59 protein-coding genes (1 of these 59 running past the window's edge) are annotated in these 57,671 nt (G+C 39.3%); 29 read left to right on the plus strand and 30 right to left on the minus strand.

Annotated features, from left to right (window positions below; genetic code table 11):
- The first annotated feature begins 247 nt into the window (after nt 1-247).
- The 3 genes from KO529_RS01735 to KO529_RS01745 all read left to right on the plus strand — a co-directional run bounded on the left by KO529_RS01735 (nt 248) and on the right by KO529_RS01745 (nt 3,941).
- Nucleotides 248-2,320, plus strand: a complete 2,073-nt coding sequence (locus KO529_RS01735; protein WP_215946214.1) for a tetratricopeptide repeat-containing sensor histidine kinase — start codon at nt 248-250, stop codon at nt 2,318-2,320.
- Nucleotides 2,321-2,343: 23 nt separating this feature from the next.
- Entirely contained in the window at nt 2,344-3,012 is a 669-nt protein-coding gene (locus KO529_RS01740) for a histidine kinase (protein ID WP_215946215.1), read from the plus strand.
- A 257-nt stretch (nt 3,013-3,269) separates the two neighbouring features.
- Nucleotides 3,270-3,941, plus strand: coding sequence for a hypothetical protein (locus KO529_RS01745; RefSeq protein ID WP_215946216.1), 672 nt, complete (start codon nt 3,270-3,272; stop codon nt 3,939-3,941).
- Nucleotides 3,942-4,035: 94 nt separating this feature from the next.
- Here KO529_RS01745 and glyA read toward each other — a convergent pair whose 3' ends face one another.
- On the minus strand, nt 4,036-5,310 hold the full coding sequence (gene glyA / locus KO529_RS01750) for a serine hydroxymethyltransferase (RefSeq protein WP_215946217.1): 1,275 nt from the start codon (nt 5,308-5,310) through the stop codon (nt 4,036-4,038).
- Between the two features lie 111 nt (nt 5,311-5,421).
- Here glyA and fahA point away from each other — a divergent pair, with 111 nt between their 5' ends.
- Nucleotides 5,422-6,711, plus strand: coding sequence for a fumarylacetoacetase (gene fahA / locus KO529_RS01755; RefSeq protein ID WP_215946218.1), 1,290 nt, complete (start codon nt 5,422-5,424; stop codon nt 6,709-6,711).
- A 115-nt stretch (nt 6,712-6,826) separates the two neighbouring features.
- Nucleotides 6,827-8,014: a hypothetical protein gene (locus tag KO529_RS01760; protein ID WP_215946219.1), complete on the plus strand. Its 1,188-nt coding sequence runs from the start codon at nt 6,827-6,829 to the stop codon at nt 8,012-8,014.
- A gap of 74 nt (nt 8,015-8,088) precedes the next feature.
- Here the strand turns inward: KO529_RS01760 and ytxJ are convergent, their stop codons facing one another.
- Nucleotides 8,089-8,490, minus strand: a complete 402-nt coding sequence (gene ytxJ / locus KO529_RS01765) for a bacillithiol system redox-active protein YtxJ (protein ID WP_215946220.1) — start codon at nt 8,488-8,490, stop codon at nt 8,089-8,091.
- A gap of 165 nt (nt 8,491-8,655) precedes the next feature.
- On the opposite strand from ytxJ, the gene clpB reads away from it, so the two are divergent.
- Nucleotides 8,656-11,256: an ATP-dependent chaperone ClpB gene (gene clpB, locus KO529_RS01770; RefSeq protein WP_215946221.1), complete on the plus strand. Its 2,601-nt coding sequence runs from the start codon at nt 8,656-8,658 to the stop codon at nt 11,254-11,256.
- A gap of 112 nt (nt 11,257-11,368) precedes the next feature.
- Complete coding sequence (locus tag KO529_RS01775) at nt 11,369-11,965, plus strand: TetR/AcrR family transcriptional regulator (RefSeq protein WP_215946222.1); 597 nt, start codon at nt 11,369-11,371, stop codon at nt 11,963-11,965.
- A 7-nt stretch (nt 11,966-11,972) separates the two neighbouring features.
- On the opposite strand, the gene KO529_RS01780 is transcribed toward KO529_RS01775, so the two are convergent.
- A complete protein-coding gene (locus tag KO529_RS01780) occupies nt 11,973-13,583 on the minus strand; it encodes a PorP/SprF family type IX secretion system membrane protein (RefSeq protein WP_215946223.1) in 1,611 nt (536 codons plus the stop codon).
- Nucleotides 13,584-13,679: 96 nt separating this feature from the next.
- Here KO529_RS01780 and KO529_RS01785 point away from each other — a divergent pair, with 96 nt between their 5' ends.
- Nucleotides 13,680-14,210 carry a SixA phosphatase family protein gene (locus KO529_RS01785; protein WP_215946224.1) on the plus strand — a complete coding sequence of 177 codons (531 nt, stop codon included), beginning with the start codon at nt 13,680-13,682 and terminating at the stop codon, nt 14,208-14,210.
- Here KO529_RS01785 and KO529_RS01790 read toward each other — a convergent pair.
- A complete protein-coding gene (locus KO529_RS01790) occupies nt 14,207-14,953 on the minus strand; it encodes a DUF6503 family protein (RefSeq protein WP_215946225.1) in 747 nt (248 codons plus the stop codon). The genes KO529_RS01785 and KO529_RS01790 overlap by 4 nt on opposite strands.
- Before the next feature lie 137 nt (nt 14,954-15,090).
- Here KO529_RS01790 and smpB point away from each other — a divergent pair, with 137 nt between their 5' ends.
- Nucleotides 15,091-15,552: an SsrA-binding protein SmpB gene (gene smpB, locus KO529_RS01795; protein ID WP_215946226.1), complete on the plus strand. Its 462-nt coding sequence runs from the start codon at nt 15,091-15,093 to the stop codon at nt 15,550-15,552.
- Nucleotides 15,553-15,560: 8 nt separating this feature from the next.
- Here smpB and KO529_RS01800 read toward each other — a convergent pair whose 3' ends face one another.
- Nucleotides 15,561-16,202, minus strand: a complete 642-nt coding sequence (locus KO529_RS01800; RefSeq protein ID WP_215946227.1) for a protein-L-isoaspartate(D-aspartate) O-methyltransferase — start codon at nt 16,200-16,202, stop codon at nt 15,561-15,563.
- A gap of 281 nt (nt 16,203-16,483) precedes the next feature.
- On the opposite strand from KO529_RS01800, the gene KO529_RS01805 reads away from it, so the two are divergent.
- The 7 genes from KO529_RS01805 to KO529_RS01835 all read left to right on the plus strand — a co-directional run bounded on the left by KO529_RS01805 (nt 16,484) and on the right by KO529_RS01835 (nt 22,834).
- Nucleotides 16,484-17,452, plus strand: a complete 969-nt coding sequence (locus KO529_RS01805) for a Gfo/Idh/MocA family protein (RefSeq protein WP_215946228.1) — start codon at nt 16,484-16,486, stop codon at nt 17,450-17,452.
- Between the two features lie 75 nt (nt 17,453-17,527).
- The gene (locus KO529_RS01810) at nt 17,528-18,415 is read left to right on the plus strand and encodes a 3-hydroxyacyl-CoA dehydrogenase family protein (protein WP_215946229.1); all 888 of its coding nucleotides are present in this window, start codon (nt 17,528-17,530) and stop codon (nt 18,413-18,415) included.
- 84 nt (nt 18,416-18,499) lie between these two features.
- Nucleotides 18,500-19,153, plus strand: a complete 654-nt coding sequence (locus tag KO529_RS01815) for a YggS family pyridoxal phosphate-dependent enzyme (RefSeq protein ID WP_215946230.1) — start codon at nt 18,500-18,502, stop codon at nt 19,151-19,153.
- 71 nt (nt 19,154-19,224) lie between these two features.
- Complete coding sequence (locus tag KO529_RS01820) at nt 19,225-20,592, plus strand: exonuclease domain-containing protein (RefSeq protein WP_215946231.1); 1,368 nt, start codon at nt 19,225-19,227, stop codon at nt 20,590-20,592.
- Between the two features lie 3 nt (nt 20,593-20,595).
- The gene (locus tag KO529_RS01825) at nt 20,596-21,423 is read left to right on the plus strand and encodes an ion transporter (protein ID WP_215946232.1); all 828 of its coding nucleotides are present in this window, start codon (nt 20,596-20,598) and stop codon (nt 21,421-21,423) included.
- Nucleotides 21,423-22,334 carry a tRNA (adenosine(37)-N6)-dimethylallyltransferase MiaA gene (gene miaA / locus KO529_RS01830; protein ID WP_215946233.1) on the plus strand — a complete coding sequence of 304 codons (912 nt, stop codon included), beginning with the start codon at nt 21,423-21,425 and terminating at the stop codon, nt 22,332-22,334. Before KO529_RS01825 ends, miaA begins: the two co-directional genes overlap by 1 nt.
- On the plus strand, nt 22,334-22,834 hold the full coding sequence (locus tag KO529_RS01835; protein ID WP_215946234.1) for a gluconokinase: 501 nt from the start codon (nt 22,334-22,336) through the stop codon (nt 22,832-22,834). The genes miaA and KO529_RS01835 overlap by 1 nt, the downstream gene beginning before the upstream one ends.
- Before the next feature lie 185 nt (nt 22,835-23,019).
- Here the strand turns inward: KO529_RS01835 and KO529_RS01840 are convergent, their stop codons facing one another.
- From KO529_RS01840 to KO529_RS01900, 13 genes are all read right to left on the minus strand, one after another.
- Nucleotides 23,020-23,727 (minus strand): response regulator transcription factor, encoded by a 708-nt coding sequence (locus tag KO529_RS01840; RefSeq protein ID WP_215946235.1) that lies wholly within the window; start codon nt 23,725-23,727, stop codon nt 23,020-23,022.
- A gap of 6 nt (nt 23,728-23,733) precedes the next feature.
- A complete protein-coding gene (locus KO529_RS01845) occupies nt 23,734-25,308 on the minus strand; it encodes a sensor histidine kinase (protein WP_215946236.1) in 1,575 nt (524 codons plus the stop codon).
- An 80-nt stretch (nt 25,309-25,388) separates the two neighbouring features.
- The gene (coaE, locus tag KO529_RS01850; protein ID WP_215946237.1) at nt 25,389-25,976 is read right to left on the minus strand and encodes a dephospho-CoA kinase; all 588 of its coding nucleotides are present in this window, start codon (nt 25,974-25,976) and stop codon (nt 25,389-25,391) included.
- Complete coding sequence (locus tag KO529_RS01855; RefSeq protein ID WP_215946238.1) at nt 25,973-26,929, minus strand: YbbR-like domain-containing protein; 957 nt, start codon at nt 26,927-26,929, stop codon at nt 25,973-25,975. The genes coaE and KO529_RS01855 overlap by 4 nt, the downstream gene beginning before the upstream one ends.
- 4 nt (nt 26,930-26,933) lie before the next feature.
- The gene (locus KO529_RS01860; protein WP_215946239.1) at nt 26,934-27,941 is read right to left on the minus strand and encodes a glycosyltransferase; all 1,008 of its coding nucleotides are present in this window, start codon (nt 27,939-27,941) and stop codon (nt 26,934-26,936) included.
- Between the two features lie 157 nt (nt 27,942-28,098).
- Entirely contained in the window at nt 28,099-28,911 is an 813-nt protein-coding gene (locus KO529_RS01865) for an enoyl-ACP reductase FabI (RefSeq protein ID WP_215946240.1), read from the minus strand.
- A 214-nt stretch (nt 28,912-29,125) separates the two neighbouring features.
- Entirely contained in the window at nt 29,126-30,778 is a 1,653-nt protein-coding gene (recN, locus tag KO529_RS01870) for a DNA repair protein RecN (protein ID WP_215946241.1), read from the minus strand.
- 123 nt (nt 30,779-30,901) lie between these two features.
- Complete coding sequence (locus KO529_RS01875) at nt 30,902-31,792, minus strand: DUF4835 family protein (protein ID WP_215946242.1); 891 nt, start codon at nt 31,790-31,792, stop codon at nt 30,902-30,904.
- Nucleotides 31,785-32,990, minus strand: a complete 1,206-nt coding sequence (gene coaBC, locus KO529_RS01880; protein ID WP_215946243.1) for a bifunctional phosphopantothenoylcysteine decarboxylase/phosphopantothenate--cysteine ligase CoaBC — start codon at nt 32,988-32,990, stop codon at nt 31,785-31,787. The genes KO529_RS01875 and coaBC overlap by 8 nt, the downstream gene beginning before the upstream one ends.
- 3 nt (nt 32,991-32,993) lie before the next feature.
- Complete coding sequence (locus KO529_RS01885; protein ID WP_072864859.1) at nt 32,994-33,326, minus strand: DNA-directed RNA polymerase subunit omega; 333 nt, start codon at nt 33,324-33,326, stop codon at nt 32,994-32,996.
- 13 nt (nt 33,327-33,339) lie between these two features.
- On the minus strand, nt 33,340-34,149 hold the full coding sequence (locus KO529_RS01890; protein ID WP_436835192.1) for an outer membrane protein assembly factor BamD: 810 nt from the start codon (nt 34,147-34,149) through the stop codon (nt 33,340-33,342).
- Nucleotides 34,150-34,302: 153 nt separating this feature from the next.
- Complete coding sequence (gene dapA / locus KO529_RS01895) at nt 34,303-35,193, minus strand: 4-hydroxy-tetrahydrodipicolinate synthase (RefSeq protein WP_215946245.1); 891 nt, start codon at nt 35,191-35,193, stop codon at nt 34,303-34,305.
- On the minus strand, nt 35,193-35,729 hold the full coding sequence (locus KO529_RS01900) for a DUF6913 domain-containing protein (protein WP_215946246.1): 537 nt from the start codon (nt 35,727-35,729) through the stop codon (nt 35,193-35,195). The genes dapA and KO529_RS01900 overlap by 1 nt, the downstream gene beginning before the upstream one ends.
- Nucleotides 35,730-35,800: 71 nt before the next feature.
- On the opposite strand from KO529_RS01900, the gene KO529_RS01905 reads away from it, so the two are divergent.
- The 6 genes from KO529_RS01905 (at nt 35,801) to KO529_RS01930 (ending at nt 41,977) form a co-directional block, all read left to right on the plus strand.
- On the plus strand, nt 35,801-36,565 hold the full coding sequence (locus KO529_RS01905) for a 5'-nucleotidase C-terminal domain-containing protein (protein ID WP_215946247.1): 765 nt from the start codon (nt 35,801-35,803) through the stop codon (nt 36,563-36,565).
- A 2-nt stretch (nt 36,566-36,567) separates the two neighbouring features.
- Nucleotides 36,568-37,479 carry a bifunctional metallophosphatase/5'-nucleotidase gene (locus KO529_RS01910; protein ID WP_215946248.1) on the plus strand — a complete coding sequence of 304 codons (912 nt, stop codon included), beginning with the start codon at nt 36,568-36,570 and terminating at the stop codon, nt 37,477-37,479.
- A 9-nt stretch (nt 37,480-37,488) separates the two neighbouring features.
- The gene (gene fdhD / locus KO529_RS01915) at nt 37,489-38,322 is read left to right on the plus strand and encodes a formate dehydrogenase accessory sulfurtransferase FdhD (RefSeq protein ID WP_215946249.1); all 834 of its coding nucleotides are present in this window, start codon (nt 37,489-37,491) and stop codon (nt 38,320-38,322) included.
- 68 nt (nt 38,323-38,390) lie between these two features.
- The gene (locus tag KO529_RS01920) at nt 38,391-38,762 is read left to right on the plus strand and encodes a DUF7009 family protein (protein ID WP_215946250.1); all 372 of its coding nucleotides are present in this window, start codon (nt 38,391-38,393) and stop codon (nt 38,760-38,762) included.
- Nucleotides 38,763-38,764: 2 nt separating this feature from the next.
- A complete protein-coding gene (locus KO529_RS01925) occupies nt 38,765-41,074 on the plus strand; it encodes an FdhF/YdeP family oxidoreductase (protein WP_215946251.1) in 2,310 nt (769 codons plus the stop codon).
- A gap of 126 nt (nt 41,075-41,200) precedes the next feature.
- Nucleotides 41,201-41,977, plus strand: coding sequence for an NIPSNAP family protein (locus tag KO529_RS01930; RefSeq protein WP_215946252.1), 777 nt, complete (start codon nt 41,201-41,203; stop codon nt 41,975-41,977).
- Between the two features lie 161 nt (nt 41,978-42,138).
- Here KO529_RS01930 and KO529_RS01935 read toward each other — a convergent pair whose 3' ends face one another.
- The 7 genes from KO529_RS01935 to KO529_RS01965 form a co-directional block, all read right to left on the minus strand.
- Nucleotides 42,139-42,447, minus strand: a complete 309-nt coding sequence (locus tag KO529_RS01935) for a hypothetical protein (protein WP_215946253.1) — start codon at nt 42,445-42,447, stop codon at nt 42,139-42,141.
- A 22-nt stretch (nt 42,448-42,469) separates the two neighbouring features.
- On the minus strand, nt 42,470-43,303 hold the full coding sequence (locus KO529_RS01940) for a fumarylacetoacetate hydrolase family protein (protein ID WP_215946254.1): 834 nt from the start codon (nt 43,301-43,303) through the stop codon (nt 42,470-42,472).
- A gap of 10 nt (nt 43,304-43,313) precedes the next feature.
- Complete coding sequence (locus KO529_RS01945; RefSeq protein WP_215946255.1) at nt 43,314-44,648, minus strand: GntP family permease; 1,335 nt, start codon at nt 44,646-44,648, stop codon at nt 43,314-43,316.
- A gap of 96 nt (nt 44,649-44,744) precedes the next feature.
- Nucleotides 44,745-46,739 carry an NAD-dependent DNA ligase LigA gene (gene ligA / locus KO529_RS01950; RefSeq protein ID WP_215946256.1) on the minus strand — a complete coding sequence of 665 codons (1,995 nt, stop codon included), beginning with the start codon at nt 46,737-46,739 and terminating at the stop codon, nt 44,745-44,747.
- Nucleotides 46,740-47,321 carry a TIGR00730 family Rossman fold protein gene (locus KO529_RS01955; protein ID WP_215946257.1) on the minus strand — a complete coding sequence of 194 codons (582 nt, stop codon included), beginning with the start codon at nt 47,319-47,321 and terminating at the stop codon, nt 46,740-46,742.
- A gap of 101 nt (nt 47,322-47,422) precedes the next feature.
- A complete protein-coding gene (gene prmC / locus KO529_RS01960) occupies nt 47,423-48,286 on the minus strand; it encodes a peptide chain release factor N(5)-glutamine methyltransferase (RefSeq protein ID WP_215946258.1) in 864 nt (287 codons plus the stop codon).
- 69 nt (nt 48,287-48,355) lie between these two features.
- Entirely contained in the window at nt 48,356-48,841 is a 486-nt protein-coding gene (locus KO529_RS01965) for a GNAT family N-acetyltransferase (protein WP_215946259.1), read from the minus strand.
- Nucleotides 48,842-48,883: 42 nt separating this feature from the next.
- On the opposite strand from KO529_RS01965, the gene ribD reads away from it, so the two are divergent.
- Genes ribD through KO529_RS01985 form a run of 4 tightly spaced genes read left to right on the plus strand, consistent with a single transcriptional unit; the run spans nt 48,884 to nt 52,014 of the window.
- On the plus strand, nt 48,884-49,933 hold the full coding sequence (ribD, locus tag KO529_RS01970; RefSeq protein WP_215946271.1) for a bifunctional diaminohydroxyphosphoribosylaminopyrimidine deaminase/5-amino-6-(5-phosphoribosylamino)uracil reductase RibD: 1,050 nt from the start codon (nt 48,884-48,886) through the stop codon (nt 49,931-49,933).
- Nucleotides 49,926-50,528, plus strand: a complete 603-nt coding sequence (locus KO529_RS01975) for an HAD family hydrolase (protein ID WP_215946260.1) — start codon at nt 49,926-49,928, stop codon at nt 50,526-50,528. The genes ribD and KO529_RS01975 overlap by 8 nt, the downstream gene beginning before the upstream one ends.
- 1 nt (nt 50,529) lies before the next feature.
- Nucleotides 50,530-51,393: a DMT family transporter gene (locus tag KO529_RS01980; protein ID WP_215946261.1), complete on the plus strand. Its 864-nt coding sequence runs from the start codon at nt 50,530-50,532 to the stop codon at nt 51,391-51,393.
- Nucleotides 51,394-51,402: 9 nt separating this feature from the next.
- Entirely contained in the window at nt 51,403-52,014 is a 612-nt protein-coding gene (locus KO529_RS01985; protein ID WP_215946262.1) for an IMPACT family protein, read from the plus strand.
- Here the strand turns inward: KO529_RS01985 and KO529_RS01990 are convergent.
- Nucleotides 52,003-52,401, minus strand: coding sequence for an acyl-CoA thioesterase (locus tag KO529_RS01990; RefSeq protein WP_215946263.1), 399 nt, complete (start codon nt 52,399-52,401; stop codon nt 52,003-52,005). The two genes, KO529_RS01985 and KO529_RS01990, sit on opposite strands and share 12 nt — an antisense overlap.
- 199 nt (nt 52,402-52,600) lie before the next feature.
- Here KO529_RS01990 and dnaA point away from each other — a divergent pair, with 199 nt between their 5' ends.
- The 3 genes from dnaA to KO529_RS02005 are packed head-to-tail and all read left to right on the plus strand — an operon-like array spanning nt 52,601 to nt 55,230.
- Nucleotides 52,601-54,025 (plus strand): chromosomal replication initiator protein DnaA, encoded by a 1,425-nt coding sequence (dnaA, locus tag KO529_RS01995; protein ID WP_111625544.1) that lies wholly within the window; start codon nt 52,601-52,603, stop codon nt 54,023-54,025.
- A 13-nt stretch (nt 54,026-54,038) separates the two neighbouring features.
- Entirely contained in the window at nt 54,039-54,497 is a 459-nt protein-coding gene (locus KO529_RS02000; RefSeq protein ID WP_215946264.1) for a low molecular weight protein-tyrosine-phosphatase, read from the plus strand.
- A 10-nt stretch (nt 54,498-54,507) separates the two neighbouring features.
- Nucleotides 54,508-55,230, plus strand: a complete 723-nt coding sequence (locus tag KO529_RS02005) for an SAM-dependent methyltransferase (protein WP_215946265.1) — start codon at nt 54,508-54,510, stop codon at nt 55,228-55,230.
- A 53-nt stretch (nt 55,231-55,283) separates the two neighbouring features.
- Here KO529_RS02005 and KO529_RS02010 read toward each other — a convergent pair whose 3' ends face one another.
- From KO529_RS02010 to dapF, 4 genes are all read right to left on the minus strand, one after another.
- Nucleotides 55,284-55,913, minus strand: a complete 630-nt coding sequence (locus KO529_RS02010; RefSeq protein ID WP_215946266.1) for a hypothetical protein — start codon at nt 55,911-55,913, stop codon at nt 55,284-55,286.
- A gap of 158 nt (nt 55,914-56,071) precedes the next feature.
- A complete protein-coding gene (gene mltG, locus KO529_RS02015) occupies nt 56,072-57,115 on the minus strand; it encodes an endolytic transglycosylase MltG (RefSeq protein WP_215946267.1) in 1,044 nt (347 codons plus the stop codon).
- A complete protein-coding gene (locus KO529_RS02020) occupies nt 57,115-57,639 on the minus strand; it encodes a GNAT family N-acetyltransferase (RefSeq protein ID WP_215946268.1) in 525 nt (174 codons plus the stop codon). Before KO529_RS02020 ends, mltG begins: the two co-directional genes overlap by 1 nt.
- Nucleotides 57,626-57,671, minus strand: the final stretch of a protein-coding gene (gene dapF, locus KO529_RS02025; protein WP_215946269.1) for a diaminopimelate epimerase. 737 nt of this gene lie beyond the right edge of the window; 46 of the gene's 783 nt are visible here — the last part of the coding sequence; its start codon lies off the right edge, out of view; the stop codon is at nt 57,626-57,628. The genes KO529_RS02020 and dapF overlap by 14 nt, the downstream gene beginning before the upstream one ends.

Consider the following 57,671-nt stretch of genomic DNA (forward strand, 5'->3'; position numbering starts at 1 on the left):
AGAAGGGACCCTCCCAAGGCCACAATCGATTTCCAGAAAAATGACAATGCAGTCGCTACCGATGGGGACGTAATCCCAAAAGAAAGAAGGGACCCTCCCAAGGTAACATCTGATTTTCAAAAGGTTAACAACGCTATTGCATAAGCCACACGAAAAACTTCAAGAACCAACAGGTTCAAGTTACTTCTTAAAAATTTAAAGCCCTAAGCAAATTTGTTTAGGGCTTTTTTTTTATCTTTCCACCTTTATGGAGAAAAAATTCAATTATAAATCTTTATACTATTTCGTAATTTTCCTACAACTGATGAATAGTGGTTGTACGGACACTTCCTTTGGCACAAAAGATTCAGGAACAACTCCAGCAAACGACAGTATTACGTACTGGTTATCCGACGAAAACAGCAGTTCAGATGAAGATTATAGTAATAACCTTTCCAAGGCCTATGATTTAGCTTTACAAGAGAAAAACGATTCTTTAAAATCGAAACACTTCTCCAAATTATCTTACTACTATTCACTGATAGGGGATTCATTACAGTTTAGACGCTCCAATCACATTGCTTTAAGGCTATCAGAAAAAATCAAAGATTCCAACGCCCTGGCCAATAATCATTGGGATTTAGCTTCTTTTATGGAGGACAATGCCGTGGAGGATAGCGCATACTATCATTATGCCCAAGCCGAAAAGATTTTTAGATCTTTAAAGAATGACTATTCTACCGCTCGAGTTCTATATAGTTTGGCCAGGGTACAATCCGATATAAAGGATTACACAGCAAGCGAAATCACAACTATTGAAGCTATCGAATTACTTAAACCCCTGGACAAAAATTACCAATTGTTTTTATGCTATAATAATCTGGGATCGGTAACCAACGCCCTAAACGAATATGACAAGGCTTTGGAATACTATGATAAGGCACTTTTTTATTTGGACAAATCTAAAATCGATAATTCCAATCGTTTGAAAAATACAGCTTTGAATAATATAGGCATGGTTTTTCAAGCAAAAGGAGAAAACAAAAAAGCTGTAGAAAACTTTGAGAAAGTTATTAATTCCGATAGCATCTACTATAAGGACATAAAATTATTTGCACAGGCCCTTTCCAATTATGCGTACAGCAAAAATAAGCTTGGAGATACCATTGGTGTGTTGGCCTCATTTGAAAAATCCTTAAAAATAAAGGATAGTGTAGGTGACATTAGAGGATTGGCCCTTACGAATTATGAGATAGCAGAATATTATTTGAAGTTAAAAGATACAACCAACGCCCTAACCTACGCCAATACGGCTAAACAGATTTCCGAACAGACCAGCAACAATAGAAGACTTTTGGAGTCCTTGGAACTTATGGCAAAAGTGGATCCCAAAAACTCACCCAAATACACCCAGGAATACATAAAATTGAACGATAGTTTAATTAGGGAAGAACGCGCGGTTAGAAACAAATTTACAAGGATAAGGTTCGAGACCGATGAGTTTATTGAACAAAACGAACTGCTGACCAGGCAGCGCCAATTGTGGATAGGGATAGCCATTGCCCTGTTTGTTCTAGCTGCATTTATATTGATTACTATAGATCAACGTCGTAAAAATCAAAAATTGAGATTTGAACAGGCACAACAGAAGGCTAATCAAGAAATCTTTAATTTGTTGCTGGCCCAAAACAAGAAGGTAGAGGAAGGTAAACAACTGGAAAAGAAACGGATTTCAGAGGAATTACATGACGGTATTTTAGGACAAATGTTGGGAATACGTTTAATTCTTTCCGGACTTAACAATAAAACCGATTCCGATTCCGTTCTAAAACGCAGTGACCTACTTAAAAAATTACAAGGGTTGGAGGAAGAAATCCGTACAATTTCCCATGAATTGAGCAGGGCATCGCAAGAAAAAATTCATAACTTTATTGTATCCATTGAAGAATTGGTCAAAACAATTCAAGATTCCTCTAAAATGAAATGTCATTTTGAGTATGACCACAAAATAGATTGGGACCAATTAAAGGGAGATATTAAAATTAACATTTATAGAATTGTGCAAGAAAGTTTGCAGAATTGTATAAAGCACGCCAAGGCCACGAAAGTGGACCTATTGTTCGAATCCGAAGACGAGCATGTAAGAATTATAGTTTTGGACAACGGTGTTGGTTTTGACCAGAAGAAAGGAAAAAGAGGTATTGGACTTAAAAACATAAATTCCAGATTGGAGAAGTTGAAAGGAACTTATGACATTCAAAGTAAAATTGGACAAGGAACAAAGGTAATCGTTACTATTCCCTGTGTTATGGAAGAACAGGCGGAACCCCTACCGGCCTAATATATTATTTAATTGATAATAGAATGAGAACTTTAAGAGTCTTAACGATAGATGATCATGAAATGATCACTACTGGATATAAATATCTTTTGGAGGCTGCCGAATTTGAAGAATTTCAGGTAAAGGTAGAAACCGCCAATACTTTTGAAACCGGGAAGCAAAAAATAGAGGATTCAGCCAGATCTTTTAAATATGACCTATTGTTGTTGGATGTACAATTAACGGAGACCCATTTGGAGGAACCGCATTCCGGAGAAGACTTGGGAATTTTTGCCAGAAAGATCATCCCGGATACCAAGATTGTATTCATGTCCTCATTTAGTGATAATTACAGAATAAACAGCATTCTAAAAAATGTGAATCCCGATGGCTATATGGTAAAATCGGAAGTGGACGAAAAATCCCTAATTGCCATGGTCAAAGGCGTAATCAACTCTCCCCCTTACTATAGTCAAAAAGCCTTGGTGGCCATTAGAAAGAAAGTCTCCAATGATCTGTTATTGGACGATAATGACAAAAAAATACTCTATCACGTTTCAATTGGTACAAGAACAAAGGATATGGTCGATTTTATAAACCTGTCCCTTGCAGGGATAGAGAATAGAAAAAGACAGCTAAAAGTAATTTTCGGAGTGGAAAAACAAAACGATCTGGCTCTGGTCCATGAAGCCAGAAACAGAGGATTTCTTTAATCAAATCCTTGCCATTTCTCCCACTTTAACGACACCTTCCGACTCGAATATCCAGAATTTTCACAAAATATTGTCAGTCACCTTTATACCCCCCCCATTTAAGACGTTGCGAACACCTCTTTACCGTTCAACGTCTACTTTTTCGATGAATAGACCCTAATTGAACGTAAACCTTATTTTTTCTAAGGTTTTTATCGAATTAAGGACAAAGCATTAGTCTAATTTTGACATAAGTTTTTTAATTAATTACTATTAGGATGTCTAAATCGGGAAACGAATTTTTCAATAATCCAAAAATTGGAACACAAAGCACCGACCATATTATTGGTTTAGAGGCTTTTAGAAAGGGTTTGGAAAAGCATTTTTTTGCAGAGGTCAATATTGGTAATTACGGCTTAAAAGAAGAATCCGCCAATTTGATCATAGATCTTAAGTGCAACCTAAGTCTAGATGAAGCCTTGTTTTACATAAACAAATCATCAACTTGCAACGGTCACCCTAAAAATTATGGCAAGGAAAAGACCATATTATTCATGTTGGCATATTCGGAACTAACAAAACTGAACGGAATAACTATAGATATTAGCGAACTAACCATATCCTTAACGGACACCACCATACTTATCAGTAAAATTTACGAGCAGAGTATTGCGGACCAACTGGAAAATATCTTTACGGAACTTATTAACCACAATGTATATTATACAAAAGGATTAAATGAGACGCCCTTTGAAGTATTTATCCCTGTTTTTGAAGAGGATACCTTGGAAAGTGATACGAAATTAAAAAATATTGTTTCCGACAATAACAATACGAACGACTATTTTGGATTTTGGGGTATGTATTATGACCAAACCGAAGAAGCCGCCATTTATGACCTAAATACCAAAACCATAATTTATGGTGACATTCAAATCCTTAGTGAATAGAAGGATTTATTATAAAAAAACTGTCCACGAAGTATAAAAGTCTAAACAGACAAGACTTGATCTTACACCCTATGGACAGCATTTTTAATCTAAATTAAGCGTTGAATAACGCTCTGGAATGCATTAGGGCGTTTACTTTTTCCCTTACTGCATCAATGATCTTTTCATCTTCTGGATTCATTATCACCTGATCTATTAAATCTACAATAACCTTCATTTGGTCTTCTTTTAGACCTCTTGTGGTAATTGCAGCCGTACCAAAACGTATACCACTGGTCACGAAAGGAGATTTATCATCAAAAGGAACCATATTCTTATTGGCGGTAATATCTGCTTTTACCAAGGCATTTTCAGCATCTTTTCCAGTGATATTCTTATTCCTAAGATCAATCAGCATCATATGGTTGTCTGTGCCGCCAGATATAATTTTATATCCTTTATCTACAAATGCGCTTGCCATTGCCGCAGCATTTTTCTTAACCTGAAGCATATAATGTAAGAATTCATCGGTCAGGGCCTCACCAAAAGCAATTGCCTTTGCCGCAATGATGTGTTCCAAAGGACCACCTTGATTACCTGGAAAAACTGCCAAATCCAATAAAGCTGACATTTTTCTCAAAGAACCGTTCTTTAACTTTACTCCAAAAGGATTGTCAAAATCTTCTCCCATTAAAATAAGTCCTCCTCTTGGACCACGTAAAGTCTTATGGGTCGTTGTAGTCACTATATGGCAATGTGGTATAGGATCGTTAAGAATTCCTTTTGCAATAAGTCCCGCCGGATGGGATATATCGGCCAGAAGTATAGCCCCTACACTATCTGCAATTTCCCTGAATCTTTTGAAATCCATATCCCTGGAATAGGCAGAAGCCCCAGCTATAATAAGCTTAGGCTGCTCTTTGGTGGCAATTGCCTGAATTTTGTCATAGTTTAATACACCGGTCTCCTCATCAACACCATAAAATACAGGATTGTATAGTCTACCTGAGAAATTAACGGGAGAACCATGGGTTAAATGTCCACCATGCGACAGGTCAAATCCAAGAATGGTATCGCCCGGCTTTAGACATGCATGGTATACAGAGGCATTGGCCTGAGACCCTGAGTGTGGCTGAACATTGGCATATGCAGCTCCAAATAATTGCTTGGCCCTATCTATGGCCAATTGTTCTATTTCATCAACAACTTCACAACCTCCATAATAGCGCTTACCAGGATATCCTTCTGCATATTTGTTGGTCAATACCGATCCAGCAGCCTCCATTACTTGGGGACTAGTGAAATTCTCGGAAGCAATTAGTTCAATACCATCTATTTGGCGTTCCTTTTCCGCCTCAATTAGTTCAAAAATTTGATTGTCGCGTTGCATAAAGTAATATTCTATTAAATAATGTGCAAAAATACAAATTGCCGACCGTTAATTGCTAGAAAATAATATATTTGATAAGATATTTATTAAACACAAGTTAACAATTTCAAAATGCCGTTAAAAACTAATCATCCAGAAAAAAAAACATGGTTACCTGTACCCGTTAATTCTGATTTTCCCATTCAGAATATTCCTTTTGGAGTTTTCTTGACTAGGGATGACATAATCACCATTGGTTCTAGAATTGGTGATTACGCAATAGATTTAGGGGCATTGCATCAATTGGGGTATTTTAAGGATATTCCCTTGACCGATGATATTTTTTTACAGGACACCCTTAACGATTTTATCTCCGACGGCAAAAAGACCTGGCGTTTGGTAAGAAACAGGATCAGCGAAATTTTCGATATCAATAACGACCAATTAAAGAATAATGAGGACCACAAGAACATTGTTCTTTTTACCATGGACGAAATTGAAATGCAGCTTCCAGTACAAATTGGGGACTATACGGATTTTTATTCCAGTAAGGAACACGCTACCAATGTTGGCAAAATGTTCAGAGATCCAGAAAATGCCCTGCTACCCAATTGGTTGCACATACCGGTAGGATATCATGGGAGAAGTTCTTCTATTGTGCCCAGTGGTACATCTGTAAGAAGGCCAATGGGACAAACCCTTCCTGCAGGGGCAGACCAACCTATTTTTGGCCCTTCCAAATTAGTGGATTTTGAATTGGAAATGGCATTCATCACCACAGATGCCAATGTTTTGGGAGAACCAATTCCCGTCGAGGAAGCGGAGAATTACATATTTGGAATGGTACTTTTTAACGATTGGAGTGCTAGGGATATACAAAAATGGGAATACGTGCCTTTAGGTCCATTTCTGGCCAAAAATTTTGCATCGTCCATTTCACCCTGGATAGTTACCTTGGATGCTCTGGAACCTTTTAGGATAGCAAGTCCGGCACAGACCCCTACACCCCTGCCCTATCTTCAACAAACAGGAAAAAAAGGTTTCGATATAAATTTAGAGGTATCCATAAAACCCGAAGGCGGCAAAGCAACTACCGTAACGCGGTCCAACTTTAAGTATATGTATTGGACAATGGCACAACAACTAGCCCACCATACTATAAATGGTTGCAAAGTAAATAGTGGTGACATGATGGGAAGCGGGACTATTTCCGGCCCTACCCCTGATACTTACGGTTCCATGTTGGAGCTTACTTGGCGTGGGGAAAAACCCCTTACCTTGGAGGACGGATCCACTAGGAAATTCATTGAAGATTACGATACAGTGTCCATAACCGGTTATTGTAAGAAGGATAATGTGCGTATTGGTTTTGGAGAAGTCTCCACTAAATTATTGCCTGTTTTTCAGCAGAAGAAAAAATAAGGCCTAAAAAAATACCCCCCCCGTTTGTACGATACCGAATAGTTTAACGTTGGTGTATAAGACTATTTTGGCATAGCTATTGAACTATGTCCAAAATAATTTTAAACCAAACGTTATGAAACAATCATTACTCGCATCACTTATGATGTTTATTTTTATCTCTTGCGGAGGGGTTAAAAAAACACAGGAAGCCCTAAATACGGGTAACTATGGCAATGCCATAAATAATGCATTAAAAAACATTGCCGAAAATAAGACAAAGAAGTCCAACCAGCCCTATATTCAATTGCTGGAGGAAGCCTACAAGAAAAATACCGAACGCGAGCTTCAAGAGATTGCATTCCTAAAGAAGGATAACAATCCCGCGAACCATGAAATAATTTTTAATAGCTATCAAAACCTAAAATCAATTCAGGAACGTATAAAACCTTTATTGCCATTACAATTGTATGATGAAAATAGGAATGCCCGATTTGCATTTAAGGATTATGATGAGGAAATAATCAAGTCTAAACGCGAATTGTCCGACTATTTATACAACAATGCCACGGCCCTATTAAACTCTGGTAATTACAAAGAAGATTATAGAAAAGCATTTGATCAATTTTCATATTTAAACGAGATAAACCCCAATTACAAGGATACCCAACTTAAACTGGAGGAGGCCCATAACAAAGGTCTGGATTATGTTCAGGTGGTAATGATCAATGATTCCGAACAAATTGTACCCAATCGACTAGAGCAGGAACTTTTAAACTTTAATACTTACGGGTTAAACGATCTCTGGACCGTTTACCACACCAATGCATTGGAAAATATTAAGTATGATTATGAGATGCAAGTGGCGTTCCGCAACATAAATATTAGTCCGGAACAGGTTACCGAAAAGCAGATCTCCAAGGAAAAGCAGATCAAGGACGGTTACAAATATGCCACAAACTCTGAAGGTGAAGTTTTAAAGGACAGCTTGGGCAACAGAATAAAGATCGATAAGTTTAAAACCGTCAAATGTAATTTCTACCAATTCACCCAGCTGAAGTCGGTCGAAGTAGTTGGCAATGTAAGCTTTTTGGATCTAAACAATCAACAACAAATTAATTCCTACCCCTTGGCCAGCCAGTTTGTATTTAACCACGTTTATGCCAAACACAACGGCGACACAAGTGCCCTGGAAGAAGATATGGTTCCATTATTGCAACTTTCTGCCGTTCCCTTCCCTAGCAATGAACAAATGGTTTATGACGCAGGGGAAGATTTAAAAGCCAAATTGAAAGGCATAGTCACCAGACATCGTTTCAATTAAACCTAAAGCAGGTCTTACTTATTTTTTAGCCCCAATAAGAATACATTTAGTTTTAAGGAAGGTTTCCTTTAAAGCTAAATGTATTTTTTTAAATCCAGTTGCGTAATTGCACCATGCGATTCATGCGCCACTACTGTTCCGTTTTTGATTACCAACAACTGAGGCGACTCATGAACAACCCCAAACACATTACTGGTTTCATTGGAAACAGAGCGATATTGATGCAGATCCAAGTAATGAAGATCCAAACTGTCTTTAGGGATATCATACCCCTCATTAAACCTGTTCATGACCATCCTACTTATTCCGCAGGTAGTGGAATGCTTAAATATTACCTGAGGTCTTACCTTAGACCTTTCTTTTATTACCTCTAACTGCTCCACGGACGCCAATGGGGCCCACGGCACAACCTTCGCTTCTTTTTTTTCCTTTTCGCTATTATTTCCCTTTCCAAAAAGCCCTTTTAAAATCCCCATTTCGTAATTTTAGTATTAAGTCCAAAAAACGTTGCTTACCTTACAAGCTGTCGAATTGTCGCTTAAAATTGAGAAATAAACGACATTTTGTCCTGTTCAAAACAGTGGTAAGGTTGTTGCTTTTAAGACTTCAAAAGTAAGCAATAACATAAAAAAAACAACTATATGAATTTTAATAACTTCACTATAAAGTCGCAGGAAGCCATACAGCATGCGCAACAGATGGCGCAAGGTCTGGGCCATCAACAAATAGAGAACGAGCATATTTTTAAGGCTATTTCCGAGGTTGAAGAAAATGTACTTCCGTTTATCCTTAAGAAATTGAACGTAAATACCACCTTACTTAACCAAATTTTGGAAAAAGAACTGGAGAGTTTCCCCAAAGTATCTGGCGGAGAAATTATGCTTTCCAGGGAAGCCAATAAAACATTGACCGAAGCTAGTATTATTGCAAAAAAAATGGAAGATGAATATGTTTCCATTGAACATTTGCTTTTGGCAATTTTCAAATCAAAGAGCAAAATAGCCCAAATACTAAAGGATCAAGGGGTTACGGAAAAAGATCTAAAGGCCGCTATAAATGAATTGAGAAAGGGTGGTAAAGTTACCTCCCAGAGTGCAGAGGACACCTATAATTCATTGAACAAATACGCCAGAAACCTTAATGAACTGGCGGATAGCGGAAAATTGGACCCTGTGATAGGAAGGGATGAGGAAATCAGAAGGGTTCTACAGATCTTATCACGTAGAACAAAAAACAACCCAATGCTGGTAGGGGAACCTGGGGTAGGTAAAACCGCCATTGCAGAAGGTTTGGCACATAGAATAGTACAGGGCGACATCCCTGAGAACCTTAAGGATAAAATAATCTTTTCATTGGATATGGGTGCGCTTATTGCAGGCGCCAAATACAAAGGGGAATTTGAGGAGCGCTTAAAAGCCGTTATCAAGGAAGTAACCACATCGGACGGGAACATTGTTCTTTTTATTGATGAAATCCACACCCTTGTTGGTGCCGGAGGCGGACAGGGTGCAATGGATGCCGCGAATATACTTAAACCTGCTCTAGCCCGTGGGGAACTGCGAGCCATAGGCGCTACCACCTTGGACGAATATCAAAAATATTTTGAAAAGGACAAGGCCCTGGAAAGAAGGTTTCAGAAAGTAGTAGTAGATGAACCCGATACCGAAAGCGCAATATCCATTCTTAGAGGTATAAAAGAAAAGTACGAGGCTCACCACAAGGTCAGGATCAAGGACGAAGCCGTAATTGCAGCCGTGGAATTATCGCAACGCTACATTACCAATAGGTTTTTGCCGGACAAGGCTATAGATTTAATGGACGAAGCCGCTTCCAAGCTAAGGATGGAAATAAATTCCAAACCTGAAGAACTCGATGTTTTGGATCGTAAAATAATGCAGCTGGAGATAGAAATAGAAGCCATTAAAAGAGAGAACGATACCTCAAAACTCAAGGCCTTGAATGTGGACCTTGCCAATTTGAAGGAAGACAGAAATGAAATCTTTGCCAAATGGGAGAGCGAAAAAACTGTTGTGGACGATATCCAAAAAACAAAGAACGATATAGAAAACTTTAAGTTGGAAGCCGAAAGGGCCGAGCGCAATGGGGATTATGGTAAAGTTGCCGAAATCAGGTATGGCAAGATCAAGGAAGCCCAAGAGCGATTGGATAAACTGGAAAGCGAACTAGAAGAACAACAACTGGGAGAAACCCTGATCAAGGAAGAAGTTACCTATGAGGATATAGCCGAAGTGGTAGCCAAATGGACAGGTATCCCCGTTACCAAAATGCTTCAAAGTGAAAGGGAAAAGCTGTTAAAATTGGAAGATGTACTCCACAAAAGAGTGGTAGGACAGGAAGAAGCCATACAGGCTGTTTCCGATGCCATAAGAAGAAGCAGGGCCGGATTACAGGACAGCAAAAGACCAATTGGCTCCTTCTTGTTCCTTGGAACTACAGGTGTAGGTAAAACGGAATTGGCAAAAACCCTGGCCGCCTATCTATTTGATGACGAAAATGCCATGACCAGAATTGATATGAGCGAATACCAGGAGCGTCATTCAGTAAGTAGATTGGTAGGTGCACCTCCAGGATATGTTGGTTATGACGAAGGCGGCCAATTGACGGAGGCAGTGCGAAGAAGGCCTTACTCCGTAGTATTACTGGATGAGATTGAAAAAGCGCATCCGGACACCTTTAATATCCTTTTACAGGTATTGGATGAGGGTAGGCTAACGGACAATAAAGGTCGTGTAGCAGATTTTAAAAATACCATTATCATAATGACCAGTAATATGGGAAGCCATATTATTCAGGAAAAGTTTGAGGAAAACAAAGACATCTATAGCGCCACAGAGGCTGCGAGGGTGGAAGTACTGGGCCTATTGCGAAAAACCATAAGACCAGAGTTCCTAAACCGTATAGACGACATTATCATGTTTACCCCTCTAAGCAAAGTAGACATTAAGAAGATAGTGGTCCTACAACTGGATCAGTTGAAAAAATTGGTTGCCAAACAACAAATTACAATAGATGCAACCGATGAGGCTATAGATTACCTGGCCAACAAAGGGTACGACCCGCAATATGGTGCAAGACCCATAAAAAGGGTAATTCAGAAAGAAGTATTGAACAATATTTCCAAAGAATTATTAAGTGGTAACATTCAACCAGGTGGAATTATCCTTATAGACTCGTTTGACGATCAGCTAGTATTCAGAAATGAGAGTGAATTGGCGAAATAAAATGACCGTTTTTAACAGAAGGGCATCCGATTATAAATCGGATGCCCTTTTTTATTAACAATATATACCATGCAGTATAAGATTTTTTATATTAGCATAAAACTGTAAGGACATGTCTACAAAAGCCGAGAGAACAACCGCCTATATCATTGAAACCGTTGCGCCAATTTTCAATAAGCTTGGATATGTTGGAACCAGCATGAGCGACCTTACAGAGGCTACGGGCTTGACCAAAGGGGCCATATACGGGAATTTCGAAAACAAGGATTCCCTGGCACTGGCAGCGTTTGAATATAATAGCAAAAAACTATTATCTGAAATAGACGATAAGTTAAATTCTAGCGGTACTTCCCTACAAAAGCTTTTTGTGCTTACCAATTTCTATCGTCACTACGATACTTTTATAGAGGAATTGGGCGGATGTCCAATTTTAAATATTGGGATAGATGCCAATCACAATAATTCCCAACTCCTAGCTGCAACCAGGGAGACCATAAAAACCATAGAGGGGAAAATTGCCTTGGTCCTAGAAAATGGACTCAACAACAATGAACTCAGGCTGCCCGTAACACCACTTCAGTTTTCAAAACAGCTATTTACAATGATCCAAGGAGCTGTAGCCATGGCCACTATAACGGGTGATAGAAAATACTTACTTAACACGGTGACCTACTTGGACCAATTAATTGTCCGTGAAATAAAAAAGTAATTTATCACTACTCCCCTATTATCCTAAATATCCAGGTTCTTTCGGAATATTTACCATTAAATTTATTATCCCTTGCCGCTTCCGCTTCACTCAGGGTATCAAACCTTTCCAAATATACATAGTCCCACTTGGTCCTTTCCAAATAAAAGAACTTAGCGTCAATACCTTTCTTCTTCAGATTTTCTACAAAAATATCACGGTATCTAGAAGTACCATAAACATTGCCTATAAGATAAAATCCGGTTTTCTGGCCTTCCAGTTTATCCACTTCCTCGTAATGACCCTGAGTTACCTTCTTGCCGGCCTTCTTTCTAGCAGCAATCATATCAAGATCTTCCTGGATTTTCTTGGCCAATGCCAATTCCACATCTTTTATGGAATCCAATCTTTTTTGCTCCTTCATCTGGACTGCCTTCGCCAAAGCCGCGGCCTCCTGTTCTTCCTTCAACCTTTTTGCCTCTGCCAATTCCTGTGCCACTCTTAATTCTTCCGCAAGCGCTTTCTTTTTCTTGCCTCTAACACGCTTCTGTTTTTTTTGCTTTTTAAGCGCCTTTTTTTTGGCCAAAGCCTCTGCTTTGCTCAGCTCTTTCTGCATTTTCTTTTCCTCTGCAATACGATCCTCTTCTTCCAACGGAATAACTTCCTCCGGTTTTTCAAGTTCCAATGGCGCCTCATCCACGTCAAAACCAACTACTTTTTTGCGTGCATCAGGACTACTTAGTGTATATGCCGCAATTATTTCAAAAGATGGGTCCTGATCCTTAACCTCAGCATCCAAGCCATATTCTATAAGAGCTCCCAATGATAAATGCTTAAAAAATCTACCACCCAAACCACCCGATAAGCCGTAGAAACTATTATAACCACCTTGTAACCAAAATTTATTGGACGATAATAATGCATTTAACCCTACTTGGGTATCCCCATAGGGCACAGATTTTACATACAGCATGGGAAGCAGATAGGCATCATCCACCCCACTGAAAAGGGTTAAGGGCAATCGATAATCCACCATCCCCAAGTATATCTTTTCATCGGATTCCGAAGCACTACTATTAGTAGAGAAATTATAATCAAACAGGTTTTCTGCAGTAAAACCAACACTGAATCCATCCACAGAAAATCGAACTCCCGGTGCAAATTGCATTATAAATGCATTTTTGGCCAATTCCAATTGGGGCAATGAAATTTCAGGATTTGGACTATACCTATTGTCTGCAATTTCACTATTAAAACCAAATACGTTCAAACCAACGGACAATTGCATATTATTGCCAAAATCGAAGGCGTATGCATAGTTGAGCACTCCACCGGTATTTAAAAACACCCCTGTATTATTTTGCATAAAACCAATGCCTATAGAAGACTGAGTGTTTATTTTTCTGGAATAATTTAAGAAAATGGAAGTAGGGTCACCATCTATGGTCTGCCATTGATACCTGGACCACCAGGCAATGGACTCTGGATTGTTCCTATCCAGTGAAAAAACCGGATTGAACAAACTAGCATTGAATTCTGTTAAATTATGCTGCCTTAAGTCGGTTGGAAGTGCAACTTCTTGCGCATGCGAAAACAATACCGCAAACAAAATAGCATAAATGGCGTACTTTTTATCCATATACAAAAGAACAAAAAACTAGGGGCACTACATACTTTTTTACTGTAATTTTAGTTACTTTACCAGAAGAACCAAATACCAAAAATAGAATTGACCATGAAACATATAAATCTGCTATTGATTCTTTCCTTAACCATCGGCACTATATCCTGCAAGGAAGATCCGAAGTTACCATTGGAAAATGCAGAAGATTCTATTTCAACTTATTATTTTATAAGACATGCCGAAAAAGATCGCAGCGACCCTGAAAACATAGATCCGGAATTAAATCAGGACGGATTGGGGAGAGCCATACGTTGGGCCGAGGTTTTTGACCCTGTTGCCCTTGATGCCATTTACATCACCGATTTTGAAAGAACTGCGATGACCGCCGCACCTACATCCGTAAAAAAAGAAATTACCCCACAATATTACGATCCCAAGGCACTCATTATCGAAGAATTTAAAAGACTGAATCTAGGCAAAAATGTTCTAATTGTTGGCCATAGCAATACCACCCCAGAGTTTGTTAATCTCATGTTGGGAGAAGATAAATATGAGCATATGGACGATTATGACAATAGCAGTTTATTTATTGTGCGGATCATAAATGGAAAAGCCACCGATATTAGATTAAAAATGGACTAATTGGAAGCTGTAACGGAAATTTCTTCCAACTCTATTTTTGAAAGTAATTTTAAATTGTCTTTTTCGTAAAGAACGTCCACATCATAGAATGCGCTATCCCCTGTAGCGGTCTCATAATTTTCATAATCAACAAAACGGATACCTCCAAGATAGCGCTCATTGTATGCTGCCCTAAAGCGGATTCCTCCCCCATCCACATAAAACTTATAGGCTAGGTAATCGGGCTTAAAGGTCTCCTTATTAAACCAGTACAGATAAATATCCTCGTAATCCTTTCCTCCGTCTTTCTGATCAAAAGTCACTTTTACCTTATAATACTCCTTGTCCCTTATGGCTACTTCCCCCAATAATTCCTTATTGACTGCGGGATCGTTCAACCCATATGGCAAGTGGGCAAAGTAATGTACAGAGTTCACAGAGTTAGCGTATAAATTGGCAATGGAATCCTTTAGAGGCACCAAACTATCGTTAATATATCGGTTAAAACCCCGGCTACCTTTTACATCCAATACCTTTGTAGAATCGGTCAATCTAATGCGTTTTAAAATTCTATCTCCGTCCTTCCATTCAGAGGCATATTGATAATCCCTGAATTTATAGAATATATCATTGGTTTTATACTGCTCCCCTCCACTTACCAAAATGGACTTATCAACTATTTCTTGCGCGGAAAGGGTGGTTCGCGCTTGTTCCTTGCACGAAAAAATCAGTAAAAAAAGGGTTAAAAGGGATACTACTTTCATTCATTAACTTTTCACATTAATCGCAATGTTGCCACATACATTACAAAAAAAACATATTTATATTCAAAATAATTAAGACGATCTAAACTTATGCCCTAATTGCCAATCGGATAATTGTTTCTATTTTTGTCAAACATATGCAGAAAAAAATAAACATAAAGAACAAAAGGGCCCGATTCGATTACGAGTTATTGGATACCTATACGGCCGGCATTGTTTTGTCCGGTACCGAAATTAAATCTATTCGGGAAAGCAAGGCTTCCATCTCGGAGAGCTTTTGTGAATTTAATGATCTGGGAGAGTTGTTTGTTATTAATATGCAGGTAGACGAATATTCCCATGGGACGCATTACAACCACAAACCGAAAGCAGAACGAAAACTTTTGCTCAATCGTGGCGAACTGAAAAAACTGGAAAAAGAGGTAAAAAATTCAGGCCTAACCATAATTCCCTTAAATCTTTTCTTGAACGACAGGGGCCTGGCCAAGATGAACATTGCATTGGCAAGGGGTAAAAAACTATATGACAAGCGCGAGACTATCAAGGATCGCGACAACAAGAAAAACCTGGATAGGATCAAAAAAAGCTTTAACAATTAGGGCCTACTCTAATTTTTATCCTCCAATAAAGGCACAAATCGAAAGGACCCCAATTCCTTTTTTTCAAATTCTTTGGCAGATTTGCGGACAAACAGCGTCATAACTTGCTCGTCTGTCCCTACCGGTATTACCAACCTGCCTCCTACTTTAAGTTGGGCCAATAAAGGATTTGGCACAAAAGGTGCCCCAGCGGTTACTATAATACTATCAAATGGTGCCTCTTCCGGCAATCCTTTATATCCATCTCCAAATATTACCTTTTTGGGCCTATACCCCATCTTTTTGAAAAAGAGATTGGTCTTCTTAAAGAGCTCCAACTGACGCTCAATAGTGTATACCCTTGCCTTTAATTTTAATAATACCGCGGTTTGATACCCACTTCCCGTTCCTATTTCCAAGATTTTGTGATTGGGCCGCACCTGTAAAAGTTCGGATTGAAAGGCCACCGTATAAGGCTGGGAAATGGTTTGGTCCGCACCAATGGGAAACGCCTTGTCCTGATAGGCGTGATCCTCAAAACTACTATCCAAAAATAAGTGTCTTGGAACGGCCCGTATAGCCTCTAGAACAGCATTGTCCACAATTCCCTTCTCCGAAAGAATGTCTGCCAATTTGTTGCGCATTCCCCTATGTTTTAATGTATCTTTCAATTGTTTGGTTTTGGTGGGTAAAGTTAAAAAACGAAAAACTTAAAATGAAGAAATCAGAAAATTTACATGCTGCAATCTAACCTATTCTTTCATCCGAGGGTAAATTTAGCTTAGATTTCTTTAATTATAAAAATCACGGTTCCATTGTCTACCCTATTATTTTTTATCCTATTCAACTACTTTGCAATGTTGACAAAAAAGATGGGACATAAAACTTAACTTTTATTTTTTAAGCCCTTAAACTTACAAACTATCCTTATTTTTGAGAAAAATAAATACATATGCTTAATGTTGGCGTCCTAGGAGCAGGACATTTAGGGAAAATTCATCTTAGATTACTGAATGAGTCCAAAAAATATAATCTGGTCGGTTTTTACGATCCCGATGTTATTAACGGTAAAAAAGTAGAGGCAGAATTCGGCTATACTTTTTTCGACAACATAAATAAACTAATAGATGCAGTTGATGTGGTGGATATTGTTACCCCCACCCTTTCACATTTCGAATGTGCCAAAAAGGCGATGGAAAAAGGAAAACATGTTTTCATTGAAAAACCCATTACCAATACCCTTCAAGAGGCTGGAGAATTGTTGCTCTTGGAAAAAAAGCATCAGGTGAAGGGACAGGTGGGCCATGTGGAAAGATTTAATCCCGCTTTTATGGCGGTTAAGGAAAATATTAATAACCCCATGTTTATTGAGACCCACAGGTTGGCAGAATTCAACCCAAGGGGGACCGATGTACCTGTTGTTTTGGATTTGATGATCCATGATATTGATGCCATCCTTAGTGTGGTACAATCAGAGGTGAAACAAATTAATGCCAGTGGAGTTTCGGTAATTAGCAACTCACCGGATATCGCCAATGCCAGAATAGAGTTTGAAAACGGCTGCGTTGCCAACCTAACGGCAAGTAGGATCTCCCTGAAGAACATGCGCAAGTCTCGCTTTTTCCAAAAAGATGCCTATATCGCCGTGGATTTTCTGGAGAAAAAAGTGGAGGTGGTAAAAATGAAGGACGCCCCGGAAAAACCAGGGGATTTTGATATGATCCTACAAAATGCCGAAGGAATAAAAAAACAGATCTATTTTGAAAATCCGGATATAGCCACAAACAATGCTATACTGGACGAGCTGGAGACCTTTGCAGATGCCATAAACAACAACACCGTCCCCGTGGTCTCCCTAGAACAAGGTACCAGGGCCTTAAAGGTTGCTTTGGAAGTCATTGCATCTTTCCAAAAGAAATAGATGCCAGATTTTATATGTTTACAAGCTGAACAAAGGCATGATATAATAGAATAAAATTCCAAGAAAACGCTACAAATGAAAAACATAGCAGTCATAGGAGCCGGAACAATGGGTAATGGCATTGCCCATGTAATTGCTCAAAACGGATATAAAACCAACCTTATAGATATTTCAGAGGAAGCTCTGGATAAGGGGCTTACGACCATAAGTAAAAATCTTGACAGAATGGTGGCCAAGGAGCTTATCACAAAGGAGGATAAGAAATCTACTTTGAAAAACATAACTCCCCATACCACAATGGCAGAGGGGGTCAAGAAGGTAGACTTGGTAATTGAGGCCGCAACGGAAAACACAGCCCTTAAATTAAAAATCTTTCGGGAATTGGACGCTATCTGCGAACCCACGACCATTTTGGCGACCAACACCTCCTCCATTTCCATAACCCAGATTGCAGCCGCCACCAAAAGAGCGGACAAGGTTATTGGAATGCACTTTATGAATCCCGTACCTATCATGCAATTGGTAGAGGTAATAAGGGGCTACAACACCTCTGATGAAGTTACCAAAACCATCATGGATCTGTCCACGAAATTAGGAAAAACACCAACGGAAGTCAATGACTACCCTGGTTTTGTTGCCAACCGAATTTTAATGCCCATGATCAATGAAGCTGTAGAGACCTTATACCATAAAGTTGCAGGGGTTACCGAGATCGACACGGTCATGAAATTAGGGATGGCCCACCCAATGGGTCCATTGCAGCTTGCAGATTTTATTGGCCTGGATGTTTGTTTATCCATTTTAAATGTAATGTACGACGGCTTCAAAAACCCAAAATATGCACCCTGCCCCCTATTGGTAAATATGGTAACTGCCGGAAAATTAGGTGTTAAATCCGGGGAAGGTTTCTATGATTATTCGGAATCCCGTAAGGCCGAGAAGGTATCCAAACAATTTAATTAGTAGTCCATTGTGCTTGTTTACTTCAACCATAAATTTGATGTAGCAAATGAGCCTAGTGTAAATGAATACCAAAAAAACAATTGAATGTCCATTAAAGATAATTTAAAAACAATCAAGGAATCGCTTACACCCCACGTTACATTGGTCGCCGTTTCCAAAACCAAGCCCATAGCAGATATCGAAGAAGCTTACGCTGCCGGACAAAGGGTTTTTGGCGAAAATAAAATCCAGGAAATGACAGAGAAGCAGGAAGTGCTTCCCAAGGATATTGAGTGGCACATGATAGGCCATATACAGCGCAACAAGGTTAAGTATATGGCAGAATATGTGGCGCTTATACACGGAGTGGACAGCCTAAAGCTGTTGAAGGAAATAAACAAACAAGCCAAAAAACATAACAGGGTTATTCCCTGCCTTCTGCAGATCCACATTGCCGAGGAGGACACCAAGTTTGGTTTTGACGAGAATGACCTCAACGAATTGATCGCCTCCAGTGACCTTGAGCAACTTACCAACATTAAGATAGTTGGACTAATGGGAATGGCCACCTTTACGGACAATAGTCAACAAATCAGGAAGGAATTCAAACGCCTTAAAGATTTATTTGAAAAAACCAAATTGGCGTTCCCAGATCTCTCGCAATTATCCATGGGAATGAGTGGTGATTATAAGATCGCAATAGAGGAAGGCAGTACCATGATACGAGTGGGAAGTAGCATTTTTGGATCTAGAAATTAGCGCTCAACCTTGCTATTTCTTTGACGGGAGAATACGTATCTTTGTTTAGTAATCTGAATTAGAAATATTACATGTACGTCATATTAGATATTGAAACCACAGGAGGAAAATACAATGAAGAAGGGGTTACGGAAATTGCTATCCACAAATTTGACGGGCATAAAGTAGTGGATCAGTTCATTAGCCTGGTAAACCCTGAAAAGGAAATCCAACCCTTTGTAGTTAATCTTACCGGCATTAACAACAACATGCTTCGCACCGCTCCTAAATTCTATGAAGTTGCCAAACGCATTGTGGAAATAACGGAAGATGCTGTAATTGTTGCCCATAATGCCCAGTTCGACTATCGGATTTTGAGAACCGAATTCAGGAGGTTGGGTTTTAATTTTGAACGCAAGACGCTCTGTACCGTTGAACTAGCCAAGCAATTATTACCGGATGCCGAATCGTATAGTCTGGGCAAACTAGTGCGGTCTCTAGGGATTCCTGTAAGTGACCGTCATAGAGCCAATGGAGATGCCCTTGCTACCTTACAACTATTTAAACTATTACTCTCAAAAGATCTGGACAAAACTATTTTTAAAAGCGTTCTAAGAACGGAGACACAAGGGGAATTATCGCCAAGACAGCTGGATATGGTAGATGAGTTACCCTCGGAAACAGGGGTCTACTACCTACACAATAAGGACGGTGATATTATTTTGTTGGGAAAAAGTAGCAACATTAAAAAAAGGGTCAATCAGCATTTTACCAATAATAGTCCAAAGGCCAGAAGAATTCAGAAAGAAACAAAAAGGGTTTCTTACGAAAAAACGGGCAATGAATTGGCAGCCTTATTAAAAGAGAATGCGGAATTATTGAGGAACAAGCCCAAATACAATACCCACTATAAGAAAAGGCTGTTTTCGCATGGCATTTATCAATCGAACAACCAGGACGGCTATATTACATTGATAGCAGAGGTAATAAATCCTAAAAAAAAGGCAGTAGCTACCTTTAATAGCCTTCAGGGCGCAGAGAATTTTCTACACAGCCTCAGGGAAGAGTTTCAATTGTGCAATAAAATAAATGGGCTTTCACAGGCCAAGATGCATTGCTCCCATTATGAGGATAAAAGTTGCCTTGGAGGATGCATAAACAAAGAGCCGGTAGAGGCCTATAATGCAAGGGTAATGCAAGCTATTGACAAGTACAGTTTCTCAAAAAAGAACATTTTAATTATGGATAAGGGCAGGGAAATTGGCGAGCGGTGTGGAATTGAGATTAAAGATGGGGTTTTTAAAGGCCTTGGCTATTTTAATTTAAACCATCAAATCAATAATATTCATATCTTGGAATCCATAATAACACCCATGGAAGGAAATGAAAACACGACCCATATTATTTCCTCTTATCTAAGAAAAAAAAAGGTCCTAAAAATTATAGAGCTAAAACAGTAAACTTTGAAAATTAAAAAAAGTTGGAAAAATAAGATCCATGAAGTAATCTACGGGACCCATACCCCTGCGGGAAGACTTTTTGATATCCTTTTGCTCATTTTGATTGTGTATAGTGTTATCATCGTAATGCTGGAGAGCATTCCTACATTCGATGTAAAGCACCATAAATTTCTAAACTATTCGGAATGGACGGTGACCATACTTTTTTCCATAGAGTACATTTTGCGAATTGTTTCCATAAATCGGCCTAAAAAATATATTCTAAGTTTTTTTGGTGTGGTTGACCTACTTTCCACCATTCCAAAATATCTTTCGCTTTTCCTAGTAGGTTCCCAGTACATAACAGCCTTTCGAATCTTAAGATTGTTAAGGGTATTTAGAATTTTAAAGCTGGTCCGCTTCGTAGGGGAGTCCAACAAACTTGTAAGGGCCTTGAATGCCAGTAGAACAAAAATATTTGTTTTTGTTTTCTTTGTCATTGTCATATCCGTTTTATTGGGAACGGTAATGTACATCGTAGAAGGTCCTACCCATGGCTTTACCAGTATTCCCCACAGTGTTTATTGGACCATTGTTACCCTAACCACAGTAGGTTATGGGGATATTTCACCTGAAACGCCCTTAGGGCAATTTATTGCCACCTTGATCATGATAATTGGTTATGGGGTAATAGCAGTACCAACTGGAATAGTATCGGCCGAATATACTTCCGGAGTCATCAACAAAAAAGATATAGACACTGACAGAACCTGTCCGGATTGCGGTACTGAAATCATACGCATTGACGCCCATTACTGCAGGCAATGTGGACATAGATTAAGTGATGATTAATGAATAAAAAAAATCTTATTTCCATTGTTGGACCCACTGCGATAGGAAAGACGACCTTGGCCATTGCCCTGGCCAAACATTACAAAACAGAGATCATTTCTGCCGATTCCCGACAGTTTTACAAAGAAATGTCCATTGGGACCGCTGTACCATCCCCAGAAGAATTAGCAAGTGTTCCGCATAATTTTATTCAGCACAAAAGTATTTTTGAAGAATACACCGTAGGAGATTTTGAAAGGGAAGCTATAGAAAAACTGGCAACCCTTTTCCTGGATAACGACATTGTTGTCATGGTAGGCGGAAGCGGTCTATATGTTGACGCCATTAAAGACGGACTGGATACTTTTCCCGCAATAGATCCTGAAATCCGGGAAACACTGAACCAAACCTTGAAAACCGAAGGCATTTTAAGCCTTCAGGAAAGGCTTAAAGTTCTGGACCGGGATTATTACGACCAGGTAGACCTAAATAACCCACATAGGCTTATTAGGGCCCTGGAGGTGTGTATTGGTTCAGGACTCCCCTACACCTCCTTCCTAAATCAAAAAAAACCCGAACGGAATTTCAATACCATTACCATAGCCATAAATGCGGAAAGGGAGATCATCTACGACCGTATAAACCAAAGAGTGGATATAATGTTGGAACAGGGTCTTTTGGAAGAGGTAGCGTCCCTAAAAGAACAACAGACCCTGAATGCGTTGCAAACTGTAGGTTATAGGGAATTATTTAGTTATTTTAAGGGGGATTTTGATCTGGATACGGCTATTGCCGAAATAAAGAAAAACACCAGAAGGTTTGCAAAAAGGCAATTGACATGGTTACGAAAAAAAGAGGATATTCTTTGGGTCGATTATAAATACGACCTAAACGAGATTTTGGAGAAGATAGAACAAGAACGCAATAGATAATGACTTTAACCAATAAAAACATTCTATTTGTAATTGGGGTTTCCGGCACGGGAAAATCTACCATAGCGCAATTGTTGGCGGAAAAACTGAACCTACCATTTTTTGATGGGGACGATTTTCATTCGGAAGCCAACATAAAAAAAATGTCCAATAAAATCCCGTTGACCGACGAGGACCGGTATGAGTGGCTGGTAACCCTGAACAAATTGGCCGTGGACAACCAAGAAACAGGAGCTGTCATTGTCTGCTCCGCCTTGAAGGAATCCTACAGAAAAATACTTGAAAATAAAATTGAAGAGAAGGTAGTGTGGATTTCCCTGGAAAGTTCCTTTGAATTGCTATTGGAACGCCTACAAAAACGCAAGGGCCATTTTATGCCTGCCGAATTATTACGGTCCCAACTGGACACTTTTGAACCTCCAACCAAGGCTATAAAAATATCGATAGAACCCAGTCCCCAAGAAATTGTGGACCAAATATTAAGGGAATACCGGAACTAATAGTTTTGAACGCTAGAGCAGACCCAAGAGTCCTGATTTAAAACCAAAAACCACATCTTTTTTTGTTCAGGGTTCGTTCTACCAACACCTTTAAAAGAGCCTGCAGCTTTTAAAATAAGGGTCTAATAAAATAAAAAGCACCAAGAAAAATCCTGGTGCTCTAAAAAATTTTGGATATGAGGTGTTTACTCAGTTTTAACCACCAATCTAAACCCTTCTCCGTGGATATTCAATATCTCCACGTTTTCATCTTTTTTAAGATATTTACGCAATTTGGCAATATAGACGTCCATACTGCGGGAAGTAAAATAATTATCATCCCTCCAAATTTTGGTCAAGGCCAACTCCCTGGGCATTAAATCGTTCTCGTGCAAAGCCAAAAGTCTAAGCAACTCATTTTCCTTAGGAGAGAGTTTAATGGCATCTTCATCTTTGAATTTCAAGAACCTAAGCTTGGAATTCAATTGAAAACCACCAATTGTAAATTCAAATTGTTTACTGTCCGCTAACGAACTGGAAGACTTTCTTTGAATTATAGCTTTAAGTTTCATCAATAGTACTTCCGAATCAAAAGGCTTGTTCAAATAATCATCGGCACCGGCTTTATATCCTTTAAGGACATCCTCTTTCATAGTCTTGGCCGTAAGAAAAACGATGGGTACGTTTTCGTTCTTTTCACGGATTTCCTTGGCTAGGGTAAAGCCATCCTTATAAGGCATCATTACATCCAAGATACAGACATCGAAATTGTCTTTCTTAAATTTTTCAAAACCTTCCATTCCGTTTTTTGCCAACGTAACGTCAAAATCGTTCATTGCCAAGTAATCTTTAAGTACAATTCCAAAATTGGGATCGTCCTCTACGAGTAATATTTTCTTATCTACTGTTTCCATTATTGTTTAAATTAAAGGTAGTTTTATATAAAAAGTGCTTCCTTTTCCTTTTTCACTTTCTGCATAAACCTCACCTTGATGATCATCAACTATTTTTTTTACGTAAGCGAGCCCTAAACCGTGCCCCTTAACATTGTGTATATCTCCTGTATGTTCCCTATAGAACTTTTCAAAAACCTTTTTTAGTACCGCCTTGCTCATTCCAGCTCCCTGATCCTGTATTTTTATAATGATATAATTCCCGACCACTTCGGTAAAAACATCAATCTTGGGCGCTTCTGGCGAATATTTCACAGCATTGTCCAATATATTCACAATAACATTGGTAAAATGCATCTCATTGGCCAATACCTCTGAGCGTTCCGCCTTTAAATGAGGCTTAATATATCCTCCCCTATCTGCAACTATAAGCTCTACATGGGTAATGGCATCTTCTATTATGTCGTGCACATCTGCCCTATCCTTACTAATATCCAACTGATTTTTTTCCAACTTGGATATCCGCAATACATTTTCCACCTGCGCGTGCATTCTCTTGTTTTCGTCCCTTATCATTTGCAAATAGCGCAGCACCTTCTCCTTGTCATCTATAATCTTCGGATTCTTTATTGCTTCAACAGCCAAGTTTATTGTAGCAATTGGAGTTTTAAACTCATGCGTCATATTATTGATAAAGTCCGATTTAATCTCGGAAATCTGCTTTTGTTTTATCAACTGATAGATAGCACTGGAATAGGCCACCACTATAACCAAGGTAAATGTCAGGGACAAAATTGCCATTCCAAGAATGGACTGTATAAGGAACCTTTTCTTTTTGGGAAAGGTCAACAAAAGGGAAAAATTGGTATTCCCTTCACTGTCCTTAAACAAAGGAGCCTTATAAAGTGTGGTCTCTGAAAACTTGAATTTTTTGGATTTCACCTTAGTCGGCAGTCCCTTACTATAAACCCCATATTCATAGTCTATATCTATGCCCCTATTTTTGAGTTCCCTCCCAAGAAACAGTTCTATTTCTTGTTTGGATACGCGTTTATGGATGGACCTGGATTTGGCCTGCTCCCTAAAAACATCATCCAATGCCGCCTTATCAATAGAGGAAAGTCCTCCGATTTTCTCAAGCTTTTGGACAGGTGTCAAGGAATATTGCCTGCCGTCCAGACCAAAATCTTCTTTGTAGATTTCTGTAGTTCTGGTGCTGGTGATATTCCTAAAGGTTGTGGTGTCCAAGCCTATATCAAAGAACGTAGATGCCATATTGTAATCCTCCTCCAAAATACCATGGGTATAAAACCGTATTTCATTGGAATTAATATCACGATCAAAAAAGAAAAAATTCTTAAGATGGGTAGCCTTTGGCTTTCCAATACTATCCTTAAGTTTGTAAAACTCGTTAAGATAATCCTGTACCTCCCGCTTTTCAATATTCTCTACAACCCTACTCAAAATTTGGTTGATGGTGTTTGAAAATTGTTCTTCCTTGTCCGCTACCGATTTATTTATCCAATAACTCTGAACAAAGATGATTCCTATTAGGGAAAGGCTCATTAAGACTACCAAAAGACCAAATAACCTCTTATTCATTTATTAACAAAATTAGAAATTTAACATTTAGCGAATTGCACGTTTAACCTAACCTTAACAAAAATGTTAAAATTTCGCGCTTAAGCCCTTATTTTAAGTAATTTATGGTGAATTCGGGACACTTCCCTTTCCGTAGCCTCCAATCCAATATTTTCAATTATGAAGTCTGAAAACTTCTCTTTTTCACTATCTGGCCATTGATTATCTATACGTTGTATTACTGCTTCGGCCGTGATTCCATCCCTATCAACAACCCTTTGTATCCTGATGTCCCTTGGAGAGGTCACTAAAATTATTTTATCATAAAGTTCCTTGGTCCCGTTTTCAAATATAATAGCTGCTTCCTGTATTACATAAGGGGCATTCTGTCGTTTGCACCAACTTTTAAAATGACGTCTCACAGCAGGATGGACTATATTGTTGAGGCCCTGCAATAATTTCTTATCCTTGAACACGATTTTGGCGATATACTCCCTATTCAGCTCCCCTTCCAAATAACTCTCCTTGCCCAATAAGGTCTCAATATCCTTTTTAATCTTTTTTGAACGGGTCATTAAATTCTTTGCTTCCAGATCAGAATTATAGAGGGGCACTCCCAATTTTTGAAACATGGCCCCCACAGTAGATTTTCCACTACCAATACCTCCTGTCAAGCCTACGATCATCATTGCCTCTTTAGTATAAATTCCACTTTATTCTCCCTAAGCTGTACCACATTCACGCTATCGGGCTTTTTGGTCAATTTCAGGTCCAAAACATTTTCGTGTTTGTCCCTTAGGTTGGAATAGTCGGCAGTAACCACAAAATCCGACACCACCAATTCCTTAATAGCACTTAAACGCCCCCTGCACAAAACCGAAACTATTTCTGGAAAAGTTCTTATCCCGACTCCTTCAGGTACATTGACAACCTCTACTGGAACCTTAAAAACCTTTTCAGAAAATTTAAATATTTTGGCCGATAGGGTTATATAATGATCGGAGTATTTGGTGTTTTTCAGCTTAGGCGGAAGAATCAGTTTTAATTTCTTCGAAATATCATTGGTCGTATGTGGCAGCACCAAAGTTTGAGTGGTAATTCCGGTCAAAGTATCAATCTCCGTTTTAGGCCCCATTACGGTTATGGAATCTGGCAATAAAGTATAGTTCTTATCCATTAAATAGTTTTGCTCCAAATCTATAGTCACTTTAGGAAGTACTGGGACCTTTTTTTTGTAAAGCTTTTGGAAATTAAAAAACAAGGTATCCTTATCCATATCCTCGACCCTTATAAACTTTGAAAGCTGATTTTCTATCTGACTTCTATAGGTTGAAGGGGAAACAAAATATTTGGAACCTTTTTTCTCCAATTCGGATAAGTCCACTTCCACAGTTTTGTTCTTGAAACCAAACATCAAAAATTGAAACCCACTGGCCCTGAGCCTAACCTTTATGTTCCTTTTGGAAACACTATTTAGCAATAAGCTGTCCGGGGTACTACCATAGTGAATATCAAAAGTAGCATTATTGGTATATTGTTCTCCCAAATTGCTAATAAACCAAGCCAGACTGGAACATAACAGAAAGACAAGAAACAGTTTTACCTTTCTTTTATTGAGTCCGTTTTTAATTTTATCTATCAACTTATTACTGAGTTTTAAAGAAAAGAGTAGGGAATAACTCCTCCGGTTTCTTATTGCTGAACGCTATTAGAATCGAATTTTTAAAAAATCCAAAACCATATCCTACAAATTGGACCACCACTGCCATTAATGACAGCACAGCCACCTTAAAATTTTTATTGACCACTAAAGAATGTACAAAAAGTAAACCAAAATATAAGGCATAAATAGATATTGGCCACAAAACCCCTAAAACCAACAAGACAAGAGCCCCAACAAATCCGAAACAGAACAAAGTAGGGAACCAATAAGTAATTTTGGCACTGTCTGGATGCCAATGATTTAAAATGGGCCTTACCATTCCAAATTTCTTGACCTGGGTATAAAATTTATTCCAATCTATTCGCCGCTTATGGTATACATAGGCATCCTCTATCAATTTAGTTTCAAACCCCGCTTCCCATATTCTAAAGGTCAGGTCTGGATCTTCTCCTGGATGTATATTCCCATATCCACGGGTTTCTTCAAACGCTGCTTTAGATATTCCCATATTAAAGCTCCTGGGCTGAAATTTGCCTACAGCCCTCTTATTTCCCCGTATTCCACCAGTGGTGAACATAGAGGTCATGGCATAATTAATGGCCTTTTGCACATTGGTAAAGGAAGAATGTGCCGCATCTGGCCCCCCATAACAATCCACATAATAGTTTGTCAAGGATTTTTCCACCACCGACAAATATTGGCTAGGAATTATACAATCGGAATCCAGCACTATAAAATAATTACCGCGGGCACGATTCATTCCATAATTTCGGGAATCACCAGGGCCAGAATTCTTCTTCTTTAAATACGTTATGGACAATTTATCCTTATACTTTTCCACAATACCTTCCGAACTTTCGGACGAACCGTCTTCCACGACAACCACCTCAAAAGATTTACCGTAGTCCTGTAACGACAGGCTTTCCAGCAATTCATTGATCTCATTGGGTCTGTTGTAAACCGGCACTATAAAAGAAAAGTATAAATCCATTGAGCTTTGCTATAAATTAAAAAGGTGAAACAAACGTACAGGCCTGCCTTCAGTCTTGTTTCAACTGCATTAAGCTAATTTGAATAATATGTAGCCACGGAGTATAGCCAATATGAATGGGTTAGCTCAAAGGCATCCTACCAATATACCTACCGAGCTATTCGGAAAATCTATCAATTACTTCCTGACTAACGCCTGTATTGGAAAAACCACCGTCATGAAACAAATTCTGCATGGTAACCTTTTTGGTCAAATCGGAAAAAAGGGTCACAGTATAGTCAGCACAATCCTGAGCTGTTGCATTACCCAAAGGCGACATCTTTTCTGCATAGGAAATAAAGCTGTCAAAACCTTTAACTCCTTGTCCCGCAGTTGTAGCTGTGGGGGATTGGGATATGGTATTCACCCTTACCTTCTTCTCCTTGCCAAAAAAGTATCCAAAACTACGGGCCACCGATTCCAAATAAGCTTTATTGTCGGCCATATCATTATAATCCGGAAAGGTACGTTGCGCAGCCATATAAGTCAAAGCCACGATACTCCCCCATTCGTTCATTGCATCGGCCTTGTACAGGCTCTGCATTACTTTGTGAAAAGAAAGGGCGGATACATCCCAGCCTTTGGTTGTAAAATCATATTTCTCATCTGTATAGGCCCTGCCTTTACGAACGTTGACAGACATCCCTATGGCGTGCAAAACAAAATCTATTTTCCCTCCCAAAATCTCCATGGATTGTGTTACCAAATTATCCAAATCCTCTTCGCTTGTGGCATCGGCAGGAATAATCTTGGAACCCGTCTTTTTTGCAAGTTCATCTATCTGCCCCATACGCATAGCTATGGGTGCATTGGTAAGGACAAAAGTACCGCCTTCGGCATGAATGGTCTCAGCAGTTTTCCAAGCTATGGAATTGGCATCGAGTGCCCCAAAAATTATCCCTTTTTTTCCTTTTAGTAAATTAAACGACATAGTCTATTTTCTTTGTGAATTTTAGATCGTCAAAGATATTAAAAATTAGTGGGTAGACCGCAGAAAGAACAAGGTAGAAAAGTTGGCAACCCTGTTGACGGGGCTTCAAATTATTAGGGTTATAGGCGAAAAGCTATTAATGTTGTTACACACATAAATACTTATAAACACCACTAAACGGAATTCAGGATTTCCCTATCCGCTTACACAAAGGTTAATCCAGTAACTGCCTGGCATGTGCCAAAGCCGATTCGGACAAGGTTTTCCCACCCAACATTTCTGCCAGCTCCACAACCCTCTCTTCCGAAGAAAGCCTTTTCATTTTGGTATTGGCCCCCATCAGTTCTTCTTCCTTGTATACCTTAAAATGATGTACACCTTTGGCTGCTACCTGTGGTAAGTGGGTGATAGAAAATATCTGCATAGTATTGCTCATATCCTTCATAATATCTCCCATTTTATTGGAAATCTCTCCGGATACTCCCGTATCTATCTCATCGAACATCATTGTAGGCAGCTGTTCGTATCTGGCCAAAATGGCCTTAATGGTCAACATAATCCTGGACAGTTCACCGCCCGAGGCCACCTTCTTAAGGTCACCATAAGCAGACCCCTTGTTCGCTGAAAACAAAAAGCTAAGATCATCCTTACCCGTGGGTTTAAACTCTTTGGCTGGCGAAATTTCAATTTTAAAGGTAGCACTTGCCATCCCTAAGTCGATCAAAGTTTCCTCCAATTGTTTTTTCAGCTCTGGAATAACCACCTTTCTTCTTTTACTTATGTTGGTAGCTTCAGTGTTCAAAGCAATTTCCAATTGATGCAACTCCTTCTTTTTACGGTCTATATCGGCAACAACATTCTCGGTTGCACTTACCTTCTCATCCAAGGCATTCCTTATTTCTAACAATTCCGGAATTGTCTGGACCTTATGTTTCTTTAAAAGATCATAAAGCAATTGAAGTTTGGCGTTTACCTGCTCCAACAATTGTGGATCGGCCTCTACCTTATCATTTAGAATATTAAGTTCGTTGGTAATATCATCCAACTCAATAAACACCGATTTTACGCGCTCATTTATATCTGAATACTGGTGGCCAAAACTGGCCAACTTACTGGATACCTGTTTCAGCTCCGTAAGTAGGTTCACCAGCCCTATCTGCTCATCATTTAATAACTGTTGCCCATGGGACAATTGCTCTAAAATAATTTCCACATTGTTAAGCTGTTCGTACTGCTCCTCCAATTCTTCCAATATTCCCTCTTTTAAAGGAGCCGAATTTAATTCCTGCAACAAAAAACTATTATACTCGTGTTCCTTGTTGGCACTATTCTGAAAATCCACAAGTTTTTGTAATTCCTTTTGTGTAGATTGATATAACAGCAACTTCGAAGAATAGGCTGTTAGCACTGGTCCATTATCGGCAAGGGCATCTATAACCTTCAGTTGAAAATCATTATCCGCAAGTCGTAACGTTTGATGCTGGGAATGTACATCTATCAATTGACCCCCCAATTGGGACAGAATATCCAAGGTAACCGGGGAGTCATTTATAAAAGCCCGGGATTTACCGCTAGGCAAAATCTCCCTTCTAATAATGGTCTTTGCCTCATAATCCAGGTCGTTATCCAAGAAAAATGATTCCAAACCATATTTGGAAATTTCAAATTCCGCCTCTACGATGCATTTATCCTCCTTCTCCCTTAAGGAGGAAAGATCCGCCCTTTTACCCAACACCAAGGACAACCCACCTAATAAAATGGATTTACCGGCACCTGTTTCACCTGTTATTACTGTAAAGCCATTGGTAAACTTAACGTTTAAATGGTCTATTAATGCGTAATTCTTTATGGAAAGATTTGTCAGCAAAGTTTATTATCTAAGATTGCCGTAAAGATAATTTATATTGCTTTGGAAAAAAATGTGTGGTAAAAAAATTCTATTTACAAAATCCCGATGCGGGACCAAATAACATTGTACAAAGGAATCCGATCAAAATTTTATTTCGTTCCAAGTGGACGAATATAGTGGGGCAATTTTGTTCAAAGTTTGCTTAAGCTGTACAATATCCACTTTGGGACCATCGGAAAATACGTTTTGTATTTCTTCCGACTTTGCATCAAAAAAAGTTTGAATTAAAAAAGCGTTGGGATGCCTGCCTCCCATGGTCTCCAGCAAACGCATGGTACCTGCAACTACCTGCTTTCCTGTGCTGTTATTATCTGCCAGGACGTCCAATCCTTTTCTGTGGTAATTGTACATTGCTATTCTGTACTCTCGGTATGAATTGGACAAAAGGTTGTCTACCAACTCAAACCTACTTCTTTGCCCAGATGTCTGTGTCCACCCAGAATAACCTGCACTTTGGGCCAAAGTAACAACTTGTTGTGCCTTTTTATAAAAATCGGTACCGCCCTCCAAAGAAAAAGTGTCCGCATCCAAGCCAAGAATAATGTAGGCATAGTAAGATACGACCCCTACCAAATTGGAAGTTATATTGTTTTCATTTAGGATCAAGGGCTGAAACTCTATATAATCAAAACTGAGCTGATTGTCCTTATAATTAAAAACAGGACTTTCATAGGAGGTATTAAAAACAGGTCTTGACGATTGAATCTGAATATTCCCTTTAAATCTACTGGATTCATACTCCGTAATGGTAATGAACATTTGGGCGTTAACCCTTTCATTTTCCTTATAGACCCGATTGGACCATCTATTCTTATTTACAAAATCATTTAAGGAACGCTCCAGAGTCTTGAAAACTTGTTGATTGGTCTGCCCTACCTGATCAGAATTTATAGTAACCACACAGTTTAACTCCTGAGCTCCCAAGGTTATAGAAGTTACAAAACAAATTATGGCTAAAAATAGATTACGCATGGATCCTGTTGGTGATTTCATTTAAAATATCCGAGGCCACCTCTGCCTTGGTTTTTAACTCAAACGTTTTAATATCCAAATTCTTATCTATGAACGATATTTTATTGGTCAATTTTCCAAAACCCGCACCACTATCGTTCATGGAATTTAAGACAATAGCGTCCAAATTTTTCCGTTTTAATTTTCCTATGGCGTTTTCAACCTCATTTTCTGTTTCCAGGGCAAAACCAACCAGAAACTGATCCTTCTTCATTTCTCCCAAGGAAAAAAGAATATCCTTGTTCTTTACCAAAGTGATGGTAAATTCCTCTGCCGATTTCTTTATTTTCTGTTCGGCCACTAATTTAGGCCTGTAATCAGCCACCGCAGCAGCGCAAATAACGATATCCATTTCCGGGTACAAGGCAACCGTTGCCTTATACATTTCATCGGCCGAAGTTACTTTAACAAGATCTATCTGGGAATGTTGCAGTGTTAAATGGGACGGCCCGGACACCAAATATACCTTAGCCCCAAGTTTGGCTGCATTTTTGGCCAACTCATACCCCATTAAACCCGATGAGTGATTTCCAATAAACCTAACCGGATCAATGGCCTCATAGGTGGGACCGGCCGTTATCAATACTTTCTTATTTCTTAGAGGCAGCCCTTTACCCATGTGATCATTGAGGAAATCCACAATATCCTCGGGTTCGGCCATGCGGCCCTCCCCTATTAATCCACTGGCCAACTCTCCTGATGTAGCCGGAATCATTACATTCCCAAAAGATAATAGCTTTTTAAAGGTTGCTGTAGTGGAAGGATGTTTATACATGTCCAAGTCCATCGCCGGAGCAAAGTAAACAGGGCATTTTGCCGAGAGATAAGTGGCCATCAACAAATTATCGCAGGTACCGTTGGCCATTTTGGACAGGGTATTGGCCGTAGCTGGGGCAATAAGAACTATGTCTGCCCAAAGTCCCAGTTCTACATGATTGTTCCAGGAAACTGTTCCGTTTTCCTCATCTACAAAGGAAGATAGTACGGCATTCTTGGACAGGGTAGCCAAGGTTAAGGGAGAAACAAAAGAGCTGGCGCTTTCCGTTAAAACAACTTTAACGTTAGCGCCAGCTTTAATAAGTAAACGAACTAAAAAGGTGGTTTTATAAGCAGCTATACCCCCAGTAATGCCCAAAAGTATATTCTTACCGCCCAACATCCTTTAAGCGTCTTTCTCTGTATTCCTGTGATAAATTTTATCATCCAACCACTCCTTTACCGCCAATGCATGGGGCTTGGGCAATTTTTCGTAGAATTTAGAAACCTCGATCTGTTCCTTGTTTTCAAAAACTTCCTCCAAACTATCACTGTAGGTAGCAAACTCTTCCAACTTCTCCAAAAGCTCTTTTTTAATTTCAGAATTAATCTGAACAGCTCTTTTGGCAGTTATGGAAATAGCCTCATAGATATTCCCAGTCTTGGCATCGAAATCATTTTTATTGATCGTCACCGTAGAAACAGGAGCCTTCGAGTTTTTTAAATCGTTCATATTCATATCAAATCGTATTTTATTTGGAATAAATTTCTAATTCTTTTTCAACCTTTTCCAAGGTCTTATTTGCATCCTTAAGATACTTGGACTCCGGGAAATATTTTTTGAAAGTCAGATAAGCCGCTTTGGCATCATTCAATCGAGATTTTTTAAGATAATCGAAGCTGTTAAGCGCTAAATTGGTTGACGCATCAAACTTATAATATAGGGCATCTTCGCGATAAACGGAACCCGGGTTGTCTGAAATAAAGTTGTCAAAAGCGGTAACCGCGGGAGTTAAAAAGGTATAATCAAATTCCCCAATAGTATTGAACTGCTTTGCTATCTCGTAGGATTTACGCTCTTTCTTGGTCGTCAATTCCTTGGCCATGATATTGGCTTCTACTAAAAATTCGGATTCTGGGTAGGTATTGATGAAGTTTTGCAACTTTATCAAGGCCTTGTCCGTATCCGTTTGGTCCAAAGAGTATTTAGGGGAAAGCTTGTAATAACTTTTAGCTCCATAAAAGCCAGCCTCTACAGCCTTATCACTTTTAGGATATGATTTTAGGAACCTTTCAAACTGGTAACCTGCCATATTATAGTCCTTGGTCTGAAAATAAGAATCTGCAAGAAAGTACATAACACGTTCTCCTTGTGGCTTACCTATATACTTTGGCGCTATCTGTTCCAACAATCGGTTGGCCCTTTTAAAATCACCGGCATCATAAAATTTTTCAGCCAAATCATATTTGGCCTTAACATCTTCATTTTTAAGTACCTTTTGGTACTCACTACAAGAGCTAAGGATGACAAGCAATAATAAAAAGGAAAATAGACGCTTCATTTTTAAAAACATTTTGCAAAATTAAGGATTCTAAACGGATATAAAAAACATTTTTATCACGCTAAAATAGCCCGCCTCTTTACCAACTACAACATTTTTATGCAAGTTTTAACTTTGTTGGTAAAAAATCCAATAATAGATAGTTGTTTTTTACTAAACAACCGTCTTTAGCAAGGTGTTCAAAAAGCTCTTAATGGTTTTTTTAAGGGTTGCAGTGGCCTCTACCAATGGCAACCTTACAACTGCAGTTCCCAGGCCAACAGCTTCCAACAAAGCCTTGATACCCGCGGGATTACCTTCTTTAAAAATTAAATCCATACCGTCCTGAATGGCATAGTGCAACGCAAAGGCCTCCTTGACCCTGCCTGCCAGCCCAAAACGTATCATCTGGGAAAATTCTGAAGGAAGTCCCTGTCCTAAAACAGAAATTACCCCGGAACCACCGGCCAATACCGTAGAAAGTGCGGTAAAATCATCTCCGGAAATCACCATAAAATCTGCAGGTTTATCCTTTATGGTTCGCATTATTTGAACCATATCGCCGCAGGCCTCCTTGATACCCACAATATTGTTAAAATCATTGGCCAATCTCAAAACAGTCTCAGGAAGCATATTACTCCCTGTCCTACCAGGTACATTGTACAATATGATAGGCTTGGGAGAGGCCAAGGAAATGGCTTTAAAATGCTGATATATCCCCTCTTGTGTAGGTCTATTATAATATGGTGAAACCGATAAAATGGCCACAAAATCCTTTAGATCGGTTTCTTGCAGTTCTTCAACAACAGCCGCAGTGTTGTTACTTCCTATGCCCAAAACCAATGGAAGCCTACCTGCATTGGCATCCACAATAGTATCTATAACCAGTTGTTTTTCTTTTTTGGACAACACAACAGACTCCCCGGTAGTTCCCAAAACAACCAAATAATCTATTCCACCATCCACACAATAATTTACGATTTTTGCCAAAGCTATCGTATCTATAGAAAAATCCTCCTTAAAAGGAGTCACCAGGGCAACACCCGTTCCAACTAACTGTTCCATTATTTAATCTCATTTAAAACCCTCAAATATTTCCGTAACTCCTTTTTAAAAGTTTGGAAATCCTTGATGGGAGTATTCAATATCAAATCATTTAAATTTTTATCCACACCACCAAAACCCACCTTTAGCCTCGCTTTGGTCTTTAACGTCATTAACTGCAATAATAATTTTTCATCCGTATAATAATTAACCAAAAGGTCATATTCCCTATTTAAAAACTCCAAGGCATAGCTGTTTTCAATATTCGCTTTCCACCCCAAATCCTTGTCGGAAAAAACTGGGGTTGAATAAGGGGAGTTTTTATCATAAAATTTCTTGTACCCAATTATTTTTACAGAATTGGGCCTTAGGGAAAATTCATCCACAAACTCATAAAAAGCATTGGCATTTTCAAACGCGTCCAAATCAACAATACAACCAACAGAACTTATACCCTTAACCCGATCAATAGTTTCAGGAGGAGCATTCAACCCCCTCTGTAAATACTTTTTACCGGCTCTAAATTTAATTTTTTCCTTAAGCGTTTTTAAAAACATGTATTTTTACATTTTCAAGATTGTAAATGTAAATAATATCACCTCAATAATTATACGAAGGTAAGAAGTATATGGATTTAAAAAACAAACATTTTGTTATAATTGCAACAATTGTACTCGTCCTGAGCTGCAAGGAATCCGTTCCCAAACTTAGAAATATTGAGGGACAAAGGATTCAGATCAATTACTCTTCCAATCCAAACGATTCCATAGAAAACGTCATAGCGCCCTACCGAAACAGGATCAACGAGGTATTGGACAGCGTTTTGGCCTATGCCCCAATGACCATATCCAAAACAGATGGTACTTTAAATTCTCCCGCAGGCAATTTAATGGCAGACATTGTAATGCAGGAAGTAAACCCCGTTTTTACGGCCAGAACCGGGAAGCAAATAGATTTTGTACTTCTTAACTTTGGAAGTATCCGATCCGTAATATCAGAAGGTGACATTACTGAGCGCACAGCCTACGAGGTAATGCCATTTGAAAACTCGGTAGTTGTTGCTGAATTGGATGGTAAAGCTATCCGGGCAATGGTATCATTTCTGATAAAATCCAGTGTTGCCCACCCTATTTCAGGGATTCAAATAGTCGTAGATAAAAATAAAAGTTTGCAAGCGGTAAACATTCAAGGAAAACCCTTTGACGAAAACAAGACTTATAATGTTGCCACTTCAGATTATTTGATCACCGGTGGTGATAAAATGGATTTTTTAAAAGAATATATTTCTGTGACCGATTCCGATTATCTAATTAGAAATACCCTGATTGATTATTTTAAGAAAATAGACACCCTTACTGCGGCTACTGATGACCGGTTTATGCAAATCAAATAATTATGGAACGTAGAAAATTTATATCGGATACAGCAGCTTCTGCCGCTTTTATTGGCATAGGCGGACTAACGCTAAATTCTTGCCAAAATTCCGGGAACAAACACATTACTATCTTGCACACCAACGATGTGCATAGCCATATAGACCCCTTTCCAACCAACCATTCGGCCTATCCCAACTTGGGCGGCCTGGCAAGAAGGGCAACTTTGGTGGATCAAATCAGAAAAGAAAACCCGAATACACTATTATTTGATGCTGGCGACATTTTTCAGGGGACACCCTACTTCAATTTTTATGGGGGTGAATTGGAATTTAAACTAATGAGTATGTTAAAGTATGATGCCGCTACCATTGGAAATCATGATTTTGACAACGGCCTTAATGGCCTTTATGCCCAACTGCCCTACGCCTCCTTCGATTTTTTATCCGCCAATTATGACTTTGTAAACACCCTTATGGATGGTCATGTGAAGCCATACAAAACATATATGGTAGACGAAATAAAGATTGGAGTCTTTGGATTGGGAATAGAACTGGCCGGTCTGGTGACCAAAAAGTTGTACCAAGAAACCGTTTATCTGGACCCCATAGAAATTGCGCAGGACATAAGCCGTACCTTAAAGGAGGAGGAAAAATGTGATTTAATTATTTGTCTTTCCCATTTAGGATATCAGTATCAAAACCCTCAAAAACCCGATGACCTAAAGTTGGCGGCCAAGACAGAGAACATTGATTTGATCATTGGAGGCCATACACATACATTTTTGGATAGGCCCACCATAGTAAACAATAGAAAAAACGAACAAATATTAGTAAACCAGGTTGGATGCTTCGGCATTAATCTAGGCCGAATCGACTTTTATTTTGACAATGGCAAGCAAAACGTTGCTGATGGCGTGTCGATCAAGGTATAACCACATATTATGATTCAGGAAAAAGGAAAACCTATAGTTTCAAAGAAAATTATCAAAATACTGGGAGATGACCTTGTAGAGCACACGGACGATATAGCTGTTGAAGAACCACTACAAATTAGCATCAGTGTTTTAAATTTGGATTCCCCCCTTACCAATAAAAATATCTCCATTACTATGAGAACGCCGGGCAATGATCAGGACCTGGCCATTGGATTTCTTTTTACAGAGGGCATTATTCAAGATTCCAATCAAATAAAAAGGGTTGCCCTTGATGAAAATAGCATAAATGTCCAACTAATTAATTCCCAAAACATAGATCTTGGCAAACTGGAACGGCATTTCTACACCAGCAGTAGTTGCGGAGTTTGCGGCAAAGCCAGTATTGACGCTATAAAAACCATATGTCGCCTACCCCCTTCCCTGGCGGATTTTAAGATCGAAAAAAATCTTATTAAATCCTTTCCCGGCATTCTTCAGCAAGAGCAGAATATTTTTAACAATACCGGAGGCATACACGCAGCAGCACTATTTAATGTTCAGGGCAAATTAATAACAATGCGCGAGGATGTGGGAAGACATAACGCTTTGGACAAAATAATTGGCCATGTACTTACCCAAGACCTATTGCCATTGGATCAACATTTATTATTTCTGAGCGGTCGCGCCAGCTTCGAATTGATCCAAAAAGCAGCCATGGCAGGGATTCACTTTATTATGGCCGTAGGAGCCCCGTCCAGCTTGGCCGTAGAAATGGCCTTGGAACATGATATTACCTTGATAGGATTTCTAAACGAAACCAGGTATAATATCTACACCGGCTCAAAACGGATTAAAATTTAGGAATCTAAACTTTGAGACTGATAGTCGAATACCTAACTTTATAGAATTAGGTATAAAATATTGTTTGAATGAAAATTAGGATACAAGGAAATTCGGTTCGTTATAGACTTACCCGTTCGGAGGTTGAATCTTTGAAGAAAGACGGCTATTACAAGGAACAGACCGCTTTTAATGGCAAGAGTTTTATCTACGTCGTGGCTGCTAAGGAAAACATAACCGGCCTCCAAGCCGAGTTTAAAGGGGACACCATTACCCTGCTTTTACCTAAGAATGAAAGTCTAAAATGGCCTGATAGCGAGCAGGTAGGCTATGAAAACAAGATGGTTTTAAACGATGGACAGGTACTGAATTTATTATTGGAAAAAGATTTTGTTTGTTTGGATGAACGTGTTGAAGATCAATCGGATAATTACCCCAACCCCAAAGCAACAACAAAATAATAATGGCCAAAAATTTAGAAAAACCCAGTCCTAGTCCAACTGCTCCGGCAAAATTAACCGGTCTAAAAACCGCGGAACCCAAAAAAGTAGCTGCAGGTATTCCTGCTGTTATATCATCTGCCAAACATGTTTTTGGCGAAATGGGACTCGGCCGTGGATTAAAAGCACTTGCCAACCTCAACCAAAAAGGCGGAATCGACTGTCCAGGCTGTGCCTGGCCGGACCCGGACGATGAGCGAAGCTCTATAGCAGAATATTGCGAAAATGGCGCCAAGGCCATTGCCGAAGAGGCCACTACCAAAAAACTGGACACCAACTTTTTCAAGGAAAACAGTGTTTCCCAACTTTCCATGCTTTCCGATTACGAAATAGGAAAAAAAGGTAGGTTAGCACAGCCTATGTATTTGCCCGAAGGCTCGGATTACTATCAAGAAATAAGCTGGGAAGAAGCTTTCTCCAAAATAGCAAATCATCTAAATAAATTAAAAAGTCCTGACGAGGCCATATTTTACACCTCGGGAAGGACAAGTAACGAGGCTGCCTTCCTCTACCAACTTTTTGTTAGGGAATACGGTACCAACAATATGCCGGACTGCAGTAATATGTGCCACGAAAGTAGTGGCGTTGCCCTTACCGATACCTTGGGCATAGGCAAAGGCTCTGTAAAACTGGAAGATTTTTACGAAACTGAGGTTATCCTGATCCTGGGGCAAAATCCGGGCACCAATCACCCAAGAATGCTGAGTGCCCTTAAAAAAGCTAAAGAAAATGGAGCCACCATTATCTCAATAAATCCGATTATTGAAACCGGATTGTTAAATTTCAACAATCCCCAGGAAATAAAAGGTGCCCTAGGAATAAAGTCGAAATTAACGGACCTATACCTTCAGGTAAAAATAAATGGGGATATGGCGCTCCTTCAGGCCTTGGCAAAACTTATGATGATCGAGGAGGATAAACGTCCTGGGGCTGTTTTTGATTTGGATTTTATAAAAGAAAAAACCCAAGGTTTTGAAGATTACCTAACACACTTAAAAACACTGGATCTAAATAATTTAATAGCAGAATGTGGAATTCCACTGCAGACCCTGCAGAGTGTGGCCAAAATCTTATGCAACAAAAATAAGATTATTGCTTGCTGGGCTATGGGTCTTACGCAGCACAAAAATTCCGTGAATACTATAAAAGAGGTCGTAAACCTTTTATTATTAAAGGGAAGTATAGGAAAAGCTGGTGCCGGTACCTGTCCCGTTCGTGGTCACAGCAATGTACAGGGAGACCGAACTATGGGTATTTACGAAAAGCCCTCACAATCATTTTTGGACCGGCTGGAGAAAGTATTCCACTTCAACCCACCACGCAAACATGGATTTGACACTGTAGAAAGTATTAAAGCCATGCATTCCGGCAAAGCCAGCGTCTTTTTTGCAATGGGGGGTAATTTCCTATCCGCTACCCCAGACACCCTATTTACTGCCGAAGCGCTTCAAAAATGTGACCTGACCGTACAGGTGTCCACCAAACTAAACCGTAGTCATCTTATCCATGGCAGGGAAGCCATCATACTACCTTGTTTGGGAAGAACGGATAAAGACCTTATCAACGGCGAATTGCAGTTTGTAAGTGTTGAAAATTCTATGGGGGTTGTGCATAGCTCCAAGGGAAGTCTTAAACCCATATCGTCCCAGATGCTAAGCGAACCTGCCATTGTTTGCCAATTGGCCAAGGCCTCCCTAAAAAACTCCAAAGTGGATTGGGAAAAATACCTACAACATTACGACTATATAAGGGACAGTATAGAAGAATGTATTCCTGGATTTGAGAACTACAACCAAAGGGTAAGGCAGCCTTCCGGCTTTTATTTACCCAACGGGGCACGGGACAATTCCTATAATACGACAAGTGGAAAGGCCAATTTTAGCATATCCAATAGTGAGGCCATTGTCTTGGACGAAGATGAACTTTTAATGATGACCATAAGGAGTCATGATCAGTTTAACACCACTATTTATGGACTCAATGATCGTTATAGGGGCATATTTAATGAACGAAGGGTTATTTTGATGCACCCCAAGGATATTGAAAGATACCACCTCAAGGAAAGGGATTTGGTAGACCTTTATAATTTTCACAACAATACGGAAAGGGTAGCGCAAAAGTTCATTGTTTTGCCTTACAATATCCCTGAAAAATGCTGTGCTACCTATTTTCCTGAGGCCAATGTCCTGGTACCTTTAAACAGTACTGCCGATAAGAGCAATACCCCTACTTCCAAATCGGTGGTCATTAAGCTTAAGAAACATTTATCCTAGACTTAAAATGACAATTTAGGGATACACCCAACATTGTTTGTTTTTTTAAAAAAACTATTACATTATATTCAAAAGCCCTAACTTAACAGGCACCAAAAATCTAATATTTATCTTAAACCAATTCCAATGTACAAAACTGCATATATTTCAGTTCTTTTATTGCTATTAACAATAAACACCTATAGCCAAGCCCAGCAACGGGAATATTACCAATTAAAGACCTACCTCATGGATACCGAGGAACAGGAAAATACCACGGACCAATACTTGAGCAAGGCCTTGTTGCCTGCTCTCAAAAAACTGAACATAAAGAACGTGGGTGTTTTTAAGCCAAGAACAATCGACTCCTTAAATCCTAGAAGCATAAAAGTTTTGATCCCCATGAAAGGTCTTGGTGATTTGGAAACAATAGAGACCAAACTTCAAAAGGATAAAGTTTATATGGCAGCAGCCAAAGACTTTTTGGATGCTCCTTATAAAAACCCACCCTATAGCCGGGTTGAATCTGTTCTTTTAAAAGCCTTTGTGGATATGCCCAAGATGAAGCCTTCGCCTTTAAGTGGCCCCCGTAAAGACCGTATCTATGAATTAAGAAGTTATGAATCGGCAACAGAGGCCAAATACATCAACAAAGTAGACATGTTCAATAAAGGTGGGGAAGTAAACCTTTTCGACAATTTAGGCTTTAATGCTGTTTTCTATGGTGAGGTTTTGTCAGGCGCAACAATGCCCAACCTAATGTACATGACCACATTTGAAAATCAGGCTAGTAGGGATGCCCATTGGAAATCCTTTTCCGACTCACCGGTGTGGACCAAAATAAAAACAGACCCCAATTACCAAAACAACGTTTCCAAAAACGTCACCCGCTTTTTCTACCCTACTGAATATTCTGATTATTGATAATAGCTCCGCAGCATTTCCTTAAACAGGAAATAAAGGAGCAAATCATTGTTGGTTGTTGGGGTTAAAAATCCTTTATAACAAAACAGGCCGTGAAACTATATCACGGCCTATTAATTTTATTTAATAAGGACAAAACATTTAGCACGAAACAACCATTACTATCGCTGTTGCGTTAAAAAATATTCCACCAATTGTAGTTGTTCGTCATCCAGGTTTATATCAGGAAATTTCTTTCCGGCCATTCTATACCAATATCCGGCATTAAACTTATCTCCTTCCTTTCGGTGCAGATAGGCATGGATCCAGCTTCCATTGGTATTATGTAGGTCCTGTGCAATATCATGGGAAGACTCCCAATCACCCTTGGCATCGAACCACATGGCGCGTAAAGCTTCAGGCCATGTAGATGGTGCCGATTGTTGCGATAAGCTTGCATTAAACTCGTCAATACTTTTTGGAACGGACATCACACTTTATTTATATGGACAATTAAGCTACGGTATTGGATAGGGTACCGATCGAATCGACCGTAATGTTAACAACATCCCCATGATCCAAGGTAAAAGAATCGGGAGGCACTACTCCTGTACCCGTCATTAAAAGGCTTCCAAAAGGAAAGGACATTTCACGATACAAATAATGAACAAGATCGGTAAGTTTTCTTTTCATTTGACCCACCTCGGTCTCTCCCTCGAACACGGTATTACCTTTACGGACAATTTCAATTTTTATCTTGGTATCCATTGAAATAGGTTCTTTGCTCAGCCAAATACACGGACCTACAGCCGCTGCACCGTCATAACTCTTGGCCTGGGGAAGATATAAGGGATTTTCACCTTCAATATCCCTAGAGCTCATGTCATTACCAATGGTATAACCTATTATTTTTGCATTTGGGGTTATTACCAAAGTCAGTTCCGGTTCCGGAACGTTCCATTTGGAATCCTTTCTGATCCTAACATCCTGCTTATGCCCTACTGCCCGACTAGCCGTACTTTTAAAAAACAATTCCGGCCTATCCGCATTATAGACACGGTCATAAAAATCGCCACCACCTGCATCTTTGGATTCTTCAATGCGGGCTTCCCTACTCTTATAGTATGTTACTCCGGATGCCCAAATTTCTTGGCGTCCCACCGGTGGCATTAAACTGTCGTTCAATATGGTAGCGCTATTTTCAATAGGGTCAAGCTTGGAAATTAAATTTAGTGTATTGTCGTAAATGGCATCATCGGTAATAAATGAATCCCATTCCTTATCGATTAGATAAAATTTCTGGTCATTTTGGATCAAAACTCCTTGGTTGGTCTTATAAACTTTCATTCTATAAAGATTAGATTATTAAACTGATTATGGTTAAAACGATCATCGCAGAAAAGCCCAAAATGGCAGTCCCTAAACTATGTGTTCTATATCCTTGATTTACCTTCATATCACTCATTTGGGTTACTACCCAAAAGAAACTATCGTTGGCATGGGAGACCAGGGATGCACCAGCGCCAATGGCAATGACCGCCAATGCTTTTGAAACCTCGGTATCAAAACCCATTGCAGGCATCAAAGGTGCAATTATCGAAGCTGTTGTAATTATAGCTACCGTAGAGGAACCCTGGGCGGTCTTAATACCTGCAGCAATTAGGAATGGTAGACATATCCCCAAATTTCCATTGGAGACATTGTTCTCCAGCAAGGAACTAATGTCCGAAGTCTGCAGTACTTTTCCAAATGCCCCTCCGGCCCCTGTTATTAATATAATAATGGCTGCGGAAGTAAGTGCCTCCCCTATCCATCCCGAGGTGCTCAACATTTCCTTATCCAATTTCTTGGGCAGGGTAAAGGACAGTACCATTCCGATCAAAAGGGCCACCACTGGGTTACCCACAAATCCTATGGCATACTTAAAAGTTCCATCCCCAAACGGCATAGTGGGATATTCGGCAAATGACCTCAACACAATAAGAATAATGGGAACTACTATAGGTATAAAGGATTTAAAGACCGATGGTGCGTTTTTTAACTGGGAATTGATCTGCTCCTCCGTAAGCTTTGGCGCGGGATCAATAAAAATTTTAGAACCTATTTTTTTGGCAAATAAAATGCAGACCAATAAGGCCGGTATACTGGTCATTAGGCCGAAGAGGATAACCTGACCCAAATCGGCTCCTAAGATTCCTGCAGCAGCAATGGGTCCGGGAGTTGGGGGCACCATAGTGTGGGAAGCCATTAAACCAAGTGACAAGGCCACCGCTGTTCCCGCCAAGGACAATTTTGCCTTTTTGGTAAGCGCCCTATTTAATGGGGAGACGATAATAAAACCGCTATCGGCAAATACTGGTATGGATACAAAATAACCTATAAAACCCATGGCCATATGTACGCGCTTGGGGCCAATAATCTTTAAGACCAGGTTGGCCAAGGTGTAGGCTCCGCCCGATTTTTCCAGAAAAGTCCCTATAATTAAACCCGCGATAATGATAATCCCAATGCCACCAATGGTGCTTCCAAAACCATCATTAATGGTTTTTATGAGCTCATCCAATGGGAGTCCAGAAAAAATACCAAATAATAAACTAGCGGCAAGCAACGCCAGAAATGGGTGAAGTTTAAAACGGGTCGAAGCCACAATTATGAATGCAATACAAAGCAGAAGAAGTAGTATGGTATACATAATTACGATTTAGTACAAATATCTTTTACCCTCATATACCCTTATTTTTTTTTTACTTCTAGCACTATTCATTTTGTATTCCCCTGGATATATTAATTATAACATATTCAGAAAATCGGTCTCCGAAATAATGGGGACGCCCAAACTTTCGGCCTTGGTCCTTTTGCTGGGACCCATCTTGTCCCCTGCCACAAGATAAGAAGTTTTTGAAGAAATACTAGAGCCTACCTTGCCGCCGTTGTCCTCGATCAATTTTTTAAGTTCATCCCTACTCAAGTTTTCAAACACTCCAGATACCACGAAGGTCTGTCCCTTTAAGAAATCGGTCTGATTCTCCAGTTTATCGGCAGACACTTCAAATTGCACTCCGTACCCCCTTAATCTGGAAATAATTTCCATATTGATCCCGTTCTGAAAAAATGATACCACACTTTCTGCAATACGTTGGCCAATTTCATCGACCGTCATTAATTCCTCCACGGAAGCAATCATGAGGCCATCTATATTTTTATAGGCCCGTGCCAATTTCTTGGCCACGGTTTCCCCTACAAACCTTATGCCCAAGGCAAACAGCACCCTTTCGAATGGAATTTTGACCGATTCGGCAACGCCTTTTACCAGATTTTCGGCCGATTTTTCAGCCATGCGTTCCAGGGGTATCAATTGTTCTTTGGTAAGTAAATAGAGGTCTGCGTAATTCTCAATAAGACCCTCCTTAAAGAGAAGCTCAACGGTTTCCCCTCCAAGACCCTCGATATCCATCGCCTTGCGCGAAATATAATGTTGAATACGGCCCGTAATCTGGGGAGGACATCCATATTCGTTGGGGCAATAATGTTTGGCATCTCCCTCGGTACGTTCCAAGGGGGTATGGCACTCCGGACAATGATCTATGTATTTGGTTGGCTGGGAATGGATAGGTCTTTTAGTAAAATCCACCCCCACTATTTTCGGAATTATTTCTCCGCCTTTTTCCACAAAGACAGTGTCCCCTTCCCTAATATCGAGTTTTTCTATTTGATCTGCATTATGTAATGATGCCCTTTTTACTGTAGTACCCGCCAGAAGCACTGGCTCCAAATTGGCAACAGGGGTAATAGCCCCAGTACGCCCAACTTGGTAGGTAATTTCATTTAACACCGTGGAGACCTGCTCTGCCTTGAATTTATAGGCCATGGCCCAGCGCGGGGATTTGGAAGTATACCCCAGTTCCTCTTGGTGTTGAATACTATTCACTTTAATGACCACCCCGTCCGTCTCATAGGGCAATTCATGCCTGTGTTTGTCCCAATATTCTATAAACTCCAGAACCTCATCCGTGGTTTTACATAATTTAGCCGCTTTTGGGACTTTAAAACCCCAATATCTTGCTTTCTCCAACATTTGGAATTGGGACTCTATTCCCAAATTTACTCCAACTATACTGTACAATAAGCAGTCCAAGGGCCTTTCGGCAACCAGAGAGCTATCCTGCAATTTTAAACTTCCCGAAGCCGTATTTCTAGGGTTCATATAGGGATCTTCCCCATTCTCTATCCTCTCTTGGTTCATTTTTGCAAAACCCTCGAAAGGCAGTACTATCTCCCCACGAATATCGAATTTGGGAGGATAATCACCTTTTAATTGTAAGGGAACCGATCTAATGGTCTTTATATTGCTGGTAACATCATCCCCTTGAAATCCGTCGCCACGGGTCAACCCCCTTACCAACTGCCCATCTACATACGTTAAACTAATGGAAGCCCCATCATATTTGAGTTCACAAGTAAATTCAACTGGGGCATCACCCAATATTTTTTGAATTCTTTTTTCCCAATCTTCCAAATCTTCTTTGGAGTATGAATTGTCCAAGGAATACATGCGGTGCTCATGAACCACCGTTTCAAAATTTTTGGTAATTGTCCCACCCACCCTTAAGGTAGGAGAACTAGGGTCATAAAATTCGGGATGTTCTGCTTCAAGAGCTTGTAGCTCCTTTAGTTTCATATCAAACTCAAAGTCGGAAATAGTGGCATTGTCCAATACATAATAATTATAATTATGCTCCCGTAACTCTGTTCTAAGGTTTTCTATTTTTTGTTTGATTTCCATTTATAGCTGATCCTTTTTAATCCATTTTGGCAATGGCAAGGGTTGGTAATTTTTCATTTTATGTAAAAGTCCGTCAATAGAATTATCAACCAACAAAATATCATAATATTCCTGCTTCAAAAATCCTTTACTTACCATGGTACGCAACATAGCGAGCAATTCATCATAAAACCCATTAATATTTAAAAGGCCAATAGGTTTTTGATGCAGCCCAAGTTGAGCCCAGGTAATCATCTCAAATAGCTCCTCCATGGTACCATACCCCCCTGGAAGCGTAATAATTCCGTCGGAGAGGTCATGCATCCTTAATTTTCGTTGATGCATATTTTCAGTAATTATAAGTTTGGTAAGTCCTGTATGAAATACTTCCTTTAATTTTAAAAAATCGGGGATAACACCTATAACCTTGCCCTTATGGTCCAGGGCTCCCTGCGCCAACCTACCCATAATACCTATTTTTGCGGCACCATAGACCAATGTAATACCCTCCGTTGCAAAAATTGCTCCCAACTCATAAGCACATTCCACTATTTCCGGGTCATTGCCCTCACTACTTCCACAAAATACGACTATGCTCTCCATAAATTATTGAACTTTCCACTTAGGAAAATATTAGTGACTATATCTTTTTTAATTCCCCGGGCTTGCAGGGTGCCATGGCCATGGCTGCTATTTCCACCTATTCAATTAGGATTGAGCTGCCCTTTTAACATTCTGTCATTTCCAAACATATCTTTTCTGAGTTCAATTTCGGAAAAATTTTCCGCTTCCAGAAGTTGTTTCATTTCTTCGCCAAGATATTGATTTATCTCAAAAAATAGGACCCCACTTTTCTCTAGGTGACTCAAGGCAAAGCGTGTTATTTTTTTGTAGAAAACCAAAGGATCCTGATCGGAAACAAAAAGAGCCAAACCGGGTTCGTGCTCCACGACATTATTTTTCATTTCCAATTTCTCCAATTCCCTAACATAGGGAGGGTTGGATACTATCACATCAAATTTATCTTTAAATCCCTCAATAGATAAAATATCCGCTTCCAAAAAGACTATGTCCACATCATTTGCCATAGCGTTCTGTTCTGCCACCTGCAACGCCTTTTTTGATATATCCAGGGCATACACTTTGGCATTGGGCAAGTTTTTGGCCAGGGAGATGGCAATACAACCACTACCTGTACCTATATCCAGTATTTTTATCTCTTCCAGGGAATTCTGGGTACCAATCTCATTTATAATCCAATAAACCAATTCCTCCGTTTCGGGCCTGGGTATCAAAACGTCTTCATCCACACGAAACTCAAGTTCACAAAAATGGGCCTTCCCTAAAATGTATTGAATAGGACGTTCTTGTTTTAATTGGCTCAATGCATAAAACAATGGTTCCTCATTATCTTTGGACACCACAAGATTAGGTTGCACGGCCAAAACAAACCTTTCCAAACCCAAATAATGATCTATTACCAAATAAAAGAAACTATCCACCTCCTCTTTTGGAAAAAGAGGGTCTAGTTCTAAATGGTAAATGTTTTTAATTTCTTTTAATAACATTCTCAATTTTTGGCAAACATTGTAATCATCATGTACCCAAAAATGGATCCATAATGGTTAAAACTATGTCTATAAACTTTTAAGCATCCAAACAGGACAGGAATAATGACCGGTATTACCCATTGGCTCTTTTATATAATGAAACCCGGTCTTTAAATATAATTTTTGAGCGTCTTCCATATAGGGCATGGTTTCCAAATAACAGTGTTCATAGCCATATTCGGTAGCTCTATCCAGACATAGATTGATCATTTTAACCCCCAATCCCCTTCCCCTTGCCTCTTCCAGGAAATACATTTTCTGCAATTCGCATACGTTGCCATCGTAATTCTCCAACTGGGCAATTCCGGCACAACCAATAATCTTACCGTTTTCCTCTACCACAAAATAATCGGCCCTTGGCACGTCATAATTTTCAAACATTCGATCCAAGGCTTTATCGGCATAAGCGGTACCCACTTTAGGAACTCCCAGGTCTTCTAGAACTTTTCTGATTACCCTGGCAACCTCCTCATTGTCATTGGACTGAATTTCCCTTATCGTAGTGACTAACATATGATTACCAATAATCTACTTATATTGTTCTATTTTTACGAGGTGAAGATACACGAAAAATATATTTCAAGATGTATACAGCTGGCCAAAAATGGCCTGGGAACTACCTTTCCCAATCCTATGGTGGGCAGTGTTATTGTACATAAAGGCAAAATTATAGGAGAGGGCTACACCAGTCCCTATGGTGGTGCACATGCAGAGGTAAATGCTGTAAATTCAGTGAAGGACAAGAAGCTTCTAACAGAAGTTACATTATATGTTACCCTGGAACCATGTTCCCATTATGGAAAAACACCTCCATGTGCAGACCTTATTATTAAGCATCAGATTCCCAATGTTGTTATAGGCCTTTTGGATCCACATGAAAAAGTTGCCGGCAAGGGTGTGGAAAAACTAAAAGCTGCAGGCTGCAATGTTATCGTGGGTGTCCTGGAAAAAGAATGCAGGGAACACCATAAACGGTTTTTGACCTATCATATCAAAAAGAGACCATATATTATTTTGAAATGGGCAGAAACAGCCGATGGCTTCATAGCTCCCAGCCAAGATAAAAGACGTAACAATCCCGAACCATATTGGATCAGCAATCCATACTCCCAACAACTGGTCCACCAATGGCGTAGTCAGGAACAGGCTATTTTGGTCGGGACCAATACAGTATTGGCCGATAACCCCAAGTTAAACGTTCGGCATTGGAAAGGGCAGAATCCAATTAGAATTGTTTTGGACAGGGAGTTGAAAATCAGCAATAAACACAATGTTTTGGATGGAAGCATAAAAACCATCATCATCACCGCCCATCTGCCCAAAAATCCACAACACGGAATTACATATGAGGTTATTGATTTTGAAAATAATTTGGCTATCCAAATTTGTACCATCCTACATAAACATGAAATTCTAAGCGTTATCATTGAAGGAGGAGCCAAAACACTACAAAGCTTTATAGACTCTCAATTATGGGACGAGGCCAGGATCTTTAAGGGCAAGGATCAATTTGAGGAAGGTCTGAAATCTCCTAGAATCCATGGCTTCCTAGAAAAGGAAACGCAAATAGAATCGGACATACTAACACTCTTAAAACATGATTAAAAACATCATATTCGATTTTGGGGACATCTTCATCAACCTGGACAAACAGGTAGTTTTTAGAGCATTGCAAGATAATGGCATCCAAGAATTTTTACCGAAATACCATACTATTAACGAGGACTTCGAAGTTGGTAAAATTAGTCCACAGGAATTTGTAGAGAGACTACAACCTGATTTTCCACACCTTAGTCCACAGGCCATTACTGATATTTGGAATTCCATGTTGTTGGATTTCCCAGAATATCGCCTGAACTTTCTGGAAAACTTGGCAAAAGAAAACAGGTATAGATTATTCCTTTTAAGCAATACCAATGCCTTGCACATTCCACATGTAACCAAGATTATGGGCAATGAAAGTTTTGATCGATTTAAAAATTTGTTTGAACAGTTTTATTTATCACACGAAATCCAATTGAGAAAACCAAACCACGAAGTATTTCAATTTGTTCTGGAACAAAATAATTTAAACCCGCAGCATACACTGTTTATTGACGACACCAAAGAAAATACGGATGCGGCCAATGAATTGGGTATAAAAACCTGGAACCTTTTGGTGGGCAAGGAAGATGTGGTTCATTTAAAGGATAGACTTTAGTATGTTGGACCTTGGATTAAGTATTCTGTTTTCCAGCTTAATTTTTGTGGTGTTTAAATTGTTCGACACCTATAAGATTCAGACTCTTTACGCCATCATAATCAACTATGTGGTAGCCTCTGCAGTAGGAATGTTTTTTTATGAAAAAAAAATTGAACTGTTCGAAATTCCGGCGAAACCATGGTTTCTGGGAACTTTGGTATTGGGCGTATTGTTCATAGTCGTATTTAACCTTATGGCCGCCACCTCTCAAAAAAGTGGAGTCTCAGTGGCATCGGTTGCTACAAAAATGTCCTTGGTAATACCAGTAATATTTGGTTTGCTGGTATATAATGAAAAACTGGGAGCTTTAAAATCCATAGGTATTCTATTGGCCTTGGCCGCCGTATACTTTGCATCTGTAAAAGAAAAGGATATCCCGCTTAAAAAAAATATCATTATACTGCCCGCTCTGGTTTTTATTGGTTCCGGGATAATAGACACCAGTATTAAGTATTTGGAGGAGACCTTGGTCCCAAACGAGGAGTTCCCGCTATTTTCAGCGGTGGTTTTTGGTTCTGCCGCATGTACAGGCATTGTCTTTATTGTTATCAAGTCCTTCAAGAAACGGTTAGCACCCAATATAACGACTGCAATCGGAGGAATTACCCTGGGCATTCTAAATTATTTTTCGATATTTTACCTATTGCGCGCACTACAGCACGAGAACCTAAATAGTGCCTCTGTCTTTACCATTAACAATGTAGCCATAGTTATGTTTTCTACACTTTTAGGGGTTGTTTTGTTCAAGGAGCGTATTAGCATCAAAAATTGGATGGGAATAACACTGGCCATTATCAGCATTTTCCTAGTGGCTTTTTTTTAATATATCTATATGGAGTTGGACGTTTACAAAACCTTAAAAGCACCTTCGGAGGAAATTTTGTTCAAAGAACGCAAAAGCAAGTTTTTTGGTTACGCCTACCCAATACAGCATGAGGACGAGGTAAAACCCATTATTGAGGAGTTAAAAAAACAACACCATACCGCCAACCATGTCTGCTATGCCTGGCAATTGGGGTTTGAGGATATTAATTACCGGGCCAACGACGATGGTGAACCCAATAATTCCGCAGGAATGCCTATATACGGACAAATACAGTCTTTTGGAGTAACCAACGTCCTAGTAGCCGTAGCCCGTATCTTTGGCGGCACCAAACTAGGGGTCGGCGGCTTAATATCTGCTTATAGAACAGCTGCGCAAATGGCACTGGATTCAGCGGAAATTATAGAAAAGACTTTACAGCAACGATATATACTTAGTTTTGAATATTCGGAAATGGACAAGGTTATGCGAACCTTAAAGCAGCATCAAATGGAAATTGTTACCCAGAAAATGGAAATGGATTGCACAATTGAGATATCCGTTAGGAAAAACGATGCCCTACTTACCGAAAATATTTTCACGGCAATGTATCCCGTGAAAATTAAAAAACTAGATGTCTAGCTTATCCAGAATATAATCTGGACATTTTATAGGCTTATTGGTTTTCATATCCATAAATGCCAGAACCGTGTTGGCCTCTATTAACAATTCTTTGGCCTCATTTCGTATCTCATAGTCAAATTCTATTCTCACCATAGGCCGCTTGCGGATAAAAGTTGTAACCGTTAAAAGATCGTCGTACACTGCCGATTTCTTAAATAAAATATTTAAAGAAATTACAGGCAACATTATTCCGTTTTCCTCCATCTTTTTGTAGGAAATGCCCATAGACCTTAACCACTCAACCCGTCCCATCTCCAGATATTGCGCGTAATTCCCATGATAAACCACGCCCATTTGATCTGTTTCGCCATACCTGACCCTAAAAGAAAATTCATTAAAATCCATGTTATTCCGTGTAAAACCTTTATATTTAAAAGTGTGAAAATATTGTGGTACAACATGAGAAAAAAAAAGAGAAAATTCAACCACTTTGGATTTTTTTTTTAGAATATTTGTTCACATATTTGCCCACTTGATAGTCCCAATTAACCTGGCCGAATATCATCCGTAATTTACACTAACCAAAAAAAAAGAAACTTTAAAAATGAGTGTTACTGCAACGTCCGTATGGAACCATTGTTTGGGCTTTATAAAAGACAATATCCAACCGCAGGCATTCAAAACTTGGTTCGAACCAATAAAACCTGTTAAGCTTTCCGATAATGCCCTGAGCATTCAAGTTCCCAGTAAATTCTTTTATGAATGGCTGGAAGAACACTATGTTAAATTATTAAAAGTTGCCCTTACCAAAGAATTGGGTGAGACTGCTAAATTGGTGTACATCATTAAAATGGAAAACACCTATGGCAATCGTGAACCTTTTACAGAAAAAATACCAAGTTCCAATAGATCCCATGTAGAGCCCCAAGAATTGGACGTGGCCATAAAATCCAAAAATCCGGAATTAAAAAATCCCTTTGTAATCCCAGGGATAAGAAACATAAAGATTGAATCCCAATTAAACCCAAGTTATAATTTCGATAATTTCTTGGAAGGCGATTCCAACAGACTGGCAAGATCGGCTGGTATGGCCGTTGCCAACAAACCTGGGGGAACCTCCTTTAATCCATTATTGGTGTTTGGTGGTGTAGGTTTAGGAAAAACACATTTGGCCCATGCCATAGGCGTGGAGATCAAGGATAAATATCCAGAAAGGACAGTATTATATATCTCTGCTGAAAAATTTACCCAACAATATATTGAATCGGTCAAGAAAAACACAAGAAACGATTTTATACATTTCTATCAGTTGATCGATGTGCTCATTATTGATGACGTACAATTTTTATCGGGAAAATCCGGAACACAGGATGTTTTCTTCCATATTTTCAATCATTTGCACCAAAATGGCAAACAGGTAATCCTAACCTCGGACAAAGCCCCTGTGGATATGCAGGACATAGAACAGCGTTTGCTTTCCCGTTTTAAATGGGGTTTATCTGCTGAGCTCCAAACACCCGATTACGAAACTAGGATATCGATTTTAAAAAACAAATTGTATCGGGACGGTGTGGAAATGCCCGACGACATCATAGACTATGTTGCCAAGCATATAAAAACCAATATCAGGGAATTGGAAGGAGCAATAATTTCCTTGATTGCCCAATCTTCCTTCAACAAAAAGGAAGTCACTCTGGAATTGGCCCAATTGGTAGTGGAGAAATTCGTTAAAAACACCAAAAGGGAAGTGTCCATTGATTATATTCAAAAGGTAGTTTCCGACTATTTTGAAATGGATGTAGCCACACTACAGTCAAAAACAAGAAAAAGACATATTGTACAGGCCAGACAATTGGCTATGTTCTTTGCTAAAAAATTCACCAAAGCCTCATTGGCAAGTATTGGATCCCAAATCGGAAAAAGAGACCACGCTACAGTGCTACACGCATGTAAGACCGTGGATAACCTTGCAGAGACCGACAAGCAGTTCCGAAAATACATAGATGACCTAACAAAGAAGTTTTCTTAATACCTCCACTGCCATGAGAACCAAAGTCCTTATGGTCTGTTTGGGAAATATATGTAGGTCACCATTGGCCGAGGGTATTCTGAAAAGCAAATTGGACAAGGAAACCATCCAGGTGGATTCTGCGGGTACCGCCAGTTATCATGTTGGAAAAAAACCGGATAGCAGATCTATATCAATTGCCAAAAAATATGGTATCGACATTAGCCAACAGCGATGCAGGCAATTCACAGCCAAAGATTTTGACGAATTCGATCTGATATACGTTATGGACAGAAGTAATTACGAAAACATAATTGCCCTGGCCGAAAATGAAACCGAGATTGCCAAGGTCAATTTATTACTTCATAAATCAAATGTGGCCAACAAAGAAGTTCCAGACCCCTATTACGGAGGTGAAGATGGATTTGAAAAAATATTTCATTTAATTGATTCGGCATGCAGCCTTATTGCACAGGACATAATTCATAAATAATCTAATACCTATGGACCAAACAATGGGCACTATTGGAAAGTTGTATTTAATCCCAACAACCTTGGGAGATAACGAACCCTTGGAGGTTCTGCCAATATCCATCAAAAGGACCATTGAACAAATTGATCATTACATTGTTGAAAACGAAAAAACGGCTAGGCACTTTATAAAAAAGATAAGTTCCAAAAAGTCGCAGCCAAGTTTACACATCAACGTACTTAACAAATTTACGGAACCAGAAATTCTTCCCACTTTTTTAGATCCTTGTTTTGAAGGCCATAATGTAGGTATTATATCGGAAGCTGGTTGCCCGGGAATTGCGGATCCCGGTGCAGATATCGTAAGTATTGCCCATCAAAAAGGAGTACAGGTTGTGCCACTGGTTGGCCCCTCCTCTATTGTATTGGCCTTAATGGCAAGTGGGCTAAACGGTCAAAGTTTTGCTTTCAACGGCTATTTGCCCATCGAATCCGGGGAAAGAAAAAAGAGCATCAAGAAATTTGAAAAACTATCCAGAGATTTTGATCAATCACAGATTTTTATTGAAACGCCTTACAGAAACGATAAACTATTGGCCGAATTAATAAAAACACTTTCTCCCCAAACTTTGGTTTGCATTGCTTGCGACATAACATTGCCCACAGAGTTTATCGCAACCAAAAAAGTGATGGATTGGCAAAGAATTTCTGTTGACCTTCATAAGAGACCAACTATTTTTATAATTCACGCATAAAAAAAACCCTAACAATATGTTAGGGCCTTTCCATTTTCATAATTACAAATTCTTTATATTCTAGGATTTTTCTTGGGGGTTACATGGGATATGTCGTAACCAGAGAATTTCTTGATGTAATATGAAACCGATGACCCAAAGTCATCATCCACATTTAATTCCCCATAAGACCGTAAGTACTTCTTTACATTCCCCGCTCCTGCCAAATGTGCAGCCGCCAGTATACCCGATTCCGTAATCTCCTGACCATTAATTACCACGCCTACAAAACGTTTAATATCCCTTCTCAGAATCCATTTATTTCTGGAAAGATTGGTATGAAATACCCTTTCCTGCAAAATTGGATCGTTAAGAAATAAGGTAGCGTTGTAAACACCTAGCAACTCCAGGGTACCAATACCAAATTGATACTTTCCTAGATACCCTAGGGCATTGGTGGTAAAATAATTTCCTTGAGATTCCTTAAAGGCTAAAGCCTCTTTAAACCCGTTGTAGGATGTACCTAAAAAGGGCGGCGCAGCCATAGTGGGTTTTAATACAGTTCTGTGTTTGGGAAACAAAACTTCTGTAGGTCCATTTACTCTAAAAGCCTCGGGAATCACCATTTTAGATGGCTTAAACCCATAACTTACAAGAATAAAAATCATGATAACGGGGAACAAATAACTTGTCCACTTTCTCATACATTTGTTTTCTTAAGACTTACAACCAAAAAAAGGGTTTGCTTAAATTTCACTTCGCAAAGATATGCCCGTTTTTTAAAAACAGACCTATTTTAACGCAACTTTGTACAAAATGTTATGATTATTGGATAAATGACACCGAAATAAGGGTCATTGGTTTACCGGTTTATCTTTTGACTGTTTATCCACCGGACGTACTGCTCCTTATTGCGGTTATGCTGCGCCAATGTCTTTGCAAACTTGTGATAACCAAAATCTTCTACATTCGCCACAAAGTAATAATAGTCATGCTTTTCAGGGTTTAAAACAGCATCTATGGCCGAAATATCGGGCATAGCAATTGGTCCTGGAGGCAAACCTGCATATTTATAAGTGTTATAGGGCGAATCCAATTCCAAATCCTTGTACAACACCCTTTTTATAATGGTATCAAAATTACCTGTATGTAATTTAATCGCATAAATCACAGTGGGATCTGCCTGTAGCAACATCCCCTTGGCCAATCGGTTTAGATATACACCCGCCACTCTAGGCCGCTCGTCCACTTTCGCCGTCTCTTTATGTACAATGGATGCCAATGTAATCACCTGCGAGGAGTTTAGACCCAGGGATTTGGACTTGGCCATGCGTTCTTCGTTCCAAAACCTCTTGTACTCCTTCAACATTCTTTCCCTAAAGCCCTCCGCTGAAGTGTTCCAGAAAAACTCGTAACTGTTGGGAATATACATGGAAAGCGCAGTTTTATCGTTAAACCCATTGGCTTTTAAAAATTCCAGCTCTCCAAAGGCACTCAATAAAGCCGTACTATCCGCCTCGATCTGTAGGGATATTCTACCTGCCAGATCCGCTAAGTTCTCCTGATTGTTAAAAGCAACTTTTACTGGAATATTGCCACTTCTCAGGGAATTGACAATATCATTATTGCTCATCCCCTTCTTAATGGCATATTTTCCTGCTTTTATATTGGCGCTATAGCCCTTTTTATCCGCTGCAGATTCAAACGTATTCAAATCCTTCAAAAGCGGTTCTATAATCACTTTAACTTCTTCGAAGTCCGAATTTGAAGGTATATACACATAGGCTACTTCATTATTGAATTCTGTATTTGGCACAAAGAAGGCCCTGTATACCATAAAGGCGAAGGCACCACCCACCAACATTCCAACAATAACGATAACCAATAAAATTTTCTTTATGTACATTAGCTATTTATCTTTTGAAACAAGATTTCATTTTTGAAAACTCCATTGGAGTAAATCCAGTCCTTTTTTATTCCAACTTTTTCAAACCCCAGTTTTGAAAACAAATGTATACTAGGAGCGTTTTCCTCCAATACATTTACATAAACCTGTCTCATTCCCAATACTAAAAAAGCATAATTGGTAAGTAACTCTACGGCTTCAGCGCCAACCCCTTTATTTCTATCCACCTTCCGGCTCACAATTATCCCCATGCCCACTCTCAAGTTCTTGGGGTCAAAATCAAACAAATCTATTAATCCCAATACGATACCTTTCAAATTGCAAATACACAATCGCAATTGTTTTACTTCATAAATATCCTTATAAGCATTTTCCAGATAAAGTTCCAATACATGTTTGGAATAGGGTGCAGTAGTACCACTTATTTCCCATATTTCAGGATTGTTCTCCAAATCATACAGAAAATCCAAATCTTTGGGCTCCAAGGCCCTAAGGTAAACCTGTTCTCCTCTAAGACTCAACATTTATCTCACCTTTAAAAACAAGTTGTGCCGGA

This window comes from Arenibacter algicola (genome assembly GCF_018860365.1).
Classification (GTDB): domain Bacteria; phylum Bacteroidota; class Bacteroidia; order Flavobacteriales; family Flavobacteriaceae; genus Arenibacter; species Arenibacter algicola_B.

Excerpts from the sequence above, each read along its gene's own strand:
- KO529_RS01990 (WP_215946263.1), bottom strand. The coding sequence starts at position 52,401 with ATGGATTTTAATGAATTTTCTTTTAGGGTCAGGTATGGCGAAACAGAT.
- KO529_RS01925 (WP_215946251.1), top strand. The coding sequence starts at position 38,765 with ATGGCCAAAAATTTAGAAAAACCCAGTCCTAGTCCAACTGCTCCGGCA.
- ligA (WP_215946256.1), bottom strand. The coding sequence starts at position 46,739 with ATGGAAATCAAACAAAAAATAGAAAACCTTAGAACAGAGTTACGGGAG.
- KO529_RS01760 (WP_215946219.1), top strand. The coding sequence starts at position 6,827 with ATGAAACAATCATTACTCGCATCACTTATGATGTTTATTTTTATCTCT.
- KO529_RS01790 (WP_215946225.1), bottom strand. The coding sequence starts at position 14,953 with ATGAAAGTAGTATCCCTTTTAACCCTTTTTTTACTGATTTTTTCGTGC.
- coaBC (WP_215946243.1), bottom strand. The coding sequence starts at position 32,990 with ATGTTGGGCGGTAAGAATATACTTTTGGGCATTACTGGGGGTATAGCT.
- KO529_RS01885 (WP_072864859.1), bottom strand. The coding sequence starts at position 33,326 with ATGAATATGAACGATTTAAAAAACTCGAAGGCTCCTGTTTCTACGGTG.
- KO529_RS01740 (WP_215946215.1), top strand. The coding sequence starts at position 2,344 with ATGAGAACTTTAAGAGTCTTAACGATAGATGATCATGAAATGATCACT.
- smpB (WP_215946226.1), top strand. The coding sequence starts at position 15,091 with ATGCAGAAAAAAATAAACATAAAGAACAAAAGGGCCCGATTCGATTAC.
- KO529_RS01780 (WP_215946223.1), bottom strand. The coding sequence starts at position 13,583 with ATGGATAAAAAGTACGCCATTTATGCTATTTTGTTTGCGGTATTGTTT.
- prmC (WP_215946258.1), bottom strand. The coding sequence starts at position 48,286 with ATGTTATTAAAAGAAATTAAAAACATTTACCATTTAGAACTAGACCCT.
- miaA (WP_215946233.1), top strand. The coding sequence starts at position 21,423 with ATGAATAAAAAAAATCTTATTTCCATTGTTGGACCCACTGCGATAGGA.
- KO529_RS01875 (WP_215946242.1), bottom strand. The coding sequence starts at position 31,792 with ATGCGTAATCTATTTTTAGCCATAATTTGTTTTGTAACTTCTATAACC.
- fahA (WP_215946218.1), top strand. The coding sequence starts at position 5,422 with ATGCCGTTAAAAACTAATCATCCAGAAAAAAAAACATGGTTACCTGTA.
- glyA (WP_215946217.1), bottom strand. The coding sequence starts at position 5,310 with ATGCAACGCGACAATCAAATTTTTGAACTAATTGAGGCGGAAAAGGAA.
- dapA (WP_215946245.1), bottom strand. The coding sequence starts at position 35,193 with ATGGAACAGTTAGTTGGAACGGGTGTTGCCCTGGTGACTCCTTTTAAG.
- KO529_RS01920 (WP_215946250.1), top strand. The coding sequence starts at position 38,391 with ATGAAAATTAGGATACAAGGAAATTCGGTTCGTTATAGACTTACCCGT.
- KO529_RS02010 (WP_215946266.1), bottom strand. The coding sequence starts at position 55,913 with ATGAGAAAGTGGACAAGTTATTTGTTCCCCGTTATCATGATTTTTATT.
- KO529_RS01975 (WP_215946260.1), top strand. The coding sequence starts at position 49,926 with ATGATTAAAAACATCATATTCGATTTTGGGGACATCTTCATCAACCTG.
- KO529_RS01935 (WP_215946253.1), bottom strand. The coding sequence starts at position 42,447 with ATGTCCGTTCCAAAAAGTATTGACGAGTTTAATGCAAGCTTATCGCAA.
- KO529_RS01805 (WP_215946228.1), top strand. The coding sequence starts at position 16,484 with ATGCTTAATGTTGGCGTCCTAGGAGCAGGACATTTAGGGAAAATTCAT.
- KO529_RS01745 (WP_215946216.1), top strand. The coding sequence starts at position 3,270 with ATGTCTAAATCGGGAAACGAATTTTTCAATAATCCAAAAATTGGAACA.
- KO529_RS01820 (WP_215946231.1), top strand. The coding sequence starts at position 19,225 with ATGTACGTCATATTAGATATTGAAACCACAGGAGGAAAATACAATGAA.
- fdhD (WP_215946249.1), top strand. The coding sequence starts at position 37,489 with ATGATTCAGGAAAAAGGAAAACCTATAGTTTCAAAGAAAATTATCAAA.
- ytxJ (WP_215946220.1), bottom strand. The coding sequence starts at position 8,490 with ATGGGGATTTTAAAAGGGCTTTTTGGAAAGGGAAATAATAGCGAAAAG.
- KO529_RS01985 (WP_215946262.1), top strand. The coding sequence starts at position 51,403 with ATGGAGTTGGACGTTTACAAAACCTTAAAAGCACCTTCGGAGGAAATT.
- KO529_RS01845 (WP_215946236.1), bottom strand. The coding sequence starts at position 25,308 with ATGAATAAGAGGTTATTTGGTCTTTTGGTAGTCTTAATGAGCCTTTCC.
- KO529_RS02005 (WP_215946265.1), top strand. The coding sequence starts at position 54,508 with ATGGACCAAACAATGGGCACTATTGGAAAGTTGTATTTAATCCCAACA.
- KO529_RS01940 (WP_215946254.1), bottom strand. The coding sequence starts at position 43,303 with ATGAAAGTTTATAAGACCAACCAAGGAGTTTTGATCCAAAATGACCAG.
- KO529_RS01905 (WP_215946247.1), top strand. The coding sequence starts at position 35,801 with ATGGATTTAAAAAACAAACATTTTGTTATAATTGCAACAATTGTACTC.
- KO529_RS01810 (WP_215946229.1), top strand. The coding sequence starts at position 17,528 with ATGAAAAACATAGCAGTCATAGGAGCCGGAACAATGGGTAATGGCATT.
- KO529_RS01955 (WP_215946257.1), bottom strand. The coding sequence starts at position 47,321 with ATGGAGAGCATAGTCGTATTTTGTGGAAGTAGTGAGGGCAATGACCCG.
- clpB (WP_215946221.1), top strand. The coding sequence starts at position 8,656 with ATGAATTTTAATAACTTCACTATAAAGTCGCAGGAAGCCATACAGCAT.
- KO529_RS01965 (WP_215946259.1), bottom strand. The coding sequence starts at position 48,841 with ATGTTAGTCACTACGATAAGGGAAATTCAGTCCAATGACAATGAGGAG.
- KO529_RS01890 (WP_436835192.1), bottom strand. The coding sequence starts at position 34,149 with ATGAAGCGTCTATTTTCCTTTTTATTATTGCTTGTCATCCTTAGCTCT.
- KO529_RS01945 (WP_215946255.1), bottom strand. The coding sequence starts at position 44,648 with ATGTATACCATACTACTTCTTCTGCTTTGTATTGCATTCATAATTGTG.
- KO529_RS01910 (WP_215946248.1), top strand. The coding sequence starts at position 36,568 with ATGGAACGTAGAAAATTTATATCGGATACAGCAGCTTCTGCCGCTTTT.
- KO529_RS01835 (WP_215946234.1), top strand. The coding sequence starts at position 22,334 with ATGACTTTAACCAATAAAAACATTCTATTTGTAATTGGGGTTTCCGGC.
- KO529_RS01840 (WP_215946235.1), bottom strand. The coding sequence starts at position 23,727 with ATGGAAACAGTAGATAAGAAAATATTACTCGTAGAGGACGATCCCAAT.
- KO529_RS01785 (WP_215946224.1), top strand. The coding sequence starts at position 13,680 with ATGAAACATATAAATCTGCTATTGATTCTTTCCTTAACCATCGGCACT.
- KO529_RS01980 (WP_215946261.1), top strand. The coding sequence starts at position 50,530 with ATGTTGGACCTTGGATTAAGTATTCTGTTTTCCAGCTTAATTTTTGTG.
- mltG (WP_215946267.1), bottom strand. The coding sequence starts at position 57,115 with ATGTACATAAAGAAAATTTTATTGGTTATCGTTATTGTTGGAATGTTG.
- KO529_RS01865 (WP_215946240.1), bottom strand. The coding sequence starts at position 28,911 with ATGTCGTTTAATTTACTAAAAGGAAAAAAAGGGATAATTTTTGGGGCA.
- KO529_RS02000 (WP_215946264.1), top strand. The coding sequence starts at position 54,039 with ATGAGAACCAAAGTCCTTATGGTCTGTTTGGGAAATATATGTAGGTCA.
- dnaA (WP_111625544.1), top strand. The coding sequence starts at position 52,601 with ATGAGTGTTACTGCAACGTCCGTATGGAACCATTGTTTGGGCTTTATA.
- coaE (WP_215946237.1), bottom strand. The coding sequence starts at position 25,976 with ATGATGATCGTAGGCTTGACAGGAGGTATTGGTAGTGGAAAATCTACT.
- KO529_RS01815 (WP_215946230.1), top strand. The coding sequence starts at position 18,500 with ATGTCCATTAAAGATAATTTAAAAACAATCAAGGAATCGCTTACACCC.
- KO529_RS01900 (WP_215946246.1), bottom strand. The coding sequence starts at position 35,729 with ATGTTTTTAAAAACGCTTAAGGAAAAAATTAAATTTAGAGCCGGTAAA.
- KO529_RS01860 (WP_215946239.1), bottom strand. The coding sequence starts at position 27,941 with ATGGATTTATACTTTTCTTTTATAGTGCCGGTTTACAACAGACCCAAT.
- KO529_RS01735 (WP_215946214.1), top strand. The coding sequence starts at position 248 with ATGGAGAAAAAATTCAATTATAAATCTTTATACTATTTCGTAATTTTC.
- KO529_RS02020 (WP_215946268.1), bottom strand. The coding sequence starts at position 57,639 with ATGTTGAGTCTTAGAGGAGAACAGGTTTACCTTAGGGCCTTGGAGCCC.
- KO529_RS01930 (WP_215946252.1), top strand. The coding sequence starts at position 41,201 with ATGTACAAAACTGCATATATTTCAGTTCTTTTATTGCTATTAACAATA.
- KO529_RS01775 (WP_215946222.1), top strand. The coding sequence starts at position 11,369 with ATGTCTACAAAAGCCGAGAGAACAACCGCCTATATCATTGAAACCGTT.